General features: G+C 67.3%; 60 protein-coding genes and 2 pseudogenes (2 of these 62 only partly in view). 30 read left to right on the forward strand and 32 right to left on the reverse strand.

Annotation, left to right across the window (positions count from 1 at the left end; translation table 11 throughout):
* On the forward strand, positions 1-519 hold the 3' end of the coding sequence (locus NDO75_RS17220) for a ribosome biogenesis/translation initiation ATPase RLI (protein ID WP_310907846.1). The gene continues 1,296 nt to the left of window position 1, outside the view; 519 of the gene's 1,815 nt are visible here — the last part of the coding sequence; its start codon lies beyond the left edge, outside the window; it ends in the stop codon at positions 517-519.
* A 37-nt stretch (positions 520-556) separates the two neighbouring features.
* Here the strand turns inward: NDO75_RS17220 and NDO75_RS17225 are convergent, their stop codons facing one another.
* Positions 557-1,078: an archaemetzincin family Zn-dependent metalloprotease gene (locus NDO75_RS17225; RefSeq protein WP_310907847.1), complete on the reverse strand. Its 522-nt coding sequence runs from the start codon at positions 1,076-1,078 to the stop codon at positions 557-559.
* A 39-nt stretch (positions 1,079-1,117) separates the two neighbouring features.
* On the opposite strand from NDO75_RS17225, the gene NDO75_RS17230 reads away from it, so the two are divergent.
* The 3 genes from NDO75_RS17230 (at position 1,118) to NDO75_RS17240 (ending at position 2,762) form a co-directional block, all read left to right on the forward strand.
* Positions 1,118-1,519 (forward strand): UPF0146 family protein, encoded by a 402-nt coding sequence (locus NDO75_RS17230; RefSeq protein WP_310907848.1) that lies wholly within the window; start codon positions 1,118-1,120, stop codon positions 1,517-1,519.
* An 84-nt stretch (positions 1,520-1,603) separates the two neighbouring features.
* Entirely contained in the window at positions 1,604-1,813 is a 210-nt protein-coding gene (locus NDO75_RS17235) for a TOBE domain-containing protein (RefSeq protein WP_310907849.1), read from the forward strand.
* Positions 1,814-1,880: 67 nt separating this feature from the next.
* Entirely contained in the window at positions 1,881-2,762 is an 882-nt protein-coding gene (locus NDO75_RS17240; RefSeq protein ID WP_310907850.1) for a TIGR01548 family HAD-type hydrolase, read from the forward strand.
* 8 nt (positions 2,763-2,770) lie between these two features.
* On the opposite strand, the gene NDO75_RS17245 is transcribed toward NDO75_RS17240, so the two are convergent.
* Both NDO75_RS17245 and NDO75_RS17250 read right to left on the reverse strand, forming a co-directional pair.
* Positions 2,771-3,223, reverse strand: coding sequence for a response regulator (locus tag NDO75_RS17245; RefSeq protein WP_310907851.1), 453 nt, complete (start codon positions 3,221-3,223; stop codon positions 2,771-2,773).
* A 124-nt stretch (positions 3,224-3,347) separates the two neighbouring features.
* Positions 3,348-3,881: a Rieske 2Fe-2S domain-containing protein gene (locus NDO75_RS17250; protein WP_310907852.1), complete on the reverse strand. Its 534-nt coding sequence runs from the start codon at positions 3,879-3,881 to the stop codon at positions 3,348-3,350.
* Between the two features lie 155 nt (positions 3,882-4,036).
* Here NDO75_RS17250 and NDO75_RS17255 point away from each other — a divergent pair, with 155 nt between their 5' ends.
* The 4 genes from NDO75_RS17255 to NDO75_RS17270 all read left to right on the forward strand — a co-directional run bounded on the left by NDO75_RS17255 (position 4,037) and on the right by NDO75_RS17270 (position 7,492).
* On the forward strand, positions 4,037-4,279 hold the full coding sequence (locus NDO75_RS17255) for a hypothetical protein (RefSeq protein ID WP_310907853.1): 243 nt from the start codon (positions 4,037-4,039) through the stop codon (positions 4,277-4,279).
* Positions 4,280-4,367: 88 nt separating this feature from the next.
* Entirely contained in the window at positions 4,368-6,026 is a 1,659-nt protein-coding gene (locus NDO75_RS17260; protein ID WP_310907854.1) for an AMP-binding protein, read from the forward strand.
* Positions 6,027-6,153: 127 nt separating this feature from the next.
* Positions 6,154-6,579 (forward strand): universal stress protein, encoded by a 426-nt coding sequence (locus NDO75_RS17265; protein ID WP_310907855.1) that lies wholly within the window; start codon positions 6,154-6,156, stop codon positions 6,577-6,579.
* Positions 6,580-6,655: 76 nt separating this feature from the next.
* The gene (locus tag NDO75_RS17270; RefSeq protein ID WP_310907856.1) at positions 6,656-7,492 is read left to right on the forward strand and encodes a GNAT family N-acetyltransferase; all 837 of its coding nucleotides are present in this window, start codon (positions 6,656-6,658) and stop codon (positions 7,490-7,492) included.
* A 51-nt stretch (positions 7,493-7,543) separates the two neighbouring features.
* Here the strand turns inward: NDO75_RS17270 and NDO75_RS17275 are convergent.
* The 6 genes and pseudogenes from NDO75_RS17275 to NDO75_RS17300 all read right to left on the reverse strand — a co-directional run.
* Positions 7,544-8,314: pseudogene (locus NDO75_RS17275) on the reverse strand (transposase); the annotation flags it as partial.
* 143 nt (positions 8,315-8,457) lie between these two features.
* Positions 8,458-8,952, reverse strand: coding sequence for a DUF2391 family protein (locus NDO75_RS17280; protein WP_310907857.1), 495 nt, complete (start codon positions 8,950-8,952; stop codon positions 8,458-8,460).
* A gap of 86 nt (positions 8,953-9,038) precedes the next feature.
* Positions 9,039-9,779: a hypothetical protein gene (locus NDO75_RS17285; protein ID WP_310907858.1), complete on the reverse strand. Its 741-nt coding sequence runs from the start codon at positions 9,777-9,779 to the stop codon at positions 9,039-9,041.
* A 46-nt stretch (positions 9,780-9,825) separates the two neighbouring features.
* Positions 9,826-11,211, reverse strand: a complete 1,386-nt coding sequence (locus NDO75_RS17290) for a sodium:calcium antiporter (protein ID WP_310907859.1) — start codon at positions 11,209-11,211, stop codon at positions 9,826-9,828.
* Between the two features lie 68 nt (positions 11,212-11,279).
* Entirely contained in the window at positions 11,280-11,945 is a 666-nt protein-coding gene (locus NDO75_RS17295; RefSeq protein WP_310907860.1) for an AIM24 family protein, read from the reverse strand.
* Between the two features lie 102 nt (positions 11,946-12,047).
* Positions 12,048-13,643, reverse strand: a complete 1,596-nt coding sequence (locus NDO75_RS17300; protein WP_310907861.1) for a choline dehydrogenase — start codon at positions 13,641-13,643, stop codon at positions 12,048-12,050.
* A 149-nt stretch (positions 13,644-13,792) separates the two neighbouring features.
* Between NDO75_RS17300 and NDO75_RS17305 the strand changes: the two genes are divergently transcribed.
* The 3 genes from NDO75_RS17305 to NDO75_RS17315 all read left to right on the forward strand — a co-directional run bounded on the left by NDO75_RS17305 (position 13,793) and on the right by NDO75_RS17315 (position 16,230).
* On the forward strand, positions 13,793-14,497 hold the full coding sequence (locus NDO75_RS17305) for an alpha/beta hydrolase (protein WP_310907862.1): 705 nt from the start codon (positions 13,793-13,795) through the stop codon (positions 14,495-14,497).
* Positions 14,498-14,613: 116 nt separating this feature from the next.
* Positions 14,614-15,669, forward strand: coding sequence for an LEA type 2 family protein (locus tag NDO75_RS17310; protein WP_310907863.1), 1,056 nt, complete (start codon positions 14,614-14,616; stop codon positions 15,667-15,669).
* 87 nt (positions 15,670-15,756) lie between these two features.
* Positions 15,757-16,230, forward strand: coding sequence for a pyridoxamine 5'-phosphate oxidase family protein (locus tag NDO75_RS17315; RefSeq protein ID WP_310907864.1), 474 nt, complete (start codon positions 15,757-15,759; stop codon positions 16,228-16,230).
* A 569-nt stretch (positions 16,231-16,799) separates the two neighbouring features.
* Here NDO75_RS17315 and NDO75_RS17320 read toward each other — a convergent pair.
* The 9 genes from NDO75_RS17320 to NDO75_RS17360 all read right to left on the reverse strand — a co-directional run bounded on the left by NDO75_RS17320 (position 16,800) and on the right by NDO75_RS17360 (position 23,045).
* Positions 16,800-18,161, reverse strand: coding sequence for a hypothetical protein (locus NDO75_RS17320; protein ID WP_310907865.1), 1,362 nt, complete (start codon positions 18,159-18,161; stop codon positions 16,800-16,802).
* A gap of 61 nt (positions 18,162-18,222) precedes the next feature.
* Positions 18,223-19,062, reverse strand: a complete 840-nt coding sequence (locus NDO75_RS17325) for an ion transporter (protein WP_310907866.1) — start codon at positions 19,060-19,062, stop codon at positions 18,223-18,225.
* 213 nt (positions 19,063-19,275) lie between these two features.
* Positions 19,276-19,680: an ArsR family transcriptional regulator gene (locus NDO75_RS17330; protein WP_310907867.1), complete on the reverse strand. Its 405-nt coding sequence runs from the start codon at positions 19,678-19,680 to the stop codon at positions 19,276-19,278.
* 53 nt (positions 19,681-19,733) lie between these two features.
* Positions 19,734-20,069, reverse strand: a complete 336-nt coding sequence (locus tag NDO75_RS17335; RefSeq protein WP_310907868.1) for a HalOD1 output domain-containing protein — start codon at positions 20,067-20,069, stop codon at positions 19,734-19,736.
* 150 nt (positions 20,070-20,219) lie between these two features.
* Positions 20,220-20,531: a transcriptional regulator FilR1 domain-containing protein gene (locus NDO75_RS17340; RefSeq protein WP_310907869.1), complete on the reverse strand. Its 312-nt coding sequence runs from the start codon at positions 20,529-20,531 to the stop codon at positions 20,220-20,222.
* Positions 20,532-20,551: 20 nt separating this feature from the next.
* Complete coding sequence (locus NDO75_RS17345) at positions 20,552-20,986, reverse strand: hypothetical protein (RefSeq protein ID WP_310907870.1); 435 nt, start codon at positions 20,984-20,986, stop codon at positions 20,552-20,554.
* 12 nt (positions 20,987-20,998) lie between these two features.
* Positions 20,999-21,157, reverse strand: coding sequence for a DUF1059 domain-containing protein (locus NDO75_RS17350; RefSeq protein ID WP_310907871.1), 159 nt, complete (start codon positions 21,155-21,157; stop codon positions 20,999-21,001).
* Between the two features lie 134 nt (positions 21,158-21,291).
* The gene (locus NDO75_RS17355) at positions 21,292-21,753 is read right to left on the reverse strand and encodes a hypothetical protein (RefSeq protein WP_310907872.1); all 462 of its coding nucleotides are present in this window, start codon (positions 21,751-21,753) and stop codon (positions 21,292-21,294) included.
* Positions 21,754-21,968: 215 nt separating this feature from the next.
* Entirely contained in the window at positions 21,969-23,045 is a 1,077-nt protein-coding gene (locus tag NDO75_RS17360) for a hypothetical protein (RefSeq protein WP_310907873.1), read from the reverse strand.
* Positions 23,046-23,220: 175 nt separating this feature from the next.
* Between NDO75_RS17360 and NDO75_RS17365 the strand changes: the two genes are divergently transcribed.
* The 4 genes from NDO75_RS17365 (at position 23,221) to NDO75_RS17380 (ending at position 28,109) form a co-directional block, all read left to right on the forward strand.
* Positions 23,221-24,471: a sodium:proton antiporter gene (locus NDO75_RS17365; protein ID WP_310907874.1), complete on the forward strand. Its 1,251-nt coding sequence runs from the start codon at positions 23,221-23,223 to the stop codon at positions 24,469-24,471.
* Positions 24,472-24,806: 335 nt separating this feature from the next.
* Positions 24,807-25,568: an SRPBCC family protein gene (locus NDO75_RS17370; RefSeq protein ID WP_310907875.1), complete on the forward strand. Its 762-nt coding sequence runs from the start codon at positions 24,807-24,809 to the stop codon at positions 25,566-25,568.
* Positions 25,565-26,734, forward strand: coding sequence for a zinc-dependent alcohol dehydrogenase (locus tag NDO75_RS17375; RefSeq protein WP_310907876.1), 1,170 nt, complete (start codon positions 25,565-25,567; stop codon positions 26,732-26,734). The genes NDO75_RS17370 and NDO75_RS17375 overlap by 4 nt, the downstream gene beginning before the upstream one ends.
* 208 nt (positions 26,735-26,942) lie before the next feature.
* Positions 26,943-28,109 (forward strand): ABC transporter substrate-binding protein, encoded by a 1,167-nt coding sequence (locus tag NDO75_RS17380; protein WP_310907877.1) that lies wholly within the window; start codon positions 26,943-26,945, stop codon positions 28,107-28,109.
* 211 nt (positions 28,110-28,320) lie between these two features.
* Here NDO75_RS17380 and NDO75_RS17385 read toward each other — a convergent pair whose 3' ends face one another.
* Complete coding sequence (locus NDO75_RS17385; RefSeq protein WP_310907878.1) at positions 28,321-29,070, reverse strand: aquaporin; 750 nt, start codon at positions 29,068-29,070, stop codon at positions 28,321-28,323.
* A gap of 460 nt (positions 29,071-29,530) precedes the next feature.
* Entirely contained in the window at positions 29,531-29,743 is a 213-nt protein-coding gene (locus tag NDO75_RS17390; RefSeq protein ID WP_310907879.1) for a hypothetical protein, read from the reverse strand.
* A 260-nt stretch (positions 29,744-30,003) separates the two neighbouring features.
* Between NDO75_RS17390 and NDO75_RS17395 the strand changes: the two genes are divergently transcribed.
* On the forward strand, positions 30,004-30,690 hold the full coding sequence (locus tag NDO75_RS17395) for a glycosyltransferase (RefSeq protein ID WP_310907880.1): 687 nt from the start codon (positions 30,004-30,006) through the stop codon (positions 30,688-30,690).
* A gap of 12 nt (positions 30,691-30,702) precedes the next feature.
* On the opposite strand, the pseudogene NDO75_RS17400 reads toward NDO75_RS17395, so the two are convergent.
* A pseudogene (locus NDO75_RS17400) lies at positions 30,703-30,924 on the reverse strand (HAMP domain-containing sensor histidine kinase); the annotation flags it as partial.
* 184 nt (positions 30,925-31,108) lie between these two features.
* Here NDO75_RS17400 and NDO75_RS17405 point away from each other — a divergent pair.
* Entirely contained in the window at positions 31,109-31,495 is a 387-nt protein-coding gene (locus NDO75_RS17405; RefSeq protein ID WP_310907881.1) for a pyridoxamine 5'-phosphate oxidase family protein, read from the forward strand.
* Between the two features lie 36 nt (positions 31,496-31,531).
* On the opposite strand, the gene NDO75_RS17410 is transcribed toward NDO75_RS17405, so the two are convergent.
* The 7 genes from NDO75_RS17410 to NDO75_RS17440 form a co-directional block, all read right to left on the reverse strand.
* Entirely contained in the window at positions 31,532-32,629 is a 1,098-nt protein-coding gene (locus NDO75_RS17410; protein ID WP_310907882.1) for an NAD(P)/FAD-dependent oxidoreductase, read from the reverse strand.
* 104 nt (positions 32,630-32,733) lie between these two features.
* Positions 32,734-33,798 (reverse strand): deoxyhypusine synthase, encoded by a 1,065-nt coding sequence (locus tag NDO75_RS17415; protein WP_310907883.1) that lies wholly within the window; start codon positions 33,796-33,798, stop codon positions 32,734-32,736.
* 104 nt (positions 33,799-33,902) lie between these two features.
* Positions 33,903-34,418 carry a hypothetical protein gene (locus NDO75_RS17420; protein ID WP_310907884.1) on the reverse strand — a complete coding sequence of 172 codons (516 nt, stop codon included), beginning with the start codon at positions 34,416-34,418 and terminating at the stop codon, positions 33,903-33,905.
* On the reverse strand, positions 34,397-34,720 hold the full coding sequence (locus NDO75_RS17425) for a hypothetical protein (protein WP_310907885.1): 324 nt from the start codon (positions 34,718-34,720) through the stop codon (positions 34,397-34,399). The genes NDO75_RS17420 and NDO75_RS17425 overlap by 22 nt, the downstream gene beginning before the upstream one ends.
* Positions 34,721-34,935: 215 nt before the next feature.
* Positions 34,936-35,703, reverse strand: coding sequence for a Nif3-like dinuclear metal center hexameric protein (locus NDO75_RS17430; RefSeq protein ID WP_310907886.1), 768 nt, complete (start codon positions 35,701-35,703; stop codon positions 34,936-34,938).
* Positions 35,704-35,815: 112 nt separating this feature from the next.
* A complete protein-coding gene (locus NDO75_RS17435; protein ID WP_310907887.1) occupies positions 35,816-38,290 on the reverse strand; it encodes a cbb3-type cytochrome c oxidase subunit I in 2,475 nt (824 codons plus the stop codon).
* A gap of 301 nt (positions 38,291-38,591) precedes the next feature.
* A complete protein-coding gene (locus NDO75_RS17440) occupies positions 38,592-39,419 on the reverse strand; it encodes a glycerophosphodiester phosphodiesterase (protein WP_310907888.1) in 828 nt (275 codons plus the stop codon).
* 118 nt (positions 39,420-39,537) lie between these two features.
* Between NDO75_RS17440 and NDO75_RS17445 the strand changes: the two genes are divergently transcribed.
* Together NDO75_RS17445 and npdG are read left to right on the forward strand one after the other, a co-directional pair.
* Positions 39,538-39,795, forward strand: a complete 258-nt coding sequence (locus NDO75_RS17445) for a hypothetical protein (protein WP_310907889.1) — start codon at positions 39,538-39,540, stop codon at positions 39,793-39,795.
* Positions 39,796-40,321: 526 nt separating this feature from the next.
* Positions 40,322-40,990: an NADPH-dependent F420 reductase gene (npdG, locus tag NDO75_RS17450; RefSeq protein ID WP_310907890.1), complete on the forward strand. Its 669-nt coding sequence runs from the start codon at positions 40,322-40,324 to the stop codon at positions 40,988-40,990.
* Between the two features lie 103 nt (positions 40,991-41,093).
* Here the strand turns inward: npdG and NDO75_RS17455 are convergent, their stop codons facing one another.
* Positions 41,094-41,363 carry a thioredoxin domain-containing protein gene (locus NDO75_RS17455; RefSeq protein WP_007110841.1) on the reverse strand — a complete coding sequence of 90 codons (270 nt, stop codon included), beginning with the start codon at positions 41,361-41,363 and terminating at the stop codon, positions 41,094-41,096.
* Positions 41,364-41,480: 117 nt separating this feature from the next.
* On the opposite strand from NDO75_RS17455, the gene NDO75_RS17460 reads away from it, so the two are divergent.
* The 10 genes from NDO75_RS17460 (at position 41,481) to NDO75_RS17505 (ending at position 50,994) form a co-directional block, all read left to right on the forward strand.
* Positions 41,481-41,642 (forward strand): preprotein translocase subunit Sec61beta, encoded by a 162-nt coding sequence (locus NDO75_RS17460; protein WP_310907891.1) that lies wholly within the window; start codon positions 41,481-41,483, stop codon positions 41,640-41,642.
* Between the two features lie 178 nt (positions 41,643-41,820).
* Positions 41,821-42,198 carry a hypothetical protein gene (locus NDO75_RS17465; protein ID WP_310907892.1) on the forward strand — a complete coding sequence of 126 codons (378 nt, stop codon included), beginning with the start codon at positions 41,821-41,823 and terminating at the stop codon, positions 42,196-42,198.
* A gap of 54 nt (positions 42,199-42,252) precedes the next feature.
* Entirely contained in the window at positions 42,253-42,867 is a 615-nt protein-coding gene (pdxT, locus tag NDO75_RS17470; protein WP_310907893.1) for a pyridoxal 5'-phosphate synthase glutaminase subunit PdxT, read from the forward strand.
* 89 nt (positions 42,868-42,956) lie between these two features.
* The gene (locus tag NDO75_RS17475; protein WP_310907894.1) at positions 42,957-43,424 is read left to right on the forward strand and encodes a bifunctional nuclease family protein; all 468 of its coding nucleotides are present in this window, start codon (positions 42,957-42,959) and stop codon (positions 43,422-43,424) included.
* On the forward strand, positions 43,425-43,709 hold the full coding sequence (gene hisE, locus NDO75_RS17480) for a phosphoribosyl-ATP diphosphatase (RefSeq protein WP_310907895.1): 285 nt from the start codon (positions 43,425-43,427) through the stop codon (positions 43,707-43,709).
* A gap of 157 nt (positions 43,710-43,866) precedes the next feature.
* On the forward strand, positions 43,867-46,086 hold the full coding sequence (locus tag NDO75_RS17485; protein ID WP_310907896.1) for a DUF4129 domain-containing protein: 2,220 nt from the start codon (positions 43,867-43,869) through the stop codon (positions 46,084-46,086).
* On the forward strand, positions 46,083-46,925 hold the full coding sequence (locus NDO75_RS17490; RefSeq protein ID WP_310907897.1) for a hypothetical protein: 843 nt from the start codon (positions 46,083-46,085) through the stop codon (positions 46,923-46,925). Before NDO75_RS17485 ends, NDO75_RS17490 begins: the two co-directional genes overlap by 4 nt.
* Entirely contained in the window at positions 46,922-48,379 is a 1,458-nt protein-coding gene (locus NDO75_RS17495) for a DUF58 domain-containing protein (RefSeq protein WP_310907898.1), read from the forward strand. The genes NDO75_RS17490 and NDO75_RS17495 overlap by 4 nt, the downstream gene beginning before the upstream one ends.
* Positions 48,380-49,831, forward strand: a complete 1,452-nt coding sequence (locus tag NDO75_RS17500; RefSeq protein WP_310907899.1) for a hypothetical protein — start codon at positions 48,380-48,382, stop codon at positions 49,829-49,831.
* Positions 49,832-49,890: 59 nt separating this feature from the next.
* Positions 49,891-50,994, forward strand: a complete 1,104-nt coding sequence (locus NDO75_RS17505) for a MoxR family ATPase (RefSeq protein WP_310907900.1) — start codon at positions 49,891-49,893, stop codon at positions 50,992-50,994.
* A 15-nt stretch (positions 50,995-51,009) separates the two neighbouring features.
* Here NDO75_RS17505 and NDO75_RS17510 read toward each other — a convergent pair whose 3' ends face one another.
* The 3 genes from NDO75_RS17510 to NDO75_RS17520 form a co-directional block, all read right to left on the reverse strand.
* The gene (locus NDO75_RS17510; protein WP_310907901.1) at positions 51,010-52,140 is read right to left on the reverse strand and encodes a citrate synthase; all 1,131 of its coding nucleotides are present in this window, start codon (positions 52,138-52,140) and stop codon (positions 51,010-51,012) included.
* 266 nt (positions 52,141-52,406) lie between these two features.
* Positions 52,407-53,861, reverse strand: a complete 1,455-nt coding sequence (locus NDO75_RS17515) for a citrate/2-methylcitrate synthase (protein ID WP_310907902.1) — start codon at positions 53,859-53,861, stop codon at positions 52,407-52,409.
* A gap of 47 nt (positions 53,862-53,908) precedes the next feature.
* The gene (locus NDO75_RS17520) at positions 53,909-54,280 is read right to left on the reverse strand and encodes a DUF5518 domain-containing protein (protein WP_310907903.1); all 372 of its coding nucleotides are present in this window, start codon (positions 54,278-54,280) and stop codon (positions 53,909-53,911) included.
* Positions 54,281-54,362: 82 nt separating this feature from the next.
* Between NDO75_RS17520 and NDO75_RS17525 the strand changes: the two genes are divergently transcribed.
* On the forward strand, positions 54,363-54,871 hold the 5' portion of the coding sequence (locus NDO75_RS17525) for an NOG1 family protein (protein WP_310907904.1). It continues 481 nt past the right edge of the window; only the first 509 of its 990 coding nucleotides appear in the window; the start codon lies at positions 54,363-54,365; its stop codon lies off the right edge, out of view.

Consider the following 54,871-nt stretch of genomic DNA (forward strand, 5'->3'; position numbering starts at 1 on the left):
GCCTTCCTCTCGTCGATCACCGACCAGTTCGGCTCGTCGTACTGGAACACGGAGATCGCGGGGCCGCTCCAGCTCGAGCGGATCATGGAACAGAACCTCTCGGATCTCTCCGGCGGGGAGCGCCAGCGGGTCGCCATCGCGGCCTGCCTCTCCGATTCGGCCGACCTCTACCTGCTCGACGAGCCCTCCGCGCATCTGGACGTCGAACAGCGAGTGCAGGCCACGAAGGCGATCCGGCGCTACGCCGAACAGCAGGACGCCACCGTGCTGGTCATCGACCACGACATCTACATGATGGACCTGCTCGCCGACCGGCTGATGGTCTTCGACGGCGAACCCGCGGTTCACGGCCGCGCCGGCCAACCGCAGCCGATGCGCGACGGGATGAACGAGTTCCTCGCGAACCTCGAGGTCACGTTCCGCCGGGACGAGCGCACCTCGCGCCCGCGGATCAACAAGCCCGAGTCGCAGCTGGATCGCCAGCAGAAAAGCGAGGGCGAGTACTACTACGCGCCGTAGACGGTCGGTTCTCGGCGGTTGCTGTCGCGGACGGAAATTAGCCCATCAGCCGCTGACAGCTCCCACAGAGGTTCTCCTCTTTGATGTCGACCTCGCGGACCGTCGGCGAGAAGTTCATCACGCAGCGGTTGTTGTCGCAGTGCTCGAGGCCGTAGGTATGGCCGATCTCGTGGACGATCTCCTTGCGGACGCGGTCCTCGAAGATGTCGGCGGCGCTCTGATTCGAGAAACCGCCGTCGCTCGAGGTCTGGAGCCGGTAGGTCGAGACGACGCTCCCGCTGCCGTCGAGGTAGGCCAGCCCGAAGACGTAGTTGCGCCGCCGATAGAAGAGGTCGTGGGGAGTGATGGCGATGTTCTTCTCGCCGCGGCCGACGCGCTCGGCGAGTTGGATGAACGTTTCGGCGGAGTACTGGTTTCGGTCGGAGTCGTAGGCTCCGTTGGGGACCGACTGCGAGTCGTTGACCGACACGTCGCAGTCGTAGACCGATCGCAACGCGGTGGAGGCCGCCCGCTTGACCTCCGCGGGGACGTTGCCGACCGGCACGATATCGACGAGCATGGAAAGTGGTATGGCCGCGGGCGGCATAAACGTCCCGCCGTGGGCCACTCTCCCAGGGATTTCGGGTCGCTACTCGAGTACCTCGCCGGGTACGAGCGCGTCGTCGAGGTCGGCATCGGTCGCCGAACCGAGACGGCTCGAGCGCTGGCGGACCGCGGCGTCTCGGTCACCGCGACGGACGTCCACGAGCGCGCGGTTCCCGACGGCGTGACCTTCGTGCGCGACGACGTCGTCGACCCCGACCCGACGGTCTACGCGGGCGCAGACGCAGTGTACGCGCGGAACCTGCCGCCCGAACTCCATCGACCGGCGCTCGAGGCGGCTCGCGACGCCGGTGCCGACTTCCTGTTTACGACGCTCGGCGGCGACCAGCCGGCGGTGCCGGTCGAGCGCAAACCGATCGCGGAGGGAACGCTGTATCTGGCTCGAGCGCTCCGATAGCGAAGGCGGTCGAGCGGGACCGCCAGCCTCCCCGTTGAGCCTGCCGGGTAGGGGTATACGACCGTCGCGCTGGTGGTAGTCGATATGGGACTGAGCGCCCGCAATCGACTCGAGGGGACCGTCCGATCGATCGAGACAGAAGGGATCATGGCGGAAGTCGCAATCGAGACGGAGGGAGGACAAACCGTGACGGCGGTAATAACGAGCGATTCGGTGGATCGCCTCGGGATCGGGGAGGGGGACGAGGTCAACGCCGTGGTCAAGGCGACCGAGGTGATGGTGGAGAACGCGTAGCCGATCCACCCGCGCGGCGGCGAGCGAATCCGACCGCCTTTATTCCCGCCGTCCCGTCTGGACGAGCATGAACGCAGACGCTGTCGTCTTGGATATCGACGGGGTACTCGTCGACGTCGCCGACTCCTACCGGCGGGCGATCGTCGAATCCGTCGAATCGGTGTACGACCGGACGATCCGCAAGGACGATATTCAGCAGTTCAAGGACGCGGGCGGGTTCAACAACGACTGGGAACTAACGTACGCCGCCGCGCTCTACGTGCTGGCGACCGAGGAGGGGTACGACCGGTCGCTCGAGGACTTCACCGACGCGATCGCCGCCGCGGGCGGTGGCCTCGAGGCGGCCGAGGCCGTCGTTCGCGAGGCCATCGGCGCGCGGGCGACCCAGCGCGTGACCGAGCGGTGGGACCGCGAGCGCCTGCGCGACGTCTTCCAGCAGCTGTATCTCGGCGACGAACTCTATCGCGGCCTCGAGGGCGGGGAGCCCGACCTCGAGCGCGAGACGCCGGGGTTCATCCACGACGAACCGGTGTTGCTCGAGTCCGAAGCGCGGGATCGGCTGCTCGAGAGCTACGACGTGGGGGTCCTGACCGGGCGGCCGGCGGCCGAAGCCGAGATCGCCCTCGATCGCGTGGGGCTCGACGACGCGATACCGGCCGATCGACGCTTCACGATGGACGACTGGGAGGAGGGCAAACCCCACCCGCGGGCGCTGACGACGCTCGCGGAGCGGTTCGACGCCGGCGCAGTCGCCTTCATCGGTGACACGTTAGACGACGTTCGAACGGCGGTCAACGCGAGCGAGGCCGATCCGGACCGCGAGTACAGCGGCGTCGGCGTCCTGACCGGCGGGCTGACCGGCGAGGAGGGGCGACGGAAATACGAAGACGCGGGCGCTGCAGCGGTCTTGGAATCGGTCAACGCGATTCCAGACTGGCTCGAGTCGTAGACGAGCGGTCAGTCGGCTTGGTCGTCGGGGAGGCGGACGAACGTGAGCCAGAAGTCCTCGAACGAACGACCGAGTTCGATGAATTCGTCCGGTTCGACCGGCTTTTGAATGTAAGCGTTCGCGTGAAGATCGTACGAGCGAGCGATGTCCTCCTCCGAAGCGGAGCTCGTCATGACGATGACCGGGATCGATCGCAGCACGGGTTCGGACTTGAGTTCCGAGAGGACGTCGGCGCCGCTGACGCCGGGCAGTTGGAAGTCGAGCAGGATCATGTCCGGCCGCGGGCTATCCGCGTGATCGTTCCGCTGGTGAACGAAGTCGAGCGCGGACTCGCCGTCGGTGACGGAGTGGACGTCGCAGGCGATGGCGGCGTCTTCGAACGACTCGGAGAACAGGCGCGCATCACCCGGGTTCGGCTCGACCAACAGGACGATGATGGCGTCCTCGATCGGCGGAGGCATACCTCCGTTTAGCGGCGAGATTAAAAGAGTTGCACGGTAATTCCGGTCGAGAGCGGCCGCGTGTTCGACGAGGGCAGTTATCGGAGCCGGTCCGGACAGCAGATTTGAGGCCGAACGGTCGTCGTTACGCGGCCGGCTCGTCCAGTCGGCGACAGGAGTCGAACCGATCGTCGGTCAGGTAGACTGCCCCGTCGCGGACGGCGACCGCGATCGACTCGAGCGCGTCGCCCCGACACGGGCCGGCCGTACAGACGCCGTCGTCACACTCGAATCGCGCACCGTGTTCGTGACAGACCAGTTGGTCGTCGCGAACGATCGCGCCGGGGCCGGGATCGAGCCGCACCTCGGGCTTGTGCGGACAGGAGTTTCGCCACGCGGAGACCGCCTCGCCCTCGCGCCGGAGGATCAGTTCCGTTCCCCGATTGCCGGCACGGGCCTCGCATCGGAGCGTCCCGTCGGTCGGCACGTCCGCGAGCGGGGCGATACGGCGAGGGTCCCCGGTGGCTTCCGCGCGGTGATCGTCGCCGTCCTCCGTGCTGCCGTCGACGCTGAATCGAAAGGTCGCGTCGCCGGTCGACACGTCCCCCTCGTTCCCGTAGACGGTAACGGACGTCGCGTCGTCGTCACCCTCGAGCGTCACGCGAACGGAATCGGTCATACCCGCTATTTTCGGCCAGCCTAAAAGTATGTTCCGAACCGACACCGTTCGGCTCGGACCGCGTCCGATCGGGCGGAGCCGCACGCTCGACCGGCGCGTTCGACCAGTGAGAAAACGACGGTACGCCTATAGGGGAGCCCGAAGAACGGACGAATATGGACGACACAGACGTGACCGTCGACGTCGAGGTCGAGGTCGAAGTGGACTCGAGCGAACTCGAGATCGAGGTCGGAGACGAGCGGGAGTTCGAGGGCGAACTCGAGGCGGACGGCCTGACCATCGAAGTCGAGGCAGAGGTGGCGGTCGAAGGCGAAACGGAGGGTGAAGAAGACGAAGCCGAAGAAGAACCGACGGCCGAGACCGACGAGGGCGAGGAGTCCGACGCCGACGAGGAGTAATCCGCGGTTCCGCGGGACTCCCCGGACGGAGACGTCGTTTTTCGCGCGTGTCGAAAGACGCTATGTGCTGGCACCGCAAGGCGAGGGTATGAGCTGGACGGTTATGCCGACGTTCGACGAGTACGAGGCGGCCCGCGAGGAGTTCGCCTGGGACCTCCCCGACGAGTACAACCCGGCCGTCGACTTTCTGCGAAAACACGAGGACACGAGTCGAACGGCACTGCGGTACGAGGACCCCGAGACGGGCCTCGAGACGTACTCCTTCGACGACCTCGACGAGCGGTCGGACCGCCTTGCGGCCGCGCTGGCCGACCTCGGCGTCGCGGCCGGCGACCGCGTGGGCGTCGTCGTCCCGCAGAAGCCACAGAACCCGCTGACTCACCTCGCCAACTGGAAGCTGGGGGCGGTGTCGGTGCCGCTGACGGTACTGTTCGGCCGCGACGCATTACAGTACCGGCTCGAGGACAGCGAGGCGAAAGCCGTCGTCGTCGACCCGAGCGTCCGCGAGACGGTCGACGAGATCCGCGACGAGTGTCCCGCGCTCGAGGCCGTGATCGAACTCGGCGACGGCGAGTCGGTCGAGGGCGAGGCTCACGCGTTCGACGACCTCGTGGCCGCCCACGAGCCCGGTATCGAACTCTACGACTCGACGCCGGCGACGCCGACGGCGATCATGTACACGAGCGGGTCGACGGGGCCGCCGAAGGGTGTGCGTCACAGTCACGCACTCTGGCTCGGGCGGGCCGCCGCGGCGTACAACTACTTCGACCAGGGGCTCGCGGAGGGCGAGGCCACGCTGTGGACCCCGGCCGACTGGGCCTGGGGCGCGGCGCTGGGCGGAACGCTGTTCGCGGCGTGGCACCACGGCTGTACGATCGTCGGCTGGCCTCGCGACGGGTTCGACCCCGCCGAGGCCTACGAGCTCATGGAGCGCCACGACGTAAACAAGGCGTTCATGCCCCCGACCGCGCTCCGGATGCTAATGGGCGTCGACGATCCGGAAGGGCGGTACGATCTCTCGCTCGAGACGTTCGGCTCGGCCGGCGAACCGCTCACCTCGGAAGTCGTCGACTGGGTCGAGTCGACGTTCGAGGACGTCGCGATCAACGAGTTCTACGGCCAGACCGAGCTCAACCTCGTCGTCGGCAACTCCGAAACCTGGTTCGACACGCGCCCGGGCAGCATGGGGAAACCGTTCCCCGGCTACGAGATCGCCGTGCTCGATCCGGACACACACGAGCGGCTCGATCGCGGCGAGGTCGGCGAACTCGCCGTCAAGCCGGGCGATCGCCGGGTCTTCTTCGACGAGTACCACAGGCTGCCGGAGAAGACCGCGAACAAGCGAACCGAGGACGGCTGGTTCCTGACGGACGACCTCGTCGAGCGCGACGAGGACGGCTACCTCTGGTTCGTCTCGCGGGCCGACGACGTGATCCTCACCAGCGGCTACCGCGTGGGGCCGATGGAGGTCGAGGACGCGATCCTGACCCACGAGGCCGCCGAGCAGGCCGGCGTCGTCGGCGTCCCCGACGAGACCCGCGGCGAGGCGATCAAGGCGTTCGTCGAACCCGCAACCGACGAGTACGCTCCCGACGAACTCCGCGAGGAGATCCGCGAACTGGTCCGCGACCGACTGGCCGAGTACGAGTATCCCCAGCACATCGAGTTCGTGGAGAGGCTGCCGACTACGACGACCGGCAAGATACAGCGCCGATCCCTACGTGACGACGAGGACGACGAGACGTAGCCCGTCCGTCCACGAGCGGCCGTCGTCCCTCCGGCGCCGCCGCATGGCGCTCGCTCGTCCCCCGAACCGATCCGAATCGACGAGAGTCAGAGACGGTTTTATTGTTCCTGGTTCTGAACGTCGAGCCATGTACCGCGTTTTGCTACCCGTCGACACCAACGAGGATCGCGCGCTAGCCCAGGCGGAGTACGTCGAATCGCTGCCGAACGCCGCCGACTCGGTCGAGGCGTACGTCCTGTTCGTCTTCAGCGAGGACAGCGACGACCTCCCACAGGAGTTCGAGAAGTTCAAGTCCGCCTCCCGGATCGGCTCCGTCCGCCGCGCCAAAGAGAGCCTCGAGGAGGCCGGCATCTCGGTGACGATTCTCGAGGACAGCGGCGACACGGAAGACGACATCCTCGAGGAGGCCGAGGAGTACGACGTCGACGAGATCGTTCTCGGCGGCCGGAAGCGCTCCCCCGTCGGGAAGGCGCTGTTCGGCAGTATCACGCAGGGCGTCATCCTCAGTACCGACCGGCCGGTGGTCGTCACCGGCGGTGGCGGCGAGGAGTAAGCCGGCTTCGGGAGCCGATCACGCCGCTTGTTCCCGCCGGCAGCCATCTTATCCGGGTCGATACCGACTGTTCGGTATGGCAATTCGGGAACCGGAGCCGGACGAGTCCGAGCGGATCCGCGAGGTCGTCGACAGTTCGATGACGACCTCGTTCACGCTCAGTCCGGGCCAGATCGACGGGATTACCGACGAACAGTTCGCCGACGAGACCGTCGCCGAGAAGATCGACGACGAGGACACCCTGCTTTACGTCGCCGAAACCGGCGAGGACATCGAGGGCGAGACCATCACCGGGTTCGTCGAAGGGCACCTCGAGGACGATTGGGGCGAGGTGAACTGGCTGTTCGTCGATCCGGAACACCGCGGCCAGGGTATCGGGACGGAACTGTACGAGACCGTGACGGAGTCCCTCCGAGACCACGGCGCCGAGCACGTCTGCGTCACCGTCCTCGAGGCCAACACCGAGGGTCACCAGTTCGTCGAACAGTTCGGCCTCGAGCACAACGGCGACCGGCGCATCGAGGTCGCCGAGGAGTCGCTCGTGAAGTACGTCTACGCGGACACGGACGTCGACGTGGAGCTCCCGACGGAGTCGCGAGCCGACGAGGGAGACGAGGAGGACGCGAAAGCGGAGGAGTTCCCGGAAACGGAGGAGACGGACGGCCACCTGACGGCGACGAGCGACGACGGGAAGACGGTCTACATCGCCCGCGAAGAGGACGAATCGGGGACCGCAGCCCCGTTTTTCGTCACTTACGAAGACGAGGAGTACGACGAACAGTACGGCTTCTACTGCGCGAACTGCGGCTCGCTCGACGTCTCGATGAACAACATGGAGCGGCTCGAGTGCGGCGACTGCGGAAACGACCACGCAGAGCGGTCCGGCGAGTCGTACGACGACTCGTACCTCTGATTGACATCCTCCCACCGCTAAAGGGGTGGGATTTCTCCGGTGGGATGTTGGCTATGCCGTACCCACGGAGGCGAGTTTCCCGTCGTCGGCACTCTGGATTGTGCGCTCCTCGTTGGGACTCGCCCTCTCGGGAGAGCGTGACGACTCCGACCACGTATGGTCGTCCCACTTGAGGCGCACGGGCCGTGCCATCGACCCGACTTCTCTGCCAGCCTGTCGTTCGAGGAACGTCCGCGAGGCACCGAGGTCGGCGTGTCCCTCGTAGCCACACGAACACCGGAACACGTCGCCGTCCCGCTCTGTATCGTCTCGCTCGCCACACACGGGGCACTCCGCCGTCGTGTATGCTTCTGACTCGGTTTCGACCGCGATGCCGTACTCCTCGGCGGTCGTGGCGAGACGGTCGATGAACGAGCGATACGCCCAGAATTGGTGCGTTTTCTCGTTCACTCGCGCCGACCACTGTTCCGACAGCACATCGGTGAGGTCGCCCACGTATACGGTGGCAACGCCCTCGTCGTACAGTCGTCCCATCAAGTCTCGCACGAGCGTGTCCTGTGCGTGGTCGCGTCGACGTGTCCGCTTGCGACAGAGGCGTCGAATCCGTCGGCTACTGTACCGTCCCTCGCGGAGTGTCGATTGCAAGCGGGCGATCTCCTCGGTGGTTTCGCGGAAGCGGGCGAACAGGTCACGGCCCTCGTAGAGGTACTGCTGGCCGGTCGTGGTAGTAGAGGCGACGAGGTTGTTCGCACCCACGTCCAAGGCAGCCGATTCCTCGGCTAGTGGTGAATCCCGTCGAGAATCAGGCACGGTGATGGGACGTGAGCCTCGAAGAAGCCTATCAGGGGATTATCGAAGCGGGGTTGGAAGCGGTGGAACATCCAGACGAGCAATAGCGCGTGGATTGCCGAGCCATGCTGTCGCTTACACCCACCCATTCAGGGGTGGCTTCCGCTCGCTGCGTGTCACTTCGCGAAGATGCTGTCGGCCGTCGCCGCACCGACGACGCTGAAGACCGAACCGACGCAGACGGCCTTGAACGAGGTCACCACGAGCTCGCAGGAGCGCGCGGCGCGCTCGAGGCCGCCGGACAGGGCCGCGAGGCCACAGGAGGCCTCGGCGTCCGCGAGGAACGTCTCGGGGGCGCCGAACAGGAGCGCGAGCACGGTCACCGAGCCGAAGGTGACCACCATCAGCGAGATAAAACGGATCGGGACCCCGGCGACCTCCTGTTCGTCGTCCAGGTCTCTGGTCGTGTCCGCCTTGTACAGCGCCGCGTAGCCGATCGCGAAGACGATCGCGACGATCGCGAGCGCCTGCAGAATGTGCATGTTCCCGGCGAGGACCCAGACCTCCTCGGTGACCACGAACGGGCCCGCGAGCAGGAACCCACCGACGATCTGCTGGGCCGAGTCCGCGAGCCGAAAATCGCGCGGACGGCGCGGCCGTCGAAGTTTCATAGCGGGGGATTACGGCGGAGCGACAAAACGGTCCCGTTTGCCCGAGTGATGACGCCGGCAGCCGATCGGTCCGCCGACAGCCGACATCAGACGAACAGCAACAGTGCCGCGTACCCCGCCCCGCCGAGCGCGAACGCCCAGAACCGGCTCTCGCGGTCTGACGGCAGTTCCTCTTTGATCACGTTGAGGATGACGCCGCCGGCCAGAAACGGGAGAAAGACGGCGACGAGGAGTTCGGTCCCCTCGAGCGCGTACCCCGCTCCGAAGCCGGCGAGCACCGCTGCCGACAGGATCCACCGGCCCCGACGATGGTAGACGCGCCCGTGGTGCTCGCGGAGGCCGTCGTCCGTGACGACGAAGTGGAGTGCCATAGCGACGACGAACAAGCCGACGTTGCCGAGTTCGGGGTCCCAGAGCAGCGAACCGATGACGGCGTTGTAGACGGCGAACGCGCCGAGGTGGAGCCAGAACACGCCGGTCGCGTCGGCGTCACCGTCCCGGTCGGTGCCGCTGTTCCCCCGGCGGGCGAGTTGCTCGAGGCCGTAGAACGTGACGAATCCGAAGAGGGCGACGAGATAGCCGTACTGCTCGGCCAGCGGCGTCGAGAGCCCGTGCCGATCGATCGTCGCGGCTGCCTCGTGGATCTCGGGCAACAGGTGGACGAACACGTACGCGACAGAGACGCCGCCGGCGCTCGAGAGCCACCGACTCCGCGGGATTCGACCGCCGATGCCCAGTCGGCCGGCGAAGAAGTGGACCAGTGCGAGGACGAACGCGTACGCGAGGAGAATCGCGGCGGCGGGGTCCGCCGACTCGGTCGGAGACATTGGCGGAGGCGTATGCGAGAGACGGACAAATGGTTTGGCCGGCGGCTCAGTCGTCGACGCTGTGTGTCCGATCGCTCCGTCCCGGCATCGCGTCGCCGACCGTCCCGGCGGTTCGCCGGAGGAGGCGACGGAACGACTGCCAGCGGCGAACGAACAACGCGAGCCCGAGAACGACGTAGATCCCGGTGTAGACGAGCAGCAGTTCGGTGCTCTCGATCGGGAGCCCGACGTACTCCTGAATGATGACGAACTCGAGGAGGACCTGCGAGAGGAAGAGGACGAGCAGCGTGATCGCCTCCCTGACGGACATCTCGAAGTTGAGCAGGAGGCCGATCGCGAAGAACGACTGAGCGGCGGTCAGCCAGATCTCGGCCTCCTGCTTGAAGTCGAAGGCGAGCACGCCGTACTGCCCCAGCGCGATCGAGTGGACGACGACGAGCGTCCCGATGAGCAGCGTCCACTGGTTGAGCTTCGAGGAGATGAGCGCGTTGAACCCGGCCGTCGAGCGGGCCTTGTTGACGAGGTAGATGACGACGATCAGCTCCGGCGATTCGGAGGCCAGCGGCGCGATCCACTGGATCATGAAGAACGACGGGACGCCGACCTCCTGACCGAGGTGCTCGAGACCGTGAGCGAACGGTTCGACGGCCGTGAAGATCATCGCACCGGCGTAGCCGAAGAGAACAAGGACGGTCAGGACGCGGCGACCCCGCGGATACCGCTGGAGATACGCCGGGACGCCGACGTGTTCGGTCTCCGGTTCGGCCTCGCCGCGAAGGATGACCGCGATGTAGAGCACGTAGAGGCCCACCAGAAACAGCATGTCGAAGATATCGATGCCGCCGTTGAGGGGGACGAGGAACGCCCAAGCCGTCGCGACGAGCAGGAAGACGACCTCGAGGCCGATGTCCCGGTCGAGGACGACGACGTCGGCGAGGAAGCCGGAGCGGGGCTCGACCGCGGGATCGGTCGACGAACCTCGGCGGAAGATCGTGAAGAGGGCGACGCCGGCCCAGCCGATGCCGATGAGGATCCGGTTCGCACCGGTCATATTGGCGACCGCGAGGTTCCCGGCCTCCATGCCGCGTTCGGTCCCCGCGAACACGCCCGCGTTCCAGGCGTAGAGGGCGTCGACGGCGTACTCGGGTGCGACGGCCAGCACTGCCAGCACCGCAATCGCGAACGCTCGCGGCACGTCCTTCTCGGCGGTTTCGGCCGCCCACGCGAGGAGGAACGAGGCTCCGAGGACGGCGAGGCCGGTCACGATCACCGTCCCGAGCGTCGACAGCGACTCGAGCGGTGCCGGCGCTTCGTAGGCGACCCCCGCGACCGTCGCCGTCCATGGCAGGAGCTCCGTCGCTCCCCAGACGACGACCCAGGGGAGTGTCAGTGCGAGAGCGGCCGAAATCGCGCCGAGCGCTTGTCGTCTCATACGGGTCGTACTGAAACGGGTGTAGCCGAGCCGTTATAAGTAACGCGTTGCAGTGACGGTGCTGCCTGCTACTGCTGCGGGGTCCGCTCCTCGAACGGCTGGACGATGACGAACCCGTCGGAGCCCGAAAACTCGAGCTGGTAGCTCTCGTCGGAGGACTGGCCGATCATGTTCGAGAGACTCTGGTCGACGTGACTGCCGGGCGTGGTTCCGCTCCAGGCGACGGTCGCGCTGGGGTCGGTCCGGACCGGCGGGCGCAACACCAGCGGCTCGCCGTGGGTCGTGATCGCGACGTAGCCCGGGCCGACCAGCGAGACGTTGGTCAGACCGCCGGCGGAGAACCCGGCGATGCTCTTGATCGTCCGGATCTCGTAGTCGACGCTCGACTCGAAAGCGAGGACGTCGTTGCCGTTGACCGAGATCTCCTGACCGGCGTCGAGTTCGAGGAGCTGGATCTTCTTCTCCTGGTCGGCCAGATAGACGTGGCCGGTGCCGGTCGCCTCCATTACCGCGGTCCCTTCGCCAGTCGCCTTCTCCTTGAGGAAGCCCGTGATACCGCCCTCTGCGGAGGATTTGCCCTCGAACGAGACGTCGCCGCTGTAGGCGATCATCGATCCGGCCTTGGCAGTCACGGACCCGTCGAGGGCCACGTCCAGTAGCTTGCTGTTCTCGAGCTGGAACGTGTCGTCCCCTTCTTTCGGTTCGTTCGCGTCGACGAATTCATCGAGATTCATGATAGTCCGAGCCGTGAACGGCTCTATCGGGCTCGTTGGTCGGGATCTGGCAAATAGTTACTCATCGAATACGTCGTCGACGGTGACGCGGCTGACTGTCGACTACTCCGTTCCCCGAACGAAATCCGCCGCCTTCTCGGCGATCATCGTCGTCGGCGCGTCCGTGTTCCCGCTCGTGATCGTCGGCATCACCGACGCGTCGACGACGCGCAGCCCGGAGAGCCCTCGGACCCGAAGTCGGTCGTCGACGACGGCCATGTCGTCGTCGCCCATCTTGCAGGTGCCGACGGGGTGGTACAGCGTCTCGGCGGTCTCGCGGATATGCTCGATCAGGCCCTCGTCGCTCTGGACGTCCGCGCCCGGCAGTACCTCCTCGCCGCGGTACTCGTCGAACGGCTCGGCTTGCATGATCTCCCGGACCAGTTTGATCCCCTCGAGCAACACCTCGAGATCCTCGTCCGCCGTCAGATACTGCGGATCGATGACCGGCTCGTCGAAGGGGTCGGCAGACCGAAGCGTGATCCGACCGCGGCTGTCGGGTCGCAGGCGGAGCGCCCCGAGCGAGAAGCCGTGTCCCTCGGGGTTGTCGAACCCGTGTTCGACGAAGTACGACGGGCCGAAGTGGAACTGGATCTCGGGCCGATCGGCGGCGTCGGTGACGGACGCGAAGCCGCCGGCCTCCGCGATGTTCGAGGTCAGCGGCCCGCGCTTCAGTACGAGGAATTTCAGCAGGTTCCGGAGCGAGTCCGCCTCGGCGAGGCTGACCGGCTTCTCGCACTCGTAGTTGACCCCGATCTGGAGGTGATCCTGCAGGTTCCGGCCGACGCCGGGGAGATCCTCGACGACCTCGATACCGTGGTCCGCGAGGTGGTCGGCCGGGCCGACGCCCGAACACATGAGCAACTGGGGCGAGTTGATCGCCCCGGCAGAGAGGATCACCTCCTCGGTCGCGTCGACCGTCGCGGGACTGCCGCTGGCGTCGTCTCGAGCGTACTCGACGCCGACCGCCTCCCGTCCGTCGAACCGAACACGTGTCACCCGCGCCCCGGTCACCGCGGTCAGGTTGTCGCGGTCGAGGGCCGGCTTCAGGTAGGCGTCGGCGGCGCTGTGGCGGCGGCCGTCTTTCTGCGTGACCTGATAGAAGCCGACGCCCGCCTGGTCGCCGTCGTTGAAGTCCTCGTTGTGGGGCAGTCCAGCGGCCTGCCCGGCTTCGACGAACGCCTCGCTGAGTTCGTTCGGCGACCGGACGTCGGCCACGTTCCGCGGGCCGCTGATCGCGTGGGCGTCCGAGGGACCCCGCTCGTTGTGCTCGGCCCGCTTGAAGTACGGCAGCACGTCCTCGTACCCCCAGCCCTCGTTGCCCAGTTCGGCCCACCGGTCGTAGTCCTCGGGCTGGCCCCGGATGTAGATCATCGCGTTGATCGAACTCGAGCCGCCCAGCGTCTTCCCCCGGGGCCAGTAGAGCTCCCGGTCGTGGAGTTCGGACTGCGGTTCGGTGTGGTAGTTCCAGTCGACGCTCGACTGGAACAGCTCCGAGAACGCCGCCGGGATCCCGATTTCGCGCTCCTCGTCGGGTTCCCCCGCCTCGAGGAGGAGTACCTCGGTCTCGGCGTCGGCCGACAGTCGATTCGCGAGTACACACCCCGCCGGCCCCGCGCCGACGATCACGTAGTCGTAGGACCGCCCTTCCCCTGACATGGTACTCCATACCGTATTGCCGAATTATAATAAGCGTTTCACGGAATTTCGGCTGCTCGAGCAGGTCGACCGTCGGTAGGACCCGCGAGAAGAACGATTAGTTCGCGACGGCGATAGGCCTAAATAGATCTCCGCTCATCCCGGGATGTATGCGACACGAGGTGTTCAACGAGGCGGGGGAGCGCGACCTCGTCTTCGTGCTGGGGTGGGGGAACAGGATCGAGCACGGAAACGTCCAGTGGCTCGTCGATCGACTGGTCGACGCCGACTATCGCGTCACCGTCTTCCAGATACCGACCGTCGTCACCGACTTCGAGACGGAGTGGGTGAAACCGATCGCGGAGTACGTCGACGGCCTCGAGAACTACCGCCTGTTGAGCCACAGCACGGGCGGGCTCATCGCCGAGTACCTCGAGGGGGCCGAGTACCGCGTCTACCTGAGTCCGTGGTGGGGATTCCACGACGACATGCAGAATCCGATCGTTTCGCTGGCACTGAAGGTGCCCCTCTCGTGGTCGATCCTGCCGACCGGCGGCATCGATCGGGAGATGCTGGGCGAACTCGCCACCGACCGGCAACTCGAGGAGACGCCGAGCCGCATCGCGCCGACCTTCTTGCGCGAAGCGAAACGGGCACAGGCACACCTGCCGCCGTTCCAGTTCTCGGATCGCAGCGCCGTCTTCTACACGCCCGACGACGCCGTCGTCAGCGCCGCTGCGATCCGAGAGCGCGCACCCGAGGCCAATCAGGTCGTCTACGAGGGCGGCCACCAGCTGTTCGACTCGCCGTCGCGCGAGGAGCACGTCGAGACGGTGCTGGCGGCACTCGAGGAGGGACGCGCGGCGCTCGAGTGAACGGGAGTCGACGACGCTGGCGCGGCCACGTCGGCCCGGTCGACGGTCGCCCGAACTTCAACGCCCTGAACGTGTAACGCGACGGCGGAACTACCGTCGTGTGGCACGTGTGGTAGATGGTTCGTCGCAGAACGTGGCTGGTGACGCTGGTCGCACTCGTCCTGATCGTCGCAACCGTGACGTACGGCGTCCTCGCGGTGGATCGGCCGCGGGTCGAGTCGGTCGAGAACGAGTGGGGGACCGTCACGAGCGAACGGACCGAGATCGAAACCGAAGTCGCCGTCGACAACCCGTTCTTGCTCCGCCTCGGCGACGCTGCCGCGGACGTCTCCTATTCGGTCTCGCTGAACGACGTCGAAGTCGCGGCCGAAGAGGAAAACCGCGTGCGACTCGCCGGCGACGAGAGCACGGTCACCGTCTCGACGTGGATCGACAACGACAAGATTCCGGCGTGGTGGGCCTCCCACGTCAACAACGACGAGACGACGACGGTCCGCGTCGAGCCCGACATCGTCGTCGACTACGCCGGGATTCGAGTCCCGGCGGAGGAGTTGACGCGCACCCGCACCGTCCATACGAACCTGCTCGAGCCCCTGGCGACGAACGAGAGCCGGCAGTTCCAGGTCTCGAATCAGACGGTGTTCGTCGTCGACGAAACGGACGCCCAGTGGGGCAACGCCACCGTCAACCGGACGCCGATCGAGGCGTCGGCGACAGTTACCAACTCGCTCGGGATCCCGGTCCCGATCACGCAGCTCGGCTACACGGTCCGGCTAAACGGCATCGTCGTCGGGCAGGGCGTCGCCGCCCGGCAGACCGTCCTCGAGCCCAACCAGACGCGGACGCTCGAGGCCGGCGCGGCGATCGACAACTCCAAACTCGACGAGTGGTGGGTGACACACCGCCGACAGGGCGGTGCGTCGAACCTGACCGTCGACTTCAACGCCACCGTGGCGCTCGGCGGCGTCGAGCGAACCCTCCCGCTCGATTTCATCTCCTACGAGCGGCAGTTCCGGACGGACCTGTTCGGGGCGGAGAACGCGTCGGGGAACGCGAGCGCGAACGAATCCGCGAGTGACGAGGACGGGGGACGAGATGGCGGACGGGAGCCCGCCGAGAACGGAACACAGCTCGTCGGGAGCGACGGCGCATCCCGTTCCCGCGGGGTCTGAGCCGTTCCGGTTCGTCGCTCGCCTCGAGACCACACGACGACCGGCAGCGACTCGAGCTATTTCACCCTCCGCCGCAAAGGACCTGGTATGACCGACTTCCGCGGCACCTGGTCCGAGAGCGAGGTCGAGCGGTTTCTCCGGGAGGCGACGATCCCGATCCGCATTGCCACGCACCGACCCGACGGCTCGCTCTGGCCCGTCACGCTGTGGTACCGCTATCGGGACGGCGTCCTCGAGTGTGCGACGGGCGCGAATTCGAACTTGGTTCGGTTCCTCCGTCACGACCCCGAGATCGGCTTCGATATTTCGACGAACGACGTTCCCTACCGCGGGATCAGGGGCACCGGGACGGCCGAGATCGCGGCCGACAGCGACAAGGCGGTCCTGCGTGACCTCCTCGAGCGCTACCTGGGCGGCACCGACTCCCCGCTCGCCCGATGGCTGCTGGCCGACGACCGCGAGGAGGTCCGGATCGAGATCGAACCCCGGGAGATCTACAGCTGGGACTACGCGAGTCGGATGGGCGAGGGGTCGAGCGAAGACGATCCGTCCAGTACCTGACTCGGTGGTTCGAATCCGGATCTGTCGTCCGAGTACGCGTTCGACGTCGGCCTCGAGGAGGCCGGGCACAGCGGAACGCGGCCGGAGCCGTGACCGTGTCGGAACGTCAGAACACCTGTCTGTCACTGTACCGAGAACTGACCTATAACGGGCTCGGCGACCAACTTCGAGCGGGCCGATGAGCACCGAAACGTCCACACGGGGGGAGCGAACGACGTGCGACGACTGTGGCCTGCCGTACTACGCCGACGAGAACGACGCCTGTCCGTACTGTCAGCGCACAACCCGGGCGGAGCCGGGCTCCGCGGCAACGGCACCGAGCACTTCGAACGCGAGCGCGAGCGAGCGCGAACCGTCGCTTCTGCGACGACTCTCGAAGAGAGTCCGCGATATGCTGAGAAGCGTGTGACGACGGCCGGGACCGACCGGCCCCGCGCTATCGAGACGGAGCGACTGCCGCAGGCCGCCTCGAGCGGCCGGTCAGTCGGCGCCGTCGCCGTGAACGATCGGGACCCGCATCACTGCGTTCCGTGCCGGAACCACCGGTTCGGCCGTCGAACGGGCTCCGGCTACCGGTACGCGGCCAGCGGCGACTCGAGTCCTGCCCCTGCTTCGGCCCGGCGCTTGATCTCGCGGAGCAGCCCGCGCTCGACGACGAAATGGACCGGCTCCCACCAGAGGTAGTTCAGCGCCTCGTGGCGCGTTGGAAGCGAGAATCGCGACTCGCTCGAGGCGCGCCCGAGGTCCGACCGCGTTCGGGCGAGCAGCCGCGTCGTCTCCCGGTCGACCGGCTCCAGAACGAACGCCCACGTCCACGGCGGCGACTCGCCCTGGGGCTCGAGGACGAGCGCGTATCCGGGCTCGAGCAGGGCGATCTCCGGCGACTCGGCCGGCGAGAGCGGCGAGTCGTCGGCGACGTCGACGGTGTCGCCCGCCTCGAGGCCCGAGGCCGTCGGCGCGACCTGATACGCGTCGCGGCTGTCGGCAGCGACCGCGGCCTCGAGGGGATCGTCGCCATCGACTGCGTCCCGACCGCCGGCGAGTCGGACGAGCCACGGCCAGACCGCCTCGGCGGGCGCGTCGATCTCGAGCCCGTGCGTGACCTGGTCCGTCGCGTCCGGCAGCAGGTCGTCGCCCGGAAGCGGAGCCTGGGTTTCCCCGTCGGTCGCCCCCCAGCGGCGGTGCCAGGGTCGGATCAGGGTGTGATACGCGCCGGCCACGGCGAGCACGACGGCCGCGAGAAGCCGTCGGGCGGTCACGATCGACCCGTCTCCATCGTCGCGATCGGGCTCTGGTCGCGATTTCCGGCGTGCGAGCGCCGCCGCGTCGGTCCCGATGCGCTCGAGCGCTTTCGACATGAGATAGCCCGCGAACGGACCGATGAGTCGCCAGTACCGGCGGAAGTTCCGACGGGCACGGTCGTCGGTCGTGGCCGTGCGCGCCTCGTAGGTCAGCAGCGTCCGACCGTCACCGTACGGCCGAACGGACAGGCCGACCGCGAGTTTCGCGTAGCCCGGTTCGTCGAACGCCGCGAACGCCTCGGCGTCGACCCGCCGCCACTCGATGGTCGGTCGCCAGAATTTGCCGACCGCGCCGAAAACGAACTCCTCGCCGGGCTCGTCGGCGAGTTCGGTCCACTCGTCGGTGTCCGGGATATCCGCGAATCGTATTTCCGTGGGCGGCCGCTCCCGCGACGCGCCGCTGATCCAGTGGGAAACCGCCGCCGGGGCGTCCCGCAGCCGTCCCAGCGCGCGGACGGCCGGCCCGGTGTCGGTCAGATCGGCCGCGAGCATCGCCTCGTAGGTCGTCTCGGGATCGGCGTCGACGACCGCGTGCCGGACGGTCGTCACGTCGTACTCGGGGAGGTATCGGTCGATGTGCATCTGCGTGTCGGCGCCGTCCGCCCCCGCGGCTGTGAACGGGATTTGCATGAGATGCCCTATCACGACCACCGTGATAAGCGACCGGTCGCGGTTCGTCCCGGATCGAGACTCACTCGCTCGAGTCGTACTCCTGGTAGATGACGTGACCGCAGGCCTTGCAGTGGGAGGCGTCCCGGTCGTGGGACGAGAGTCCGCAGTTGGGACAGGTGACGTCGACCTTCCCCTTCCGGGTCCACTCGCGGACGATCTTGCTGGCCTGCCACGGGATGACGATAATGCCGGTGAGGATCGCAGACACCGTGATCCACCGGCCCGCTGTCGTCACCGGGACGATGTCGCCGAAGCCGACGGTCGACAGCGCCACCACGACGTAGTAGAAGGCGTCGCCGAAGGTGTCGACGGTCGGATTGGCGGCGTGTTCCGCGCTGTAAAACAGGCCGGCCGAGACGAACAGGAGGACGAGGACCGTCAACAGTAGCTTCAGCGCGCGCAGGGCGTTGTCCGAGATCGTCCCGAAGAAGAACTCCGCGTCCTGCGTGAACCGATAGAATCGAAGCACACGGACGACTCGAACCACGCGGAGGAAACCGACGCTGGCGACCGTCGCCGCACTCGGCCAGACGAGGACGGAAAGCGTCGGCAGGATCGCGATCAGATCGACCATCGTGTAGACGTTGCGGAACTCCTGCAGTCGATCCGGCGCACCGTAGAGCCGCAAGAAATACTCGAGCAGGAAGACGCCGGCGATGGCGACCTCGGCTTTCCAGAGCGCGGCACTAACGGGCGGCGAGAGCGGATACGTCTCCGCGACGAAGACCGCGACGAACGCGAGGTTCAGCGCCAGCAGGGCGACGTCGATGGCCTTCCCCAGCCACGTTCGGTGGTCGAGCAAGTAGAACCGCACGACGTCCCGAAGATCACGGCGCTGTGTTCTCGCTTCGGTCGTCATTCGACGGGAATTCCGGGTTGGAGCTACGTAGACCCTCGGATCCGCCGGCACGCGGTCACGCGTAGGAGAAGCGACGATCACCGAAACGCGGGCAGGGCGATCGGCGACGAGAGAAGGCCGGGGAGCGGCGCTGTCGCCTCGAGCGGGCAGTGACGACGCGGTCGATCGCCGTGTGTCAACGATACCACTGTCGATCCGAGCTGGGCCGGCGATTCACCAGGGGGCGGCAGCCTCGGCGGCGTCTAACAGTCGAGCGATCGTCGGATCGTCCTCGAGCAGGACGACGGCTCCCTCGCTGTACTCGACGAGCCCGTGTGCGCGCAACGATGGAAGTGCGAGATGATACAGATCGATTTCCGCCCGCTCGAGTGCATCGGCCGGGACCTCGACGAGGTCGCACTCGAGTTCGCGGGCGGCGACGTAGCGCGCGAGTTCCGTCCTGTCTACTGCCGACCCCTCGCGACGGAGGTAGGTCAGCGCGTGGCGTCGCGCCGGGTTCGCGAGGACCGCGAACGCGTCGTCGACCGAGAGCGACGAACCGCCGTCAGTACAGACCCGACTGGGAACCTCGTGGGTTCGAGGTGGTGGCGAATTATGCACACGGTATCGCGTCGTCATACACCTCCCACAACGGTACAGCCACTAAGATGCGTGGCTTGCGCCCGCTACCATTACGAGCCTGCTCGACGGTCGAAGTCTGCCGGCGGCTCGATGACGATCCGACCGCCGCCGATAGTGACGTCGTGTTCGTGAATAGAGACCGTAACAGCGACGGCGGCATCGCCGTACGTCGTGGCCGCTTCGACCGCACTGACGAGAGCATCGGGGTCGACGCCCTCGCCGACAGGCTCTATTTCGACCGGTGAAACGTCGGCGATATGCGCCACGGATCTGATGGCGCAGATGAGTACGTCCGACCCATCGGTGGTATCGTAGGACTGTTCGTACGTCCCTGTTCGTGCATCGAAGCTCGGACCGTCCGCTGGTGGGTGGCGTTTCTCTGACATAGTTGGAAACCATTCAGTGCGGGAAGTCCGCTACCCGTGCTACAATCCACAGACTGTTAAATTTGCCCCTCTAAGGCGCCTGTACCCTGCGATTTTCCCAAAGGTGAAATCGTTCCCAGAGATGAAAACGAACCTGCTGCTACAGAACTCTCAGAACAGTGTTGCATACTCGGACCGGTCCCGATATCGTTCGTACAGCGATTCAGCCCAGTGGAGAACGTCCGGGTCGTCGGATTCGACGAAGAGCCGAAGGAAGCCGTTGTCGTCGTGCGCGGCGATCCCGACCGTCGCGTCACAGAGAAAGAGTTCGAACGGACACTGATCGTAGACTAACACCTCGAAGCAGCCGGTTCGAGCCGCCTCGCGGGCGTGGCGGCCGTACTCGGAAAAGAGGATCTCGACGACTTGTCGATCGAAGATCGCGACGACCTCCGACCCGTTCTGGACTTGCTCGTACGCCATCTCGAGGTAGATCGGGGAGATCACCCCCGAAAAGAGACGGATCCGGTCGGCGTCCGACAGCAGATCGGTGATTCGCTTGGTCGTGACGTGGGCGTGTGCCGATTGCGGCTGCGTGACCTCGCGTCCGCAAGGTCCTCGAGCGGGAACGTTACCTCGGTCGTGTCGACCTCCTCGAGCAGCGGGCGGAGCCGGTCGGCGGTCGCGATCGTCGTCCGACACCGGGTGAGCTCGGTCGCGACGACGCGACCGAATCCGGTGAGTTCGAACCCGCGGTCGGTGTCGACGAGAACGCACTGGTCGGCGAGCGACTCGAGCGCTCGGTGGATCGTCGACCGGGAGAGCGACGTTGCGTCGTCGAGTTCGTTCGGCGTCTTCGGCCCGTCCAACAGTGCGGCGAGGAGTTCGCTCCGGCGCATCAACTCCACCGGATCGGGCGCTCCCTCGTCCTCGGGCATCGCGACCACTGGTTACACGCGTTCTATTTCCGGTTCGATGGCGTCGCGTTCGATCTCGAGGTCGTGTGCGTACGCGGCGTGGTTCTCGACGAGATTGACGATCTCGTCGGTGCTGTCGGCGCGAACGAGAAACGGACAGCCGTCCTGAAAGCACTCGAATTTGAATGCCATGATAAGTCAGTGAAAGAAACGGCAGTCGCACGGGTAAAGCCGCCCCCGGCGACTGCAGCCCTGAACCGACGAGTTCGAACGCAGCCCCGCGATCGGACCGGCGACGGTCGATACGGGGAATCGTGGCGGCGAGTCTACGACGAACCGCTTCGTCGTCGGAGTTCATCACGGAGGCGGGTGACGGCGTGTCGCATCGTCCGGGTGACGACCGACTCGCGGGTGTAGTCGACGCCCCACGACTCGAGCACTCGCCGCATCGTCTCGACGCCGTCCGTTCGCCGGATCCCTTCCTGTTCGGCGTGTTTGAGCGGATGGCTGAGCCAACTGTACTCGGTGTGTGCGTAGATGTCGGTTCGGTCGCGGCTCCGCTCGAAGAGGACGACGTGGAGCTGGCGGTCGGCGAGCCGCGACGGCCGATAGGCCCAGCTGCCGTCCGACCCGTTGCCGACCAGCGTGTAGTGGTACAGGCTCAGCGGATCCCAGGAGAAGCCTTCCTCGTGCAGTTTCTCCTCTACGTCGCCGATCGAGACCGGAACCGTCGCGACGTACCCTTTCGGCCAGACGCGGTACTCCGGTTGGCCGACTCGCTGTGCCACTCGATCGATCACCGGTCCCATCTGTCGGCGGAATCGACGGGGAATCGTCGGTCGAACGTCGCTACCGAACATCGGAGTGAGATACGGGACCGAGGACGAAAGTAACCACGTCGGCATCTGCTGCCTCTCGGGCGAGAATCGTTCCGAACTCTCGATCGATCGGCGGCAGCGCTCGAGGGCCGCCGAGACCGCGGCGGGTCCGAGAGCGATCGCTCTCAGATGGGAAGCGCCACCAGCGCGAGCGGAACGGCAACGAGCGACGCGAGGAACGCGGCGAACGCTCGCGGGTTCTCGAGCAGTCGATCCTGGACCGCGTCGACGGCCGCGTAATACGCGTCGTAGAACGGGAGCGCCACGATCGTGCTGAGGGCCGCGGCGGCGAAGAGAAGCAGCACGATCGCGATTCCAGCATCGGAATCGAGGACGACGGCGACGAGCAGCGTGTCCGAGAGCGTGCCGAGGCTAGCACCCATGACGTACGGGACGATCTCGTTTCGTTCGATGTAGCCCCGGTTGTAGATCGGAACGACGACGCCCATCGAGAACGCGACGCTCGTCGTCACCGCCGTGACGACCAATCCGAGGGCGAGCGACAGCCACCGCCGGCGGAGCAACACGGACGCTCGGTCCCGAAGTCGATCGGTCTCGACGACGTTCAACAGGCGATCCAGCAGTTGCAGACAGCCGAGAAAAAGGATCGGCGCGAGCAGAACGCTGGGGACTGCGCCGACCGAGCGGACGGTCGCGGTCGTGAGCGGTTCGAAGAACGCGGCCCCGCGGAGGTCGAGCGCCACGTCGACGCCGTCCCGCCAGACGCCTCGCTCGGCCCACCATATCGCGAGCGCGCCGATCGTCGTCGCCGGGACGTAGATCGAGTGACTGACGACGAACGTCAGCAGGCCGAGTCGTAGCGCCTCCGGGAGCGAGTGCTCCGACGCGCGGACGAAGTCCAGAACGCCGAGCAACACGATGATACCTGCAGCGCCGAGGCGAGAGCCCGCAACGAGCAGGAATAGATCCAGAACGTCGATCAGATCGGCCGAGAACGGCGACAGCGCGATCGCCGCGACGACCGAGCCGTTCAACAGCACGTACGCCAGCAACCAGCTGACCCCGACCAGCGAGAGCGCGCTCGTTCGCCGATGGAGGAGCGGTCGAACGGCCGGTGAGAGTGCCCTCATCGCCTCGCTCAGCAGCTGTACGGCGAAGAGGAACGCCAGGGCGATGAGGAGGAACAGGCCCGCGCGAAGGAGCGATCGAACTGGAACCGGCCCCCGATTCTGGTTGGACATTCGACTATTCACCGGTGAAGGCGCACGCCCCGTGACGATAAATCAGTGGTCAGTAATGTGTGGTAACGTTTGGCGGACTTGAACACCGTTCGGATATCACGGGAGAACGGACCGCCGGGTCGTGACGGGACCCGAACCCCCGATTATTCCCCCGTCCGCGTCGAGTAGTCGTCCGATGAGCGCGGCCTTCGAGCTACTGCATCGAGTTCTCTCGCTGCTCGTCCTCGCGTTGGCGGTCAGGATCGTCGTCGACGCGTGGCTCGAGGTCCCGTACTCCGTTCTCCTCATTCTGATCGGGGTGATGATTTCGGTACTGCGGGTCGACGTCGGGCTCCGACTGTCCAACGAGATTATCATGACGCTCGTTCTGCCGATCGTGCTGTTCAACGGCGTGCTCGAACTGGATCGCGCCGCGCTGCGCGAAAACGTGGCCGTGCCGATCGTCCTCGTCGTCGTCGGCGTCCCCCTGTCGGTCGCGCTGCTCGGGTCGGTCGGCACCGTCGCGTTCGGACTTCCGATCCTGGTTTCGCTGCTGTTCGCCGCGATCGTGGTTCCGACCGATCCGGTGGCCGTGCTCTCGCTGTTCGAAGAGCTCGACGCGCCGGAGCGGTTGTCGGTCGTCATCGACGGCGAGAGCCTGTTTAACGACGGAGTCGCGATCGTTATCGTGAACGTGCTGCTGGCGCTCGCGGCCGAACGGACGACCCCGACGGACGGCCTCGAGATTGCCGGGGAGTTCGTCGCCGACGTCCTCGTCGTCGGCGTCGGCGGATTCCTCCTCGGTTGTTGCCTCGGCTACGGGGCAACTCGGATCATCCGCCGGATTCCCGAGCGGATGGCGATCCTGCTCGTCACCGTCCTGACGGCGTACGGGAGTTTCGTTCTCGCGGAGCACGTCGTCGGCGCGAGCGGCATCCTCGCGACGGTCGGTGCGGGGCTGTTCGTGGAGCCGACGGTTGACGGAGATGCCGTCGACGGCGACACGTTCGCGTTCGTCCGCGACACCTGGGAGGGCGGAGCGTTCCTGCTGTCGACGCTCGTCTACGTACTCATCGGCGCGCAGGTCCCAATCGCGAGCCTGATCGACCATCTGCGAGCCATACTCGTCGCCGCCGGGCTCGTCCTGCTCGTCCGGGCAGTGATCGTCTACGGACTGGTCGGCGCGGTGAACGCGACCGCCACGCGGCCGTTCCCCTACAGCTACCAGCACGTCCTCGTCTGGGGCGGCCTCCACACCGTGGTCCCCATCGCGCTGGCGCTCGGTCTCCCCGCGTGGGTGGCCCACCGCGAGTTCGTCCGGGCGATGGTCTTCGGCGTGGCTATCGTCGGCGCGCTCGTGCAGGGATTCCTGATGCCGTCCGTCCTCCGCGCCGCGGGGATACCGACGCGCGTGTCGCGGGCCGGGTCGACGGAGGGCGCGTCGTGACGGCCGCCATCGCTCGAGTGCTGACGAACGGCGATCGCGGCCTCCCGAGCGGTTCGTCTACGGCGTCGGATCGGCCCCGCTCGGCGTTGGGGACGGCCTCGAGGTCGCGCTCGAATCGGCGACGGCGAGCGTCCGCCAGTCGGGCCTGCGCTTGCGGGTGCTACTGACAAACGACCGCTCGGTGGAGGTCGCGACGGAGGCATGAGAATGCGATATATCCATAGACGGGGCGATCTCCCGCGTTCTGGCCGCTCGCCGAACCGACAGTCGACGTTGCGCCGACGGCTCCGGCGCCGACGAACCGATCAGCCGCTCGTCCCGGAGGTGAACATCCGATGTCGTCCGAACAGGAGAACGTGATGGTCACGGAGTCGGCGCACACACCGGAGTCGGCGCCGAACGACCGGTCTCGCGGACGGGGCAGCCGGCTCGCCGTCGCGGCCGTCGGCGGAACGCTGGTGGCGCTCGGACTCAGACGGCGATCGATCGGGGGTGCTGCGGCGGCGCTCGCGGGCGGCTGGCTGGTCTATCGGGGGTTCGCCGGCGACCGGTCGCGCCCGGAGCTCATCGAAGAGGGCGCTTCGAACGAGGCGGATCGATCGGTCGGCGCGGTAGAGACGACTCGTTCGGTCACGATCGGAAGACCGGCGGACGAGGTCTACGAGCGCTGGCGCGATCCGGACGCGATGACGCACATCTACCGCGGACTCGTCGATGTGACGGCCGAGAGCGAGGATCGCTGGAACTGGACGGCGAACGGCCCGCTCGGGGCGAGCGCGTCGTGGACCACCCAGGTCGTCGAGGACCGACCCGGCGAGTTCCTGCGCTGGGAATCGGTCGAGGACGCGCCCGTCGCGAGCGAGGGATCGGTCCGCTTCCGGGAAGCACCGGCTGGCCGGGGAACGGAGGTGACGTTCCGGTTCCGCTTCGAGCCGCCGGGTGGTCCCGTCGGTACCGCGGTGACCAAACGCCTCGAGATCGTTCCCGACTCGCTCGTCGCCGTCGCGCTCGATCGATTCAAGAGCCTCGTCGAGACGGGCGAGATACCGACGCTCGAGGGGAATCCCTCCGCGCGCGGCGCGGGTGATGCGCTATGAAAGCGCTCACCTGGCACGGCGAGGAGGACGTCCGGGTCGACGACGTTCCCGATCCCGAGCTCGTCAACCCCCACGACGCGATCGTCGAGATCACCGCTACGGCCATCTGCGGCTCCGATCTGCACCTGTACGACGGCTACGTCCCGACGATGCGGGAGGGCGACGTGCTCGGCCACGAGCCGATGGGCGAGGTCGTCGCGGTCGGTGACGCCGTCGAGACGCTCGAGTCGGGCGACCGCGTGGTCGTCCCGTTCACGATCAGCTGTGGCTCCTGCTGGTTCTGCGAGCAGGGGATGTACTCGCTGTGTGATAACTCGAACCCCAACGCGGAGATGGCCCGGAAGGTGATGGGCCAGTCGCCGGCCGGGCTGTTCGGCTACTCGCACATGCTGGGCGGCTACGCCGGCGGGCAAGCGGAGTACCTGCGGGTTCCCTACGCCGACGTCGGTCCGATCGCGGTCGACTCGGACCTGCCCGACGAGCAGGTGCTGCTCCTCTCGGACGTGTTCCCGACGGGGTACATGGCCGCCGAGAACGCGGAGATCGAGGAAGACGACACGGTCGCGGTCTGGGGCTGTGGCCCGGTCGGACAGTTCGCCATCCAGAGCGCGTGGATGTTCGACGCCGGCCGCGTCATCGCGATCGATCGCGTCCCCGAGCGCCTCGCGATGGCCCGCGAGCACGGCGACGCGGAGACCATTCATTTCGAGGACGAGGACGTCTACGACCGCCTCATGGCCATGACCGGCGGTCGCGGCCCCGACCGATGTATCGACGCGGTCGGCACCGAGGCCCACGGCACGGGCCTGATGGGCCTCTCGGACAAGGCGAAACAGCAAGTGAACCTGGAGGCCGATCGGCCTCACGTCCTCCGGCAGGCGATTCGATGCTGCCGGAAGGGCGGAACGCTCTCCGTCCCCGGCGTCTACGTCGGCCACGCGGACAACGTCCCGGTCGGCCCGCTGATGAACAAGGCGCTGACGGTCAACACCGGCCAGACCCACGTCCAGCGGTACCTCGACCCCCTGCTCGAGAAGATCGAAGACGGCGAGATCGACCCGTCGTTCGTCGTCACGCACGAGGAGCCGCTGGATCGGGGTCCCGAGATGTACGAGACGTTCCGCGACAAGGAAGACGGCTGCGTCAAGGTGGTGCTGACCCCCTGAGCGGGGGCAGTACCCGAACGGGAACGACACGGATCGACGGATCTTCGCCGGCTCCGAACGGGACGTCCCGGTTCGAGATCGGCGATCCGGAGCGAAGCCGTTCCCGGTACGGGACGCCTCGAGGACGACGTCGATCGCCCGCCTGCGCGGGTTTTAGGCTTGCCTAAGATCCGAAACCGTTTTGTATTATTAGGTGAGCCTAAAACCTATGTTCGAAGACGATTCGGCAGACGGGACAGCAACGCGACGCGAGTACGTGAAGTACGGCAGCGCAGTTCTCGCGGGCGGAGTGCTCGCTGGCTGCGCTGGCGACCGAGGATCGGATGGCTCCGAATCGACGGACAGCGAGTCCTACTCGGTCTCGATGGAACCGATGGGAACGGTCAGTTTCGATTCGGTGCCCGAGACGTGGATGGCGTATTTCAGCAACTACGGCGATATGGGGATCGCACTTGGCCAACTCGATGGGCTGCAGGGATTGATCTTCACGGAGAACTGGCCGCTCACGTTCTTCGACCACCTCCCCGGCGTGGACGTTTCCTTCGACGACGTCCCGCAGCTCATGGGCGAGGGTTCGATCCCCAAGGAGTCGTTCTACGAACTCAACTGCGACGTCCACCTGATGGACCCGAACTTCATCAGCCTCCTCGACGACAACTGGGACGAGGGGGACTACGACGAGATCAGAAACAGTCTCGGTCCCATCGTCGGTAACACCATCCGTCGGCGTGGCGAGGACTGGCACGACTACCCCTACTACTCGCTGTACGAGGCCTTCGGGAAGATCGCTGAGGTGTTCCAGCAACAGGAGCGGTACGAGGCGATCACGCAGATCCATGACGGTCTGCTCGACGACGTGCAGTCGCAGCTCCCCGACGAAGAGGAGCGGCCGACCGTCGGCCTCCTGTCGGTGAACTCGGACTTCGAGGAGGGATCGTTCTACGCCTACCCGGTCAACGACGGGAACGGCCACAAGCAGTATCGGGACCTCGGGATGCGCGGCGCCTTCGACGACGTCATCGAGGGCGGGTACGCCGAGTGGGATTACGAACAGCTCCTCGAGGTCGACCCCGATGCGCTCGTCTTCCAGTACGGCTTCTCGCACGTCTCGACCGAGGAGTTCGAGCGGCGGATGGACGCGATGCGTGACGATTCGGTCGGCAAGCAACTGACCGCAGTGCAGAACGACCGTCTCTACCGGGGCGGCACGTCGTATCAGGGCCCCCTGATCAACCTCTTCCAGACGGAGGCGGCGGCCAAGCAGTTCTATCCCGACACGTTCGGCGAGTGGGAGGGGATCGACACGCTGGCGAAACCGGACGCGCGGCTGTTCGACTATCAGGCCGTGGCGGACATCATCAACGGGGACTTCTGAGCGTACGAATCGGCGGTCCGGCCTTCGCGATGTCGTATCGGAACGGATACCGAGACAGCCGGTGACGATGGGTAGGAACGACTGCTAACCCCGAATCGTTTTCCAGTACTCCTTTACACCGGAACTGGAGTGCGTGGACTCGACCGACGTGTCAGGCAGTTCGAAATCGGTCTCCTCCGTGCCCCGTCACGATCCGATTCGCAAGAACCAACTACGATTCCGCAGCGAACTCGTCGAGGACGGTATCGTCGCCGGGTTTCGATTTCGATCTGTCGAGTGGAGTCGGCCGCGGCCAGAGGTACCGCCACATGAGCCCGGCGGCGATTCCGCCGAGCGTCGAGGCGATCATGAACATGACGGCATCGAACGGCTGGATTCCCGCGATCCCCGACGTGAAGATGCGGGCGAGGGCCACCTGCGGGTTGAAAAACGCCGTCGAGGACGTTCCGATGATCCCCATACCGACGGTAAAGCCCACGGCGAGACCGATCCATTCGCTCTCCTGCCGGATCAACGAGACGACGGCCGATACGAGCAACATGGTGCCGAAGAACTCGGCCAGCCAGGTCGACGCGGGTCGTTCGACGGCAGAGATGGCAAACACCTCCCACCCGATCGTGCTCACGAAGGTGAGTCCCGCCAAGCCGACGCCGACGAGACCACCGAGGAACTGCACGGGAATGTACTGCCGCGCGGTCTTCATATCTGTGTCGCCGGTCACCAGCAGCGCGACGGTGACCGCTGGGTTCACGTGAGCGCCACTGATCGGCCCGAGCATCTGCACGATGACGAACAGCCAGCCGGCCGTCGCCAGTCCGATGAACAACACGCCGATACTCGGACTCGCCTCGAGTACGCCGTCGGCGAGCAGTCCCGACGACACGAGGACGAAGACGAGCGTCGCGGACCCGAAAAACTCCGCGACGAGTTTCTGTCTCGTAGTGAAATTATTGGTAGTCATTATCTATCACATAATATACGGTCTCGACCGAATATATACTCGTCTCCGAACCGCTCGGCGACCGCACTGTCCGCCTTTTCGGACACTCCACGGCCAACTGTGTCGGATCGCCCGCATGATACGCCCTCGTGAGCGGATACACGGCGGATGCTCCGGTAACAGATCGCTGCCGTGGTGGAAGACGGCATTCGGTACGATCCGGTTTTCGTCCGGCCGCCGCCGACGAGGACGGCGAGTCTGGCGTATTTCAGCGAAGACTCGCGGAATTCTATGCCGAATCGTCGAGACGGTGTAATTGGGAGGAGAGAGGACGGGGCGCGGAAGTCGAAGGCCTCGGCACTCATAGGGCTCGTCACGACCGGGTGCCGAGTCCGGCTCGGAGCGGGTGCGTCGTCATCGGCCACGCGACCCTACACGCGTCGCTCCAAAGACGGTTTGGATTCCGCAAACTCGAGATAGCTTACGCCGCTTCGTCGCCGGTCGCGTTCGCGAAGGCGGTGTTCCACTCGTCGACCAGATTCTCGAGACGCGCCGTGTTCCGGTGGGAGAACGTCCGGGGGGCGCGGTCGGTGGCCGTTCGCGGATCCGCGACGGCGCGCTGGGGGGCGGTCTGCGTTCGCGTTCGATCGGTCGTCGGTTCGGCGTCGGGTCGGGTCAGGTGTTGGGTGCTCATGTCGGTCGGGGTTGGAATGTCGTCGAAAATCGGTACTCGTCGTGGGCAACGAACTCAGGCTGCTACGTGTACGACCGACATCTTACTCCCTCGTACTGACCCCATGCTTATAAAAGTTCATGATAGATCTGCTCTCTGGGAACAGCTGTCTGGAAGCAAACACCACGCGAGGTGTTGGCACGATCCGGCGAGGCGGCGTACTCCGGCCAATACCACTCCGATACCTTGAGAAACCGGGCCCGCGACCGGTCGAGTGAAAGATGGGGAGCGACGATCCGGACGGCGACGACGATGCCGATGTCAGCTTCGTCATTCCAGCGAAAAACGAGGGGGACTATCTCCGGGGGACGCTGGCGAGTCTCACCGGGCTCGATACCGACTACGTCTACGAGGTGATCGTCGTCGACGGTAACTCGGGAGACGAGATGCGCGAAATCGCTCGCGAGTACGACGCGACGGTCGTCCACGAGGACGGCTCGAGCGTCGCCACCGCGCGAAATTTCGGCGCCGAGCGCGCAAGCGGCGAGTGGCTGGCCTTTCTCGACGCCGACACCCGGGTGCGAGCGAACTACCTGACCGAACTGCTCGGATTCGTCGAGACGGAAGGGGTCGCGGCGGCGAGTTCGTACTGTCGGATCACCGGCCCCCGACGCGCGAAACTGATGGAGGTCACGATCAACCACCTCTTTTCACGGTTCGCACACCCGATTCTGCCGGGCTTCAGCTGCGTCGTCCACCGGCGAGCCTTCGAGGAGATCGGTGGCTTTCCGGACGTCCCGAACGAGGGCACGGCCTTCAGCCGGCGACTCTCGAGGCGTTTTCCGACGGCCTACTGTCCGACCGTCCTGGCCGAGAGTTCGGGTCGCCGGATCGCCGACCTCGGACTGACGGGGACGCTGTGGCACTACGCGCGACTGGACATAGCGCGGCTTCGTGCGGACTACTGATCGCTCCGCGCCTCACTCGTGCGGCCGGGCGACGCCGGTCACTTCGAAGCGAGCACCGCCGGACTCGCTCGCCGTCGCTTCGAGGTTCCAGTCGTGAGCGTCGGCGACCCGTTCGACGATTCCGAGACCGAAGCCGGTGCCGTCTTCGGCCGTGGTAAAGCCGATATCGAAGACCTCGTCGCGCTCGTCGGCCGGAATCCCCTGGCCGGTGTCCGCGACGTAGAACCCGTCGGCGTCCGTCCGGGCGACGGCCGGCCTGGTCATGAAAGAACCACTGAATACGTGGCGAAGACGAACGTCGAGGTAATAAGCGATATGGCAGACGAGTAAGGCGGCAGCCGTGCCAGCCGTGACAGAGGCGGCTTCACCGGCACCGCCAAGGCGGCCGCTTTTGTCGCTTCTCGCCGGCGTTACGAGCGTGTCGACAGTTCCCCCGGAGGCGGAGCGACTGCTCGAGAGCGAGCCGCTGATGGCCCACCTCGCGACCTGCGTCGAGGGGCGACCCCACGTCGCGCCGGTCTGGTACCGGTACGCGGAGGGGGTCGTCGAAGTCGTCACGACCGGCCGGAAGCTAGCGAATATCGAGCGGAATCCGCGCGTCGCCCTCTCGATTCAGAAAGACGATGACGGACGGACCCGCTGGATGGTGTCGCTGCTCGGGACGGCGACGGTGATCGAAGACGAGGCCGAAACCGATGCGGCTCGCCGTCGGATCAACGAGAAGTACGACGCGGAGCCGAACGCCTACGACGAGAACACGCTGGTCCGGATCGACGTCGGCTCGGCGACGTACCGGACGTACTGAGGGGGCCGCGAGAAGCCGTCGGGTGTGCTCCGCGGTTCACTCGCGGCCCGGTGACGGCCCGCGAAGCCCCGGATGCGTCTCCGCGTCCCGCACGCGTCGCATCCGGGCGCGGAGATCGGACGGGGCAGCCGGCACCGAGCGCTCGAGGCTCGAGTCCGATTCGCCGTCGCCGTTCGCCTCGATTTCGGCGACCGATTTCGGGAACGTCCGGAGGTCCTTGTGGATCGCCAGCCCGGCGTAGGCCCCGTCTCCGACGGCGATGGTGGTCTGGTTCTGGCCGTGGGTCACGTCGCCGACGGCGTAGGTTCCGTCGACGCTGGTCTCGCGGCGCTCGTCGACGTCGATCGCGCCGTCGTCGTCCAGTTCGCAGCCGAGGTCGTCCGCGAGGCCGGCGTTGTACGCGGAGCCGTACATCGCGAAGCCGCCCAGATACTCGCGTTCGGTCCCGTCGGCGAACGAGAGCCCGCCGAGCCACGGCGGTTCGTCGTCGGGGATACTCTCGTCGTCGTACGCCGAGACGACGGCCGTGTCGACACGGTCGACGGGATGGGCCTCGAGTTGCGCAGCGGTCTCGTCGCTCCACTCCGGCTCGCGGTCGTCCAGCAGCAGGTCGACCTCGGGAGTGAAGTTGAGCATCGTCATCGCGACGTGGGCCGCGCTCTCGCCGTGACCCAGTACGAAGACGGGTCCGTCGCCCAGTGTGTACGCGTCGCAGTGCAGACAGTAGTGGAGCCCACGGCCGGTGAAGCGCTCGAGTTCCGGCACGTCCGGACCCCGGTCACGGAAGCCAGTGGCGAAGACGACCCTATCCGCGTCGACGGTCGCGCGGGCCGCCTCGAGTCGAAACCGCGGTCCATCGCTGGAGCTCAGCCGGGTGACTGACTCGACGGCGTCCGGATAGAAGTCGCCGCCGTAGTGGTCGAGCTGGTCGACGGCGTGGGTAGCCAGTTCCTCGCCGGAGACGTTCTCGGAGACGCCGAGCATGTTGTGGACGTGGGTGACCGCCGCGTGGCGGCCGCCCTCCTTCTCGAAGACGGCCGTCCGGTGGCCGAGTCTGGTCGTGTACAGCGCCGTCGTCAGTCCCGCGGGCCCGCCGCCCACGACGGCGACCTCGTACTCGAGGGGATCGTTCATCGTGCCCACTCGCGGCCCCAGCGGGTTGAGGCTGGGCCGTGAATATGCGGCCGTCGAGCGGGCAGGGCTCGAGGACCGCGTCGCGCACCTCGAACGCCGTGAAATCAGCCTTCGAGCCGTTCCCGCGCGGCGGCGATCACCAGCGGGAGCGTGATCGTCGCGTCGGCGTAGACGGAGACGTTCTCGGCGTCTTTCTCGAGTTTGCCCCACGAACGGGCCTCGTCCAGCGTCGCGCCGGAGAGGCCGCCGGTCTGTTTGGGGTCCATCGTCAGTTGGACGGCGTAGTCGTACGCGCCGGGGGTGACGAGCATCGTCTGGAGGGTGAAGTTCTTCGGGACGCCGCCGCCGACGACGAACGCGCCGGCCTCGTCGGCGTCGAAGGCGATGTCGGTCAGCGGCGTCATGTCCGCCAGCGCGTCCAGCGAGAACGCGGAGGTCTGGGAGTACATCCACGCCTGAAGTCCGAGGACCGAATCCTGGACGGCGGGGCAGTAGATCGGTACGTCGTTCTCGTAAGCCGCGGCAGCGATGCCGGGGTCCTCGTCGACGTCGTCGCGCTCGTTGACGTCGGCGTTGGCCCGGCCGAGTTCCTCGGTGAGCCGCTGGATCGAGACGAGTCCGTCTTCCTCGCATTCCGCCTCGAGCACTGGAAAGACCTCGTCGCGCAGGTGGGACTCGAACGTCGCGAAGAACTCCTGTGGGAGGTAGACGTTGTAGATGCGGTCGACGCCCTCGTCGCGGAGGGTCTCGTCGTGTTCGCGCTCGGTCTTGCCCTCGGCGTGGACCGAACCGTGGTGGTGTTTGCCGCCGATGGCCTCGATGGCGTCGTGGGTGAGGTTCGCCCCCGTCGTGACCAGCACGTCGATATAGCCCTCGCGGATCAGGTCGGCGACGATCGCTCGCATCCCCGTCGGTACCATCGCGCCCGCGAGGCTGAAGAAGACGGTCACGTCGTCGTCGAACATCGCTTCGGTCACGTCGACGGCCTCGTGGAGGTCCGCCGCGCCGACGCCGGCGTTGCCGTACTCGTCGGCCAGTTCGCCCACCGTCATGCCCGCGCGGACCTCCGCGTGCCCGATCGGGTCGTGCGAGAAGGTGTGGCGCTCGGGTTCGTGGTGACCGTCCGCTTCGTCGCCGCCCTCGCTCTCGTGGTCGTGCTCGTCGCTCATGTCCTCGGCTCCGCGAGCCATCCGTTTGAACGTCGCGGTCTCGCACGGGCGAGGTGGCCGGCAGCGTCGACTCGCTGCCGATCGGCTCCCACCGCGGCCGTCGATCATTGCCGCTGCCAGCGCCACCACCAGAGCGGTATCGAACAATCGTCGGCGGCCCCACTCGAGGCGGTCGCAATCTCCTCGCCGCCAGCGAACAGAGCGACGCGCACGAGTCCGTCGTCGCCGGATGCGACGAAACAGCGCGTCGCGTTCGGCGGGACGACCAGTCGGGAACGGGTACCGGACTCATAGTCGGCGCTCGAGGGGGCACCAGCCGCGGATCGAGCGCGCTCGCTCGCAGCCGAGGGCGCACCGTCGACCACCTCGCCGAATATCTCCTCCTGACAGGCCTCGTACTCCGGGTTTCCGACCGAGAGATCGCCGCCACCGGGAACGACCGGCGTTCCCTCGCGGAACGCGTCGACGCCGGCGACGATCGAATCCTCGGGGATGTCGTCCACGGTCGCAATATCGAAGACGGCGCTGCCGTCGACGGGACCGAATTCCCAGAAGATATTCCCGATCCCGGCGTCGGTGAGGAAGGTCGCGTCGACCATCACCTCGGCGAAGTCGCCCACGACGCGGATCGTCTGGCAGTCGATGAAGAAGATGCCCTCCTCGATAGGCGACGCGACCCACTCGAGTTTCGCAGGCGATCGGCGTCGTTTTCGACGCAGAACAGCGCGGCGTCGTGGTCGGCGTCGACACAGACCGTCTCGAGAGCGATGTCCGTGGGGTCGACCGGCGTCGGGGTACGATCGTCGGGCCGACCGCCGGCGCTAGCGCTCGAGACGCCGAGTGTGCCCCCGCCGATAACTGCGCCGGCGGCGGAGATGGATCGCAGACAGTCCCGTCGGGTGTGTGAATCGTCGGTTGTCATAGGTCAGCCCCCGGAGCCGAGTCCGAGAGTGACGGAACCGTCGTTACTACTGACTATTGTTACCGACAGACTGTCTCAGTTTCGTACGCTCGAGCAGCGTCCGCAGCGATCGAAACCGATGATAGGGGGCACCTGCCCGCACTGACCCGTCCAGCCAAACTCGGTCTCGGCTGCCGAAACTGTTTCAGCGGCCGGAACCGGCCGGCAGTCTCGAGTTACAGCCCCGTCGGCACGTCGAGGAAGGTCGTCTCGAGTCCCCACTCCTCGAGCAGGTCCCCCAGCGACCGGACGCCGAAGGTCTCGGTCGCGTAGTGACCGCCGAGGACGACGGTGATGCCCGCCTCCTGTGCCTCGTGGTAGACCTGCTGTTTTCCCTCGCCGGTCACCAGCGCGTCCGCGCCGGCCTCGACGGCCTCGTCGAGCCAGTCGGCCCCGCTGCCGGTGACGATCGCGACGTCCTCGATCTCGTCGGGGCCGAAGTCGAGCAACTGGACCGGCCGGCCGCCGGTGTCGAGCCGTGCCTCGAAGCGGTCGCGCAGTTCGTCGGGCGTATAGGGGTCGGCCGCGGCCCCGCGCTGGCCGATGTATTCGGGGCCGAGTTCGCCGAAGGGAGCACGGTCCTCGAGTTCGAGCAGGTCAGCGACGCCGGCGGCGTTGCCCAGTTCCTGATGGCCGTCCAGCGGGAGGTGTGAGACGTACAACGCGAGGTCGTTCTCGATCAACGGCGCGATCCGCTCGTAGGTGCGGCCCGTCAGGCGATCGAACCCGCCCCAGGACATGCCGTGGTGGACGACGAGCAGGTCCGCGTCTGCCTCGACCGCGCGGTCGACCGTCTCGCGGACGCCGTCGACTGCCACGGCGACGCGGTCGATTTCGGCCTCGTCAGGACCGATCTGGAGGCCGTTCGCACTGGCGTCGAGGTCGGCGTAGTCTGCGGTCCGCAACTCCTCGTCGAGTCGGTCGACGACGCTCGAGAGCTTCATACCCGCTCGTTCAGGAGCGATCGTCTTGTATCCGGCTGCTTTCGGGCCCGCGACGCCGACGGAACCCACCGCCTCGTTCTCGGTCGAGAAAATCGAACCGCGACCGACCGCGCTACATCAGGTAGAACAGCGGGAAGAGGAACACCCAGACGATGTCGACGAAGTGCCAGTAGAGGCCGAAGTACTCCACCGGCCGATCGTCCTCGAGGTAGGCGTCGACGCTCGCGATCCGGTAGATCATGAACCCGGCAATGAGCAGCCCGAGGATGACGTGGAGCGCGTGCAGCCCGGTCGTCACGAAGTACATCGAGTACTCGAGGTCGGTGAACCAGTAGATGTCGTGGGCGAACTCCTGACTCCACTCGTAGCCCTTGATCGCGAGGAACGTCAGACCGAGCAGCAGGGTGACGCCCATCGACCCGAGCAGCCCCCGTTTGTTCCCGCGCTCGGCCATCACCAGCGCGATGACGACGGTGAAACTCGAGGTGAGCAGGACGTAGGTGTTGACGAGGCCGATGATCTCCGAGGGCGGTACGGTCCCGATCTCCTGCCAGCCCGTGTGGAGCCGCATGAAGATGTACGCGCCGATGATGGCACCGAAGACGACGACGTCCGACGCCAGGAAGAACCAGACGCCAGTCTTGGTCGTGCCGACGCCCTCGAACGGCCAGCGCTCGGCGATGGCCATCTCGGGCGCGTTGAACTCCTCGCGGCCGTACTGGAAGAGCGCGCCCAGGAGGATGGCGGCACCGACCACCGCGAGTGCGGGATAGAGGACGTTGGCGGATCCGCCCGTCTGCCCGGCGAGTTCCGCCCCGTGGTTGGTGGCGAACGTCGCGACGTACGGCGTCAGTCCCGAGAGCCCGAGGAACGTGACGAACATGCCGACGCCGATCCCGAACGGCCAGATGCTCGCGTGGTCCTCGTGGTCGGCCTCGAGCGGCTCGGTCTGCGTTCGCTCGTGGGCGACCGCGCCGCCGTCGGTCGCGGTCGACGATCGATCGTCGACGAACTCGAGTTTCCCGCTGGCGTAGCTTGGCCGGTCGGGCCAGTTCTCGAGGGGCGGCGGCGACGTCGTCGCCCACTCGGCGGTCCGCGAATAAGCCCACGGATTGTCGGGCGCGTCGGGGCCCGAAACGAAGCTCTTCGCGAGCGTGACGAGCACGAGCAGGACCGACAGGCCGAGCACGAACGCTCCGACGGTCGCGAGCTGCTGGAAGAACTCCGTTCCCGGCGGGTAGTCGAAGACCCGTCGGGGCGTCTCCCAGGCGAGGAACATCGGGAAGTACAGCAGGTTGAATCCGAAGAAGTAAACGGCGAAGCTGAGCTTCCCGAGCCGTTCGGAGTACATCTTCCCGGTGATCTTCGGCCACCAGTAGTAGAGGCCGCCGATCAGCGCGGTGACTCCCGAGACCATCACGTAGTGGAAGTGCGCGACGACCCAGTAGGTCCCGCGGAACTCGTAGTCCAGCACGACCGCACCGAGGAACACCCCCGTGATGCCGCCGATGATGAACAACACGAGCGCACCGAGCGCGAACAGGAACGGCGTCGTGAACCGGACCCGCCCCTTGACCATCGTGTAGATCAGCGAGAAGACCATCAGGTCGAACGGCAGCGAGATTCCGATCGTCGTCGCCATAAAGAGCGTCTTGATCTCGAGATTGATCGTCGTCAGGAACATGTGGTGCATCCAGACGAGGAACGACTGGACCGCCACGAGGACCATCGCGATGATGACCCACTTCCGGCCGACCAGCCGCCGTCCGGTAAAGGTCTGGAACGTTTCGAACATGATCCCCAGCGAGGGGAAGAAGACGATGTACACCTCCGGATGGCCGAAGAACCAGAAGATGTGTCCCCACAACAGGCTCGAGCCCTGTTGGGTCGAGGAGTAGTACTGGGTCAGCAGGATGCGGTCGGTCAGCATCAGAATCACCGCGGCCAGCAGCGCCGCGAACGCGAACAGCATCATCCAGACCGTCAGCAGCCACGACCAGGTGAACAGGGGCATATTCCAGGTCCCCATCCCTTCGGCGCGACAGCGGTGGATCGTCGTCAGGAAGTTCACCGACCCGAGGGTGATCGACATGGTGAACAGGGCCAACGCGAGGATCGTCGTGTTCCCGCCCATCGTCAGCGTGTAGCCGGGGTTGTAGATCGGCACGTTCAGCGGCGCGTACATGTACCAGCCGTTTGCCCACGTCACCCCCTGGAAGAACGAGAGCAGGACGAGCAGCCCCGAGAACAGATAGAACCAGTAGCTCATCGCGTTCAATCGCGGGAACGCCAGATCCTTCGCCCCGATCTGTAGCGGCACGACGTAGTTGGCGAAGCCGGTTCCGAACGGAGAGATAAACCAGAACACCATTATCAGCCCGTGGATCGACACCGCTTGGTTGTACTCGGTGTTCGTGAGGAAGCCGGTCCCGCCGGCCTCCCACAACTGGACGCGGAACAACAGGGCGAGGAGACCGCCGGCCAGCAGGAAGAACATCCCCGTCCCCAGATAGAGGATGCCGACGTCCTTGTGGTTGGTCGTCACCAGCCACCGCTTGATCGTCGTCCGCGGCGGAAAGTCACTCATCGAGCCACACCTCCCGACCGGGCCGAACCCTACGATCGGCGTCCTCGCCGGCTGAGACTCGACCAGAGAAAGCCGTGAAACGCCGGCCGAAGCGACGACGCTGACGAGCGACGGAATCCATAATCAACACATCCTCACACGATTTGCCGTATCAAGGTGTCCGGTGCGTTTGCAGGCGGTATTTATACGATCGCGTCGGCAGGGCGGGAAAATCCGGAGACGGAGCTGTTGTGTCGCTCGAGGAGTGAATCCGCGGATCGTCGGCAGACGAGCGTTCGGCCGAAGTGGTGGTCGAGAGCGCCTACTGCGACCGTAAGTCACCGCCCAGCCACGGATAGTCGGCGACGATCCCGTCGACGCCGGCGGCCGCGAGCGCGTCGAACTGAAGCCAGTTCGTCGCCGTCCAGACGTTGACCGCTCGGCCCTCTGCGTGAGCGGCCTCGAGCACGTCGATCGACGGTTCGCCCGAACGCCCTGCGTACGCTGTTCCGGTCAGTTCAGTCCCGACGATCGCGTTCCGTGGCGGGTGGATCGCCTCGCAGTCGTAGCGACGCGCGATCTCGAGGCCGGCCTCGAGGTCGTCCCAGAGCAGCGGCGCGGCGGCGTAGTCGGCGACCTCGCGTAGGGCCGCGATCGCCCCTTCACAGAACGACGAGAAGAGCAACTCGCCGCCGAAGGCCTCGCAGTCGGCGACGACGCGATCGACGAAGGGCCGCCACGCCTCGCGTCGCCGGTCGCGGTCGGCCGGCGGGAGCGGCTCGCCGACCCGCAGGTCCGATCGGCCGGGACTCTTCAGTTCGACGTTGACGCCGACGGTCTCGGGGACGGCCGCCAGCAGTTCGGCCAGCGTCGGAACCGTCGCCTCGGTGCCGAGTACGCGGGTCTCGCGGAGGTCCTCGAGCGGCGTCTCCCGGACGAGCCCCGTCGCGTCGGTCAGCGGCCGTCCCTCGCGGGTTCCGTCGAGGCGCTCGTCGTGGACGACCACCGGCGTCCCGTCGGCCGCCGGCCGCAGGTCGATCTCGAGCATCGACGTCTCGTCGTGTGCGACCGCGCGCTCGACGGCAGCGATCGTGTTCTCGGGGGCGACGCCGGCGTAGCCGCGGTGCGCGATGACGGCGGGACGGGCCATACCGGGAGCGACGAACGGCGGGATATTGAAACTCCGGTCGCCGCCGACACGCAGTCAGCGGCGGGACGTGGCGATTCCCGGCCGGCCTTTGATGCGTGTTCCCCGCGACGAGTCTGCTATGACCGAGACCACGCTCACGGACGTCGAACGCGCGCTCGACCGCGCCGCCGACCTCGAGACCGAGGAGGCCGTCTCCGTCTTGCGGACGGCCCGGCAGGACCTGCAGGATCTGGGGAACGACGCGGACGTAGACGAGGAGCGGCGACGGGAACTCGAGACCGACCTCGAGCAGCGGATCCGTGCAGTCGAGGAGCGAGACGCCTACGACGGCGGGCTGGGGTCATCGATGAACCCAACTGAGGACGACGCGCCGTAGCGGCGTTACGAGCGGCTGCAGGCAACTGCGGTAGGTCCCTGATCGACGTGCGGTGGCGCGCGCTGTTCAGCGATGAACGACGAGTGAATCGCTGGACGGTATCGTGCGAGGTCTTCGCGAGCCTGCGAGCGAAGTCGTTCGAGATGGCAAAGCCGTCTCGTGATGCCGAAAACGCGTCGCGTTTGCGAGCAGCTCGGAAGACGCGACGCGTCTTCCGGTGGATGAGCGAACGCAGTGAGCGGTAGCGCGGGACCGACGGTCCCGCGAACCATGCAAACGGGCAGTGCGCGGCGCAACGCGCCGCGACTGTCGGGACGGTGGAACCGTCCCGCAGCGCCCGTGAGCAGAAATCGGCTGGGGAGGAGTGGTAGTCCCTCGTTGCCACGCTAGCAGAGAACCTACCGACCGTCCGGCTCTATGCGTATTTGAGGTATCAGATTCCGCTGGCAGGGTATTTCGTCAGAGAACCCGGCGAGATCGGCCGATCTCCGGCCCTTTTATTCGGATGCCCTCCCGAGAAGTGGGTATGCGAATCGCACTACTCGGCGGCACCGGCGACATCGGCGAAGGACTCGCGCTACGCTTCGCTCGCGACACGAGCCACGAGATCCTCATCGGCTCGAGAGACCCCGAGAAGGCCCGCGACCGCGTCGCGGACTACGAGGAGGTCCTCGAGGGGCGCACCGACGAGGTCGACATCAAGGGCTTCGGCAACGAGATGGCGGCCGACCGCGCGGGCGTTGTCGTCCTCAGCGTCCCGCCGTACTACGTCGGCGACACCGTCGAAGCGGTCGCCGACAGCCTCGATTCGGACACCGTCCTCGTGACGCCCGCGGTCGGCATGCAGGGTGACGAGGACGGCCTCCACTACCACTCGCCGAGCGCGGGCAGCGTCACCGAACTCGTCGCAGGGCGAGCCCCCGACGAGGTCCCCGTCGTCGGCGCGTTCCACAACCTCGCGGCCGACGCGCTGTCGAACCTCGAGAACGAACTCGACCTCGACACGCTCGTCGTTGCCGACGACGACGCGGCCGGCGACACCGTCGTCGATCTCGCGAACGAGATCGAGGGCCTGCGCGCGCTCGAGGCCGGCCCGCTGGCCAACGCGGCGGAAGTCGAGAGCGTCACTCCGCTGGTCATCAACATCGCGAAGTACAACGAGGGCATGCACGACGTCGGCGTGAAGTGGATCTAGACGGCGACCCGTTGTCGCGTTTTCGAACGGATTCTCGCAGTGAGTGAGGCGAGCGAGCGCGTCGCTCACGGGTCGCGAAAACCGGAAAACGGCTGCGGTTCGTCTACGCGCCGGCGGACTCGAGGGCGTCTTCGATGTCGTCGCGCTGGGTGACGCCGACGAAGCGCTCGACGATGCCGTCGTCGTTCTCGATGATGAGCGTCGGCAGCGAGCGTACCTGATACTCGTTGGCGATGTCCTGCTGTTCGTCGACGTTGACTTTCTCGACTTCGAATCGCCCCTCCCAGTCGTCCTCGAGCTCCTCGAGGATCGGATCCTGAGTCTTGCAGGGGCCACACCAGTCCGCGTAGAAGTCCTTGAGTGTGACAGTCATGCGGTCAACGCTACTTGCTCCGCGGCGCGCATAAGGGTTTCCCACTCCCTCCACATTGCCGTGATCGCCGACGCGGCGGGTCGAAAGGTTTAGTTCGAGGGAGCCGAAGGGACGAGTATGGATAAAGGACAGAACACCGGGGGGCTGATGTCTAGTGCCGGCCTCGTCCGGTACTTCGACTCCGAAGACTCGAACGCCATTCACATCGACCCGAAGACGGTCATCGCGTTCGGCGTCATGCTCGGCGTGCTGATACAGCTCCTGACCTTCGTCTCGTAACGATCGACTCCCGTTCTTCGCGTCACCGCTCGAGACGACGACGCTGCCCGATAGTGGCGTCTCCGCTCCCCTGGAGCTCGACTCGAGAGTGAGAGGCCGGCGATCCTCGAGCGAACGCCGCGTCGGCCGCGACGAACAACGTTTTCGTAGCGGGGGTTCGTACGTGGTCAGCTAACGAATGGTCACCGGAACTGACAACGGTCGCTCGACGCCGGACGTGTTCGACTGGGCGTTCTTCTCGTTAGCGCTCGTCCTCGCGGCAATTCACCTGTACCTCGGACTGTTCGCGACGTTCGTTCCCGACGAGCGCGTGTCCACGTTCCTCGTTATCGGGGTGGTGTTGCTCGTCGGCCCCCTCGTCTACGTGACGCCCTACTGGCACTCGCTGCTCTATCTCCTCGGCGCGGGACTGGCCATCTATCTGGGCGTGATCTGGCTGCTCGGTGGCATGGAGTTCGTCCTCGTCGGCGCACTCACGGGGGCCGTGGCGACGGCCTTCGCACTCCTCGCGCTCTATCTGTTCGTCCGCGAAACGGCGCAGTCGAAACGGGCGTAAAGAGGAGAGCGCCGTGGCGCGACCTTTTTGAGCGGGCCGTTCGTACCGGTGGCCATGTCACTGACTGCGGGTGTCGTCGCGGTCCAGGGCGACGTATCCGAACACGCGACGGCGATCGAACGCGCCGCGCGCTCCCACGGTCACGAAGTCGTCGTCCACGAGATCCGCGAGTCGGGGGTCGTCCCCGACTGCGACCTGCTGGCGATGCCGGGCGGCGAGTCGACGACCATCTCCAGACTGATCCACGGCGAGGGAATCGCCCCCGAAATTCGAGATCACGTCGCCGCCGGCAAACCGCTGCTCGCGACCTGCGCCGGCCTGATCGTCGCCTCGAGCGACGCCGGCGACGACCGAGTCGACGAACTCGGCGTGATCGACGCGAGCGTCGAGCGAAACGCCTTCGGTCGGCAGAAGGACAGCTTCGAAGCCCCGCTGACGGTCGCGGGCCTCGACGATCCCTTCCCGGCAGTGTTTATTCGCGCGCCCGCGATCGATGCGGTCGGCACCGCGGACGTGCTGGCGACCTGGGACGATCGCCCGGTCGCGGTCCGGGACGGACCGGTCGTCGGGACGGCGTTCCATCCCGAACTGACGACGGACAGCCGGATCCACGGACTGGCCTTCTTCGAAAACGACGCGACGGAACTGCCACTCGAGGAATCGCGGTAACGCCGGTCGCGACGGGAACGAGCCGATCCCGGCCGGTGCATGCACTCGCGACCGGACATGTTTTCCCCCTCCTCGTCAACGGTAGGAGTATGCAGGCATCCATCGACGCGGTTCGCGTCGCAGGGACGCCCCAGGGCCCGGTTCCGGTGGTCGTCCTCGCCGTCGACGGAGAGGACGATGTCGTGCCGATCTTCATCGGGTTCAACGAGGCGACCAGCATCGCCCGGGGACTCGAGGCCGAGGATATCGGGCGGCCGCTGACCCACGACCTTCTGCTCGACGTCATGGAGGAACTCGGCAGCCGGATCGACCGCGTCGTCGTCAACGAGATCAAGGAACGCGACGGCGGCCAGGGCGGCACCTACATCGCGGACCTCCACCTCGAGACGCCCCGCGGCGAGACGGTCATCGACGCCCGGCCGAGCGATTCGCTCGCGCTGGCCGCCCGGACGAACGCGCCCGTCGAGATCACCGAAGAGGTCTTCGAGGACAGCCGAGACGACAGCGAGAAGTTCGACGAACTCGAAGACATCCGCAACGTATCTGGTGACCTGTAGATGGACGACGTGCTCGAGGACCTGTTTGCCGTCATCGAAGACCGAAAGGAAACGCTGCCCGAGGACTCCTACACCGCCTCGCTGTTCACCCACGAAAAAGGCGAGAACGCGGTGCTGGAGAAACTCGGCGAGGAGACGACCGAACTCGTGCTCGCCGCGAAAGACGACGACCGCGAGGAGATCGCCCACGAGAGCGCCGACATCGTCTACCACCTGCTCGTCCTGCTCTCGATGAAAGACGTGGCGCTCTCTGATCTCGAGGCCGAACTCGAGGCGAGACGCTGAGCGGGCCGCGAGACGCGCCGATTCCGATCGACTGCGAACCGCTCACCGGAGCCCGCGCTCGGTGGAGAACGTGTACCTTCATTGTGGGGTAGCTCCCATACTCACTCGTTTCGATACCAACAGGTCGGTCCGCCGACCGGAACGGAAGTGAACGGACGTGTCCGAGGACTCCACGCCAGACGACGCCAGCGCGGCCGATTATCGACAGCTCTCGTTCGTCGCGCTCGCGGCCGTCGCGCTCGTGTTGGCGGCCGCGTTCGCGCCCGGCGCCGCGGTGCCGGCCGGTTCTGAGTCCGGGGGCGACGGGTCGGGGCCGCGCCTCGAGCCCGGCGGTTCGGACGGCGGCGACGGGCCGAACGTCGATTTCGACTGGAAGCGGCTGCTCGAGTTGCTCAACATCGATCGGGGCGAGGGGAACGGGGAACAGACCGAGACCGAAACCGAGACGGCCTGTGTCATCGCCCTGGATCGAACGCCGGTTCCCGGCGGCCAGGTGACGGCGACGATCCGCTACGAGGGAGAGTTACTCGTCGACGCACCGGTGTGGTTCAACGGTCAGCACGTCGGACGGACCGACGAGTACGGTCAGGTAACCGACGAAGTGCCGTACGTGAAGGAGCTACGGATTCGAGTCGGCGCGGAAAGCGACGTGACGTGCCGTGCCGGAGCGAGCACGGCGAGAGAGGGGGTCGCCGTCGGTGCCGGAAGCGGACAGTCGGTGGGAACGACAGCGACGGGAGCCACCGCAGGGACGCTCGTGGCGACACGGGCCGCGGACGGTATCGCGGCGGCGCAGGCGGCAGCCGATGGCGAGGACGAAACCGGGAACGCGACCGGATCGTACGAGGTCACCGGCGAGATCGAGATCGGCGTTTGCGGCGATCCGTACCCCGGCGAGGAGATCACCGTCGACGCAGTCATCGAGGGGATACCGATGCGCGAGGCGACCGTCTCCATCGACGGGACGGCGGTCGGTCGGACGGGCGACGACGGCACGGCGACGGTGACCGTCCCCGACGACGGCTCCGAGCGGATCACGCTCGAGGTCGCCCGGGGGGACTTCTCGGGGACGAAGACGGTCGACGTACTCCTCCTCGAGGCACACCTGCGGCCGGCTGGACTCGCGCCGGTCCCCGGCAGTCCCGGTGCCGTCGCGGCCGAGATCGACGGCGAACCGGTCGCGAACGCCACCGTCACCGTCGGTGGCGAGCGGGCGGGAACGACCGACGCCGACGGACGATTGTCGCTCGCGCTGCCGCGCGATCCGACGACGACGGTGACGGTCAGCACGGGCGATCGGACCGCGAACCAGACCGCGAGCGTGACCCTCCTGGGTGCCTACGGCGGTCCGGCGGCCGTCGCCACGCTCGTTGTCGCTGGACTGGCGGCGTTCGCCTACCGGACGCACGGCCGCCGTGGACCGCTCACCGTCGTCGGAGCCGCGGCGGCGCTGCTCGCGGTACTCGTCGTCGAGGCGTTCTACGGACCGTGGGCCGGGCTCGCGGCGTTGGCCGTCGTCGCCCTGCTCGGGTTCGGACTCGCCGTCGGCCGCTCCGGCGGTCAGCGGCTTCGCGACCGCGAGGTGTCCCCGATCCGCGAGGCGCTGGGCCGGTTCGCGGCGTGGATCGTCGAACGCGCGATGCGGGTCGTCGACCGCCTCGAGGCCCTGGTCGACCGGGGGCGGGCGCTGGCGGCCGCCGTTCGTGCGTGGCTGCGGTCGCTGCCCCGGTCCGCGAGCGGCCTCTGGACGCGGCTCGCGGACTGGCTGCGAACGTGTCCGGCGCGCGTTCGATCGGGGCTCCGACGGGCGCTCGTCGCTGCGCGGACGCTGCCGCTGCGAACGGTTGCGATCGGAATCGGAGCGCTCGCCGTACTCGGCGGGGGCTACGCGGTCGACGGCCTCCGCGGGGCCGCCCTCGTCGCGGGCGGTCTCGCCGTCGCCGGCGTGCTCCGACGACGCTCGGCGGAGCCCGACTCGACGAAGACGGGCGGCGATACAGACGACAGTGGCGAGTCGACGACACCGGAGCCGACGGCGAATACCGGAGACGAAGACCGACGACGCTCGTTCCGCGAACTGTGGCGTGCGTTCGCACGGCGGGTCTCGCCGGGTCGCTGGCGAACGCGAACGCCCGGCGAAATCGAGCGACGCGCCCTCTCGGACGGCTACCCCCGGGAGCCGGTGCGCGAACTGACGACGCTGTTTCGCGAGGTGGAGTACGGCGGCCGGCCCCGCTCGAGCGAGCGCCGCGACCGGGCGGCCGCCGCGTACGACGAGATCGAAGCGGAGCACGACCGGGAGCGGAAGGGGGAAGCAGCGGCGGACTCGCCAGCGACCGAATCAGCGTCCGGGACTGACGGAGGGGAGGTATCGTGAGCCCGCGACGCACGACGATCGTCGCCCTGTTCGGGCTGGCGCTCGTCGCGATCGGAACCTTCCTGGGGGTCGTTCAGAGCGGCGGCTCGGAGGGAGCCGGTGGACTCGTCGCCCTCCTCGTGCTCGTCGCGCTCGGCCTCGGGGTTCGGAACGTCCGCGGCTCGCTCGACGGGACCGCCGACGCGCCGACCGTTCCCTGGGCCGCCGACGAACCGTTCGCCACCCCCGCGCCCGAGCGGACCGATCGCGACCCGCCGCTCTCGAGCGAGGAACTCGCCGGGTTGATCGAGACGGCCGGCGAGCGCGCCCGCGACGAGGGGAGCGTCGATAGGGGGCTCGACGCCGTCCGCCCCGCGCTCCGGACGGCGCTGGTCGACGCGCTCGAGCAGGGCGGCCGCTCGCGATCGGACGTCGAGGCGGCGCTCGCGGACGGAAGCTGGACCGACGATCGAGTCGCCGCGAGCGTGCTCTCGGCCGAGATCGCGCCGCCGGACCGGTCGTTCCGCGAGCGGGTCCGCGCGTGGCTCTCGCCCGAGCCCGTCGTCCGGCAGCGCGCCCGGCGAGCGACGAACGCGGTCGCCGCGGCCGCCGACGAGGCGCTGCCGACGGTGCCGGGCCAGACCGCGCCCCGGACCGTTCCGGTCGTCCAGCCGACCCTCGAGGACCTCCAGCGGGGTGCGGACGGCCGGCTCCAGCGCGCCGTCGAGCCGCGGGCGACCGCTCGCGGACCGCAGCCGCGTCGCCCGCGCTCCGGTGACGAACTCGAGGAGGAGACCGACGACCGGGACGAGAGCGAACGGGACGGCGACGGAGAGAACGCGGAGGTGACCGGCGCGTGAGCCGTCGGCAGCTGCGCTGGCGGGGTGGCGTCGCCGCGACGGTCGCGCTCGCGGTCGCGGGGGTGATCAGCAGGACGCCGGCCCTGCTGCTCGGCGCGGTCGTCCCGCTCGCGTTCGTCGCCACCGGCTCGTTGTCCCGCGTTCGGGTTCCCGACGGCCTCGTCGCGACCAGGACGGTCTCGCCGACGCCCGCGCCGCCGGGCCGACCCGTCACCGTCACCCTCGAGGTGACGAACGACTCCGACCGGACGCTGACCGACGTTCGGCTCGCCGACGGCGTCCCCACAGCGCTGGCCGTTCTCGAGGGATCGCCGCGGGCGGGCACGACGCTCGAGCCCGGCGAGAGTTACAGCGTGACGTATCTCGTCGTCACCCGCCGCGGCGAGTACGACTTCGAACCGCCGCAGTGTCGACTCCGCGGCCTGGGGGCGAGCGCGGTGGCGACGGTGTCACTTCCGGTGTCGGGCGATCGATCGCTCGTCTGTCGGCTCGACGCCGACGCGCCGCCGATCGAGGAGGACGGCAGCGGCCACGCCGGCCAACTCACGACCGACGACCCCGGCGAGGGCGTCTCGTTTCACTCGACCCGGGAGTACCACCCCGACGACCCCGCAGACCGGATCGACTGGCGACACTACGCGAAACGCGGGGCGCTCGCGACGGTCAACTACGAGCGACAGGTGTCGGCGACCGTCGTTCTGGTCGTCGATGCACGCGCGGCGAACCGCGTCGTCGCCGGTCGCGGGCGGCCGACCGGCGTCGAACTCGAGGCCTACGCCGCGACGCGGGCACTGACCGATCTACTCAACTCGGGTCACGACGTCGGCGTCGCCGTGATCGGGCTCGACGGCCCCGGGCCCGCGGGCTGTCACTGGCTCGAGCCAGCGAGCGGGCGCGATCAGCGGACCCGCGGACTCGAACTCCTCCGGGCGGCGGCCGACGGCGACTCGTCGGCCGACTCGGATGCGACGCCGGGCCGGACGCGGGCGGACGTCCGGCGGCTGGACGCACAGGTGCGCAAGGTACTCGAACTCACCCCGTCGAACGCACAGCTCGCGCTGTTTACGGCCGCACTCGACGAGCCGCCCGTCGACGCGGTCGAGACCTGGCGCGGCGCGGGGCTGCCGGTGGCCGTCTGCTCGCCCGATATCGTCCCCGAAAACACCGTCAGCGGTCAGTACGAGCAGACGCGGCGGCGCACTCGGCTGGCGCGCTGTCAGGCCGCCGGCGCTCGGACGGTCGACTGGCGGCGCGGAACGCCGCTGCCGCTGGTCATCGAGCACGCCTTCGCCGCTGACGCGCGGCTCTCGAACACGCGGCTGCTCGGCGGCGGGTCGGCGAACGACGGCAGCGAGACGGCCGGAAGCGGAGCCGCGGCGGAAAGCGACCGCAACGGGCGAGCCGAACGGGAGCCGTCGGCCGGCCGGCGGACGCAGCCGGGGGGTGACGACTAGATGTCGCTGGCCGGCCCGCGACTCGATCGGCCGTCCGCGATCGGCGACGAGGGCCGACCACGGGCGACGAGCCTCTGGATCGCCACGCTGGCCGTCGTCGTCGCCGTCGGACTCGTCGGCGTCGCGATCGGCGAGCCGTCGCTGCTGCCGACGCTCGGGCTTCCCGTCGGGCTGACCGTCGCCGGCGTGGGTCTGCTCGAGCGCGACGGGTTCGTCGACCAGTTCGTCGCGCACGCGCTTCTCTTGACGTTCGGCACGGCGTTCGCGCTGATCGTCCTCCTGGCCCCGTTCGTCGCCGGACCGGGGCTCGCGGTGAGCGGGTGTGCGCTGGCACTCGCCGGGGTCGGGGCCGCCTGGGCCGATATCGGCGGCGAGAAGCTGAAACCCGCCGCGACGGGGACCGTGCTCGGCTACGTCTCGATGCTGGCCTCGGCCGCGGCAGTGACGGTACTGCTCGGACTCGGCTACCTCGGCACGGCGGTGGTGAGCGGGATCACCGGCGTCTCGAGCCCGATCGGGTCGCTCACCGGCTTTCTCGTGGTCGCGGCCGGTACTGCCGGGGTCGTCCGGCTGTCGCTGCGCTGGCTCCCGATTCTGGAGTTGACACCGCGGCGTCGGCGTCCGGTGGTCGAACGCCGGCTCGCAACCCTCCGACAGTATCTGACGTGGACGATGTCGGGAGCGATCGTCGCGATCGTCGTCGTCGCCGTCCTCGTGCTCGGGGGCGTGACGGCCGGGCTATCGGCCAGCCAGTCGGTGCTCGCAGGGGGGCTCGAGGCGCTGTCGTCGCCGATCGTCGTCTGGCCGATCGTCGCGGTCGGCGCGCTGAGCGCCGCCGCCGGCGCAGTCGCGCTCGTCCTGCGGCGCCTCACGCGAGAGGTCGACGCCGACACGACTCGCCAGACCGCCGCGGTCGTCGCCGGGTTCGGATTCTCCGTGCCCTTCCTGTTCGGCCTGGTGCTCCTGATCGCCAGTAACGGAACCGTCCTCGGCCCGGTCCTCCTCGGGGCGGCGCTGCTGATCCCCCTGCTGATCGGACCGCTGGCTGTCGCGTTCGTACTCGGGGGCGGCGTCGTCTGCATCGCCCTCGGCATACTGCCGTCGCGAGCGACCGGGCCGGCCATCGCCGCGGCGGGGCTCGTCGTCGCCGCGATCGGCGTCGCCGGCGTGAGTGCGCTCCTCGCCTTCGGCTGCATCGCCGCCGCGGTCCTCGTCTGGGACCTCTCGACGTTCGGGCTCGGGGTAACGGCCGAACTCGGCCACCTGCCCGAGACCCGCCGGCTCGAGCTGTTCCACGGAGCCATCGCCGTCGGCGTCGGGATCGCCGCCGTGGCGGTCGCGACCGGCCTCGAGTTCCTCCGAAGTGGCGCCTTCGCGGGCGTCAGCGCAGCCGGTGCTGCGTTCGTCGTCGTGGTGGGCGTGTTACTCCTGTTAGTTCCCCTCCGCGGCTAATCGGCTTCGGCCCGGCGCGAGAGGGGAGGCTTCTTGGTCATCTAGCGTCACTGTCGTGTATGGACGAGACGAACGCGACGCCCGACGACGCCGCACGCACGGTCCGGCGCGTCGTCGAACGCATCGAGAAAGCGGCGGTCGTCGACCGCGAGGTTCTGCAGACCATGCTCGCCGCCGTACTCGCCCGCGGACACGTGTTGCTCGAGGACGTGCCGGGAACGGGGAAGACGGTCACCGCCCGGGTGATCGCCGAGTCGATGGGACTCGAGTTCAAGCGGATTCAGTTTACGCCCGATCTGTTGCCCTCGGACGTGACCGGCTCGATGATCTACGACGAGCAGGCCGGCGAGTTCGAGTTCGCCGAGGGGCCGGTGTTCACGAACGTCGTGCTGGCCGACGAGATCAACCGCGCGCCACCGAAGACTCAGGCCGCGCTGCTCGAGGCCATGGAGGAGCGACAGGTCAGCGTCGACGGCACGACCTACGACCTGCCCGAGCCGTTCGTCGTCGTCGCGACCCAGAACCCGATCGAGCAGGAGGGCACCTTCCGGCTGCCCGAGGCCCAGCGCGACCGCTTCAGCGTCAAGACGTCGCTGGGCTACCCCGACCGCGACGGCGAACTGGGGCTGCTCGAGCGCCGGGCGAACCGCCGGTCGCTCTCGCCGAGCGTCGATCCGATCGCGAGCCCGGAGGCAGTCCGAGTACTCCAGGACATGACCGAGGACGTCACCGTCGACGAGAAGGTCCGCGGTTACATTATCGATCTCGCGCGGAAGACCCGGGCCGACCGACGGGCCGACACCGGCGTCTCGCCGCGTGGTGTTCAGCGCGTCTTCGAAGCCGTCCGCGCCGCGGCGCTGATCGACGGCCGATCGTACGTGACGCCGGACGACGTCAAGCGCCTCGCCCGGCCGACGATGGCCCATCGGATCGTCCTCACCACCGAAGCGACCGTCGAAGGCGTCGAGAAACGCGCCGTCGTCCGCCACGCGGTCAACGCCGTGGACGTGCCTGCGGTCGCGCCCGGGAGCGACGAGCCCGAAACGGACCCCGAGACAGGGGCGGCCGCCGATCCGGAAACGGACGGCGTGCGCCGACCCGAGGATAGCTCCGATGCTGGCGCCGAGCCCGAAGCCGACTCCGCTCCACCTCGGAATCGATAAGCGAGCGAATCGACCCTAGCGCTCCGCAGCAGGCGTCCACTCGCGGTCGGTCGCGCCGACGTACCGCGATTCGGGGCGAATCAGCCTGTTGTCCTCGAGTTGCTCGAGACAGTGAGCCATCCAGCCGGCGACCCGCGAGACGGCGAACGTCGCGGTGAACAGTTCTTTCGGAACCCCGACGCCGTCGAGTAGCGCGGCGGTGTAGAACTCGACGTTCGTGTCAAGCCGGCGGTCCGGGCTGTGGGCAGCCAGTTCCTCGACGGCGACGGACTCGAATTCCCGGACGGTCTCGAAGAAGTCGCCGTCTGCCGACTCGGCGTAGAGGCGTTCCGCGGCCGACTCGAGGACCGCCGCTCGCGGATCGCGGACGCGGTAGACGCGGTGACCGAACCCCATCAGTCGCTCGCCGGCGGCCAGCTTCGCTTCGACGTAGCCGGCCGGGTCGCCCAGCTCGTGGACCTCCCGCAGCATCTCGAGGACGGGCCCCGGTGCGCCGCCGTGGAGCGGTCCTTTGAGCGAGCCAACCGCGGCGGTCGCGGCGGAGACGAGGTCCGACTCGGTTGAGACGACAGTTCTGGCGGTGAACGTCGAGGCGTTGACGCCGTGATCGACGACGGTGGAGAGGTAGGTCTCGAGCCCGCGGACCGCCGCGTCGTCGGGTTCCTCGCCGGTCAGCATGTGGAGGTAGTTCGCGGCGTGGCCCAGGTCGTCGCGCGGCTCGATCGGCTCTTCCCCCCGCCGGTAGCGCCAGTAGGTCGCGACGATAGTCGGGACGACGGCGACGAGTCGCCGGGCGAGCGTGGCAGGATCATCATCCACGAGCCCCAGGTTCGCGGCCGCGACGCCCATCCGGAGTGCGTCCATCGCGGGTTTCTCTTCCGCGGCGGCGCGCCGGAGCACCGCCCGAACCTCGGGACAGATCTCGCGACGGCTTGCGAGATCGGCACGGAAGTCGGCCAGTTCCGCGGCCGTCGGCAGCCGGCCCTCGAACAGGAGGAAGACGCTCTCCTCGTAGGTCGCGTTGGCCGCGAGTTCCTCGATCGGGAACCCGCAGACGGTCAGTTCGCCGTTCTCTCCATCGATTCGACTCAGTCCCGTCTCCGCGACGGTGATCCCCTCGAGCCCGGGCCGTATCGTCTCGTTCATACCCGAAACGAGGAGCGAACGATATGTAAGCGCTTGGAGCAATATCGTTCCCCCTCGAGCCGAGCCTGATGACGGTCGATCGTCGAGGGGTGTGGACAGGACGGCGGATTTCCGGAGTCAGGGCGCGCCGGCCGTGTCCCGATAGCAGCGGTGACGGGGCTGATTACGGCCGTTTCGCGAGAAGATCGGCTCCGGACATCCCACCGAAACCGGGCGAAGCTACCGGGGAACGCAGTTTCTCCCCGCCCGCCGACGCGTTCGGTCGCTCAGTCCAGGAGGTCCTCGAGGAGCCGCTCGTCGGTCAGGACTGTCTCGACGACCGATCGGCCCGCGTCGGTCAGCCCGTAGCCATCCTCGCCCCTGACGACGAAGTAGTCCCGAAGCTGGCGCAGGTGGTAGTTGAACCGGCCCTTGTCCTCGATCGACGACGATGCGCGAAGCGTCGAGTAGGCGACGGGGTCGTCCCGGTCGGCCAACAGCAAGAGCAACTCGAGGCGGTCGGGCTCCGAGAGGACGGCGAGCGTTTCGGAGACGGGCTCGAGCGCCGTCGATCGAACCGGATTGCGGACCAGCGAGTCCCCGGCGACGTGACGGTTCTCGACGGGGGTCCACGCCGTTTCGCTCGCGCCGACGTACTGGCTGGTCGGGCGGACGAGGTCGTCGGTCTCGCGTTGCTCGAGGCAGTGGGCCGCCCAGCCGCCGACCCGCGAGACGGCGAACGTCGCGGTGAACAGCTCCGTCGGAAGTCCGAGTTCGCGGAGCAAGGCGGCGGCGTAGAACTCGACGTTCGGCTCCGTCCCGCGCTCGGGGGCGCGCTCGGCCAGCACGTCACCGGCGACGGTCTCGAACTCGCGAACGGTCTCGAGGAAGCCGTCGTCGCCCGTCGCCCCGACGAGTCGTTCGGTGGCTGCCGAGAGCACCGTCGCTCGCGGATCGCGGACCTGATAGACGGGATGACCGAACCCCTTGATTCGCTCGCCGGCGTCCAGTCTCTCGCGGACGTACCGCTCGCCGTTGCCGGAGTCGTGGACCGCCCGGAGCATCTCGACGGTCAGCTCGAGCCCGCCGCCGTGGCGCGGTCCCTTGAACGTCCCGACGGCGGCCGTCACCGCGGAGACGAGGTCAGATTCTGTCGACATGACGGTTCTGGCGGTGAACGTCGAGGGGTTGAGCCCGTGTTCGAGCAGGGTTACGAGAAAGGTCTCGAGGGCGGGGGTCTCGGCCTCGGTCGGCTCCTCGCCGGTCAGCATGTACAGGTAGTTCGCGGCGTGGCCCAGGTCGTCGCGCGGCTCGATCGGCTCTTCTCCCTGTCGGTAGCGCCAGTAGGTCGCGACGATCGTCGGGACGATGGCAACGACGCGCTCGGCGGCCGTTCGCGGATCCGTCTCGTCGGTCTCGAGAGTCGCCGCCGCGACGCCCATTCGGATCGCGTCCATCGCGGAGTTCCCCGTTTCGGCGGCGCGCTCGAGTAGCTCTCGGACCGCCGGCGGGAGTTCGCGGCGACTCGCGAGGTCGGCCCGGAAGTCAGCTAGTTCCTCGGCCGTCGGCAGCCGGCCCTCGAACAGGAGGAAGACGCCCTCCTCGTAGGTCGCGTTCGTCGCGAGTTCGTCGATCGGATAGCCGCCGACGACGAGCTCGCCGCGCTCCCCGTCGATGTCGCTGAGCGCGGTTTCGGCGACGGTGACGTACTCGAGTCGGGGGTCGAAGACCGACGGTGACACGACGGCTAGAGGATCGGAACCGGCCGTTGTAATGGTTTGGAAGCGGGTCAGTCGCTGACCGCGGCACCGACGACACCGGCGACCGCGCTCTCTATGGCCATCACGATCGATATCGTGACGGCGAACAGGAAGATGCCGATACCGGCAGCGCCGGAGACCGCGCCGCCGACGGGGCCGAGCGCGAGGCCGGCCACGCCGACGGCGACGCCGACGAGCAGGCCGCCGATGATCCCGCCGAGCGAGCCCGCGAGCAGTCCGTGCCAGAACCCGCTTCCGAGCCCGCCGCCGGCCATGTAGCCCGCGACGAAGCCACCGAGCAGACCCGCCGCGAGCTGGCCGATACCCGGAACCACGAGTCCGACGATCCCGAGGACGGTCGCGACGACGAACCCCACGAAGACGGCGCGCCAGTCTGTCATGCGATACCGTAGGACGGCGGCAGACATAAGCTCGCGGCGGCCAACGGACGCCCTTTTATGGTCACGCGTTCTATTCGCGAGCATGATTTTCGAAGACCTTCCGACGACGCCCACGTCGGAAGAGCTGATCGACAAGGCGTTTTCGCGGGCGGCGCGGGCCGGGAAGGCCAAGGGCGGCCTCGAGGCCCAGCAGTCGATGCTCCAGACGGCGGCCAACATCATCTCCGACAACCTCGAGAACGTGGTCACGGCGTGGCCGGACTTCGAGTACGAGGACGACGTCCACCCGTTCTACTACGAACTGGCCGACGCGATCGTCGACGTCGACCGGCTCCGCCAGAGCCTCTCCGAGGTAATGTGGGCCAGTCGGAAGGCCCGCGAGATCCACGAGGAGTACCAGCCGCGGCTGCGCAAGACCGACGTGGACACCGCGCGCAAGCACCGCAAACAGGCGTTCGCCCGGCTCGCAGACATCGTCGAGCAGATCGACGACGAACTGCTCTACATCAACGAGTCGCGCAACGACCTGCGCGACCTGCCGGAGATCGACCCCGACGAGCCGACGATCGTCGTGGCCGGCTACCCCAACGT

Source organism: Natrinema sp. 1APR25-10V2, from assembly GCF_031626495.1.
Taxonomy (GTDB): domain Archaea; phylum Halobacteriota; class Halobacteria; order Halobacteriales; family Natrialbaceae; genus Natrinema.

Coding starts and splice junctions, on each gene's coding strand:
- NDO75_RS17225 (WP_310907847.1), bottom strand. CDS start 1,078: ATGCTCGTCGATATCGTGCCGGTCGGCAACGTCCCCGCGGAGGTCAAG.
- NDO75_RS17235 (WP_310907849.1), top strand. CDS start 1,604: ATGGGACTGAGCGCCCGCAATCGACTCGAGGGGACCGTCCGATCGATC.
- NDO75_RS17240 (WP_310907850.1), top strand. CDS start 1,881: ATGAACGCAGACGCTGTCGTCTTGGATATCGACGGGGTACTCGTCGAC.
- NDO75_RS17245 (WP_310907851.1), bottom strand. CDS start 3,223: ATGCCTCCGCCGATCGAGGACGCCATCATCGTCCTGTTGGTCGAGCCG.
- NDO75_RS17250 (WP_310907852.1), bottom strand. CDS start 3,881: ATGACCGATTCCGTTCGCGTGACGCTCGAGGGTGACGACGACGCGACG.
- NDO75_RS17255 (WP_310907853.1), top strand. CDS start 4,037: ATGGACGACACAGACGTGACCGTCGACGTCGAGGTCGAGGTCGAAGTG.
- NDO75_RS17260 (WP_310907854.1), top strand. CDS start 4,368: ATGAGCTGGACGGTTATGCCGACGTTCGACGAGTACGAGGCGGCCCGC.
- NDO75_RS17265 (WP_310907855.1), top strand. CDS start 6,154: ATGTACCGCGTTTTGCTACCCGTCGACACCAACGAGGATCGCGCGCTA.
- NDO75_RS17270 (WP_310907856.1), top strand. CDS start 6,656: ATGGCAATTCGGGAACCGGAGCCGGACGAGTCCGAGCGGATCCGCGAG.
- NDO75_RS17280 (WP_310907857.1), bottom strand. CDS start 8,952: ATGAAACTTCGACGGCCGCGCCGTCCGCGCGATTTTCGGCTCGCGGAC.
- NDO75_RS17285 (WP_310907858.1), bottom strand. CDS start 9,779: ATGTCTCCGACCGAGTCGGCGGACCCCGCCGCCGCGATTCTCCTCGCG.
- NDO75_RS17290 (WP_310907859.1), bottom strand. CDS start 11,211: ATGAGACGACAAGCGCTCGGCGCGATTTCGGCCGCTCTCGCACTGACA.
- NDO75_RS17295 (WP_310907860.1), bottom strand. CDS start 11,945: ATGAATCTCGATGAATTCGTCGACGCGAACGAACCGAAAGAAGGGGAC.
- NDO75_RS17300 (WP_310907861.1), bottom strand. CDS start 13,643: ATGTCAGGGGAAGGGCGGTCCTACGACTACGTGATCGTCGGCGCGGGG.
- NDO75_RS17305 (WP_310907862.1), top strand. CDS start 13,793: ATGCGACACGAGGTGTTCAACGAGGCGGGGGAGCGCGACCTCGTCTTC.
- NDO75_RS17310 (WP_310907863.1), top strand. CDS start 14,614: ATGGTTCGTCGCAGAACGTGGCTGGTGACGCTGGTCGCACTCGTCCTG.
- NDO75_RS17315 (WP_310907864.1), top strand. CDS start 15,757: ATGACCGACTTCCGCGGCACCTGGTCCGAGAGCGAGGTCGAGCGGTTT.
- NDO75_RS17320 (WP_310907865.1), bottom strand. CDS start 18,161: ATGCAAATCCCGTTCACAGCCGCGGGGGCGGACGGCGCCGACACGCAG.
- NDO75_RS17325 (WP_310907866.1), bottom strand. CDS start 19,062: ATGACGACCGAAGCGAGAACACAGCGCCGTGATCTTCGGGACGTCGTG.
- NDO75_RS17330 (WP_310907867.1), bottom strand. CDS start 19,680: ATGACGACGCGATACCGTGTGCATAATTCGCCACCACCTCGAACCCAC.
- NDO75_RS17335 (WP_310907868.1), bottom strand. CDS start 20,069: ATGTCAGAGAAACGCCACCCACCAGCGGACGGTCCGAGCTTCGATGCA.
- NDO75_RS17340 (WP_310907869.1), bottom strand. CDS start 20,531: ATGGCGTACGAGCAAGTCCAGAACGGGTCGGAGGTCGTCGCGATCTTC.
- NDO75_RS17345 (WP_310907870.1), bottom strand. CDS start 20,986: ATGCCCGAGGACGAGGGAGCGCCCGATCCGGTGGAGTTGATGCGCCGG.
- NDO75_RS17350 (WP_310907871.1), bottom strand. CDS start 21,157: ATGGCATTCAAATTCGAGTGCTTTCAGGACGGCTGTCCGTTTCTCGTT.
- NDO75_RS17360 (WP_310907873.1), bottom strand. CDS start 23,045: ATGTCCAACCAGAATCGGGGGCCGGTTCCAGTTCGATCGCTCCTTCGC.
- NDO75_RS17365 (WP_310907874.1), top strand. CDS start 23,221: ATGAGCGCGGCCTTCGAGCTACTGCATCGAGTTCTCTCGCTGCTCGTC.
- NDO75_RS17370 (WP_310907875.1), top strand. CDS start 24,807: ATGTCGTCCGAACAGGAGAACGTGATGGTCACGGAGTCGGCGCACACA.
- NDO75_RS17375 (WP_310907876.1), top strand. CDS start 25,565: ATGAAAGCGCTCACCTGGCACGGCGAGGAGGACGTCCGGGTCGACGAC.
- NDO75_RS17380 (WP_310907877.1), top strand. CDS start 26,943: ATGTTCGAAGACGATTCGGCAGACGGGACAGCAACGCGACGCGAGTAC.
- NDO75_RS17385 (WP_310907878.1), bottom strand. CDS start 29,070: ATGACTACCAATAATTTCACTACGAGACAGAAACTCGTCGCGGAGTTT.
- NDO75_RS17390 (WP_310907879.1), bottom strand. CDS start 29,743: ATGAGCACCCAACACCTGACCCGACCCGACGCCGAACCGACGACCGAT.
- NDO75_RS17395 (WP_310907880.1), top strand. CDS start 30,004: ATGGGGAGCGACGATCCGGACGGCGACGACGATGCCGATGTCAGCTTC.
- NDO75_RS17410 (WP_310907882.1), bottom strand. CDS start 32,629: ATGAACGATCCCCTCGAGTACGAGGTCGCCGTCGTGGGCGGCGGGCCC.
- NDO75_RS17415 (WP_310907883.1), bottom strand. CDS start 33,798: ATGAGCGACGAGCACGACCACGAGAGCGAGGGCGGCGACGAAGCGGAC.
- NDO75_RS17425 (WP_310907885.1), bottom strand. CDS start 34,720: ATGACAACCGACGATTCACACACCCGACGGGACTGTCTGCGATCCATC.
- NDO75_RS17430 (WP_310907886.1), bottom strand. CDS start 35,703: ATGAAGCTCTCGAGCGTCGTCGACCGACTCGACGAGGAGTTGCGGACC.
- NDO75_RS17435 (WP_310907887.1), bottom strand. CDS start 38,290: ATGAGTGACTTTCCGCCGCGGACGACGATCAAGCGGTGGCTGGTGACG.
- NDO75_RS17440 (WP_310907888.1), bottom strand. CDS start 39,419: ATGGCCCGTCCCGCCGTCATCGCGCACCGCGGCTACGCCGGCGTCGCC.
- NDO75_RS17445 (WP_310907889.1), top strand. CDS start 39,538: ATGACCGAGACCACGCTCACGGACGTCGAACGCGCGCTCGACCGCGCC.
- npdG (WP_310907890.1), top strand. CDS start 40,322: ATGCGAATCGCACTACTCGGCGGCACCGGCGACATCGGCGAAGGACTC.
- NDO75_RS17455 (WP_007110841.1), bottom strand. CDS start 41,363: ATGACTGTCACACTCAAGGACTTCTACGCGGACTGGTGTGGCCCCTGC.
- NDO75_RS17460 (WP_310907891.1), top strand. CDS start 41,481: ATGGATAAAGGACAGAACACCGGGGGGCTGATGTCTAGTGCCGGCCTC.
- NDO75_RS17465 (WP_310907892.1), top strand. CDS start 41,821: ATGGTCACCGGAACTGACAACGGTCGCTCGACGCCGGACGTGTTCGAC.
- pdxT (WP_310907893.1), top strand. CDS start 42,253: ATGTCACTGACTGCGGGTGTCGTCGCGGTCCAGGGCGACGTATCCGAA.
- NDO75_RS17475 (WP_310907894.1), top strand. CDS start 42,957: ATGCAGGCATCCATCGACGCGGTTCGCGTCGCAGGGACGCCCCAGGGC.
- hisE (WP_310907895.1), top strand. CDS start 43,425: ATGGACGACGTGCTCGAGGACCTGTTTGCCGTCATCGAAGACCGAAAG.
- NDO75_RS17500 (WP_310907899.1), top strand. CDS start 48,380: ATGTCGCTGGCCGGCCCGCGACTCGATCGGCCGTCCGCGATCGGCGAC.
- NDO75_RS17505 (WP_310907900.1), top strand. CDS start 49,891: ATGGACGAGACGAACGCGACGCCCGACGACGCCGCACGCACGGTCCGG.
- NDO75_RS17510 (WP_310907901.1), bottom strand. CDS start 52,140: ATGAACGAGACGATACGGCCCGGGCTCGAGGGGATCACCGTCGCGGAG.
- NDO75_RS17520 (WP_310907903.1), bottom strand. CDS start 54,280: ATGACAGACTGGCGCGCCGTCTTCGTGGGGTTCGTCGTCGCGACCGTC.